Genomic DNA, 57671 nt, shown 5'->3' with positions numbered 1-57671 from the left:
GCCGTCCAGATGGCAGCGCGCCAGGAAGCGCACCAGCGCCTCGCCCGGGTGCTCGCCCGTCACATGCAGCGTCTGCATGCTGATGTGCGCCTGCTCGAAATCCACGCCGAACTGCGCGCGCAGGCTGTCTTCGATGCGCACCAGATAGGCTGACACGGCGCCTGCGCCCGACAGCGGCATCAACGTGACGATGGCACGCCGCGCCTTGCCTCGCGCCTGCCAGACCACATCCAGCGCGCGGCGGCTGCGCAGCACGCTCTCGAACAATGCATCGCTGCCCTCGTCCTGATCGAAGATGAGCGCCACCACGGACGAATCGATACCGGTATCGCGATGCAGGCGCGCCAGTCGGCCGAGGTCGAGCGCGAACTCGTACGGCGCATCCGGCACCAGGTCGAGAATCTCGGCGCTGACGCTCAGGTGGCGCACGCCGTCGGCGTAGTAGCCGAGCAGCACCAGCAGGAACTGCAGGTTCTCGTACGACAGCGAGAGGAACGGCATCTGCTGGACGACGACAATGCCGATCAGCTCGTCGGCGCCGGACAGCATCGGCGCGCATGCCACATAGCGCGAAGCCTCCTCGCTGCGCAGTTCGGGCGCTTGCGGATGGCCGAGCGTATGGGTGTCGATGCAATGGCGGATGAGCGGATCATCGGCCACGATGTCGAAGGGCACGCCCACGCGGGCGACCGGTTCGGTATCGACGTGGTTGCCGGTCACACGCACCATGGCCGCGACTTCCAGTTGGCAGGCCTGCGCCGTCCACTGCAGGAACGGCACGGCGCCGGGCAGTTGTGCCACGTCCGGCTGATCGGTGCCGCCACCGTGCTCGCGCGCTGCCAGCGCGATATTGCGCAGCTGGGTAAGCGTGTCGCGCAGCGTGGTCGGCTTGGCCAGCAGGTCGTTTTCCAGACGCTCGTGCGACAGGCGCAGCAGGAAGTGGTTCTTCGTCAGCGCGGCCAGCCGGTCGTTCAAGTACCCGTTGACCGTGCGCGCGCGTGACAGCCGTGCGCCCCAGATATCGCCAAACTGGCCGCCGACCAGCACCAGCATCAGCCCGCCCAGGAAATACATGCGCGGAAAGCCGCCGGCGGCGACGGCCTGCCCGTAGAACACACCCCAGGCGCCCAGCACCACCAGCGCGGCGAGCGCACCCAGCAGCGTCCCATAGCGCAGCGCGAGGATGAGCGGCACCAGCCAGATCCACGGAAACCCATAGCCGAGCAGCAACGGATTGTCGGGCGCGAAGAGCCACACGATGCCGATGGCGACCACCGTCGCGCCCAGCGTTTCCAGCACGGCCGTCGGGCTCGACACGGCGGGTGCCAGCATGCGCCCATACCAGGTCGATGCCCCGATGCCCTGCGCGTTGCGCCGGCGATCACGCCCGCGCGCCTCCGTGGCGGCGCGGGAGACGGGTTGCGTGGCGTCGGCCGCTTCCGTCTTCATCAGCTCCGACCCAGCGGCGACAGCAGCTGGCGCAGCAGCTTCTGCGCCACGGCCGACACGGCATCGCGGCTCCAGCCGGTACGGCTGCCGGCCGCGCTCCAGATCACGTTGCCGCTCTGCACGTCGATCACCTGCAGCGTAATGCCGACAGCCGGTTCGCCATCCACGCCCACCTTGTAGCGCCACTCGTCCACCGCGCCGGTCAGGGCGTAGCGGGCCTTCTCGCTGCGCGCCCAATCGAGCGCACGGGCCACGGCTTCACGCTCGGCAGGCTCGAACAGCGACTCGCCGTTCAGGCTGGCCGGATACTGCCTGAGGTTGGTGAAGCCGCGCGCCTTCAGGATGCTTGCCGCGATGGTTTCCGCGCGCATGCCGGCCTGCGGCGTCTCGGTGTAGTTGACGATGGGCAGCACGACCCACGCGTCGGTGGTGCTGCCCGGGGGCGCACGGCCGCTGTCGACCACGGCGCAGGCAGACAGGGCCAGCGCCATGCCGAGCCCCGCGGCAGCGGCCAACCAGCGACGCCCGCCGGCCCTCATCTTGTCGAGCAAGGATGTCATCGGTTTCTCCGTTGTGTGCTTCATATCGTTCTTTCCGTGTTCTGGTCAGTACAGCCATCGGTAGCGCAGGCCGATCTCCGTCAGCGGTGACGTGCCCGAGCGCGTGACGGAGGCATGTTCGACGTACAGCGCCAGATGGTCATTGCCGAATACGCTGCCCGCCACGCCGAGCTGCACCTGGCTGCCCCAGCCCTCGCGATTGTCGCGCAGCATGCCGACGTCCATGAACGGACGCCAGCCGCGCGTATAGCGATCAAGATAGTCCGTCCCGAAACCGAACAGGACGCCGTATTGCGCGAAGGAGCGCGGCACGAACTGGTCTGCCGTCGGGGCGGTATCAGGCGGCAACAGGCGACCCAGCAAGGCGCCGGGCGTGCCCGATGCGTTGTAGCGCGCGTAGGTACCGATCACGCGGATCGTGTAGTCGGGATACTCCACGCGGAAGCGGTGACCGACTTCACCATCGACGACCACGCCGCTCCCCAGGAAGGAGCGATCCTGTCCGTAGAAGCGGTCGCCCTCCACACGGGCGCGGACATATTGCCGTTGCGTCAGGCGCCAGTTGCCGCCAATCGATACCAGGTCCTTCACGCCGCCCACGCGCAGTTGCGGCGTCTCGTTGGCCGGCTGGTTGCGACCGATCGACAGCTCGGTGCCCAGCGGCCCAACCTGGCCGAGCAGCCCGTCGAGCCGGAAGGCCGTGAATGACGCCAGCCCCTCGCGCCAGCCGACTGTGCCCTTCCATTGCGTGTTCTGTGTCTGGTACTGCGCGATCCAATCGACGCTGCGGTCCTGCGCGGGCACGCCGGTGAGTTGCGTGTCATCGGTCGAGCGCTGGTTGCGCTGTGTCGCGCGCACCAGCATGCTCGCGTGATCGGTCAGCCGGATACCGGCAGCGGCGCTGGTTTCAAAGTACGTGAGCGGCGCCTGCTTGAACCATGTCTCGCGCGGCTCCAGCGCCTGCGCATTGGTCAGCAGCGTCTCCTGCACGCGCTCGTGGAGCTGCGCGTCGTCGGGGGCGGTGGTCAGTCCCTCGAACGATAGCCGCTGTGCCTCGCCGAGGCGGTCCGTCATCGTGTTCGCATCAATGCGGTTGTAGAGCGGGATGCGATCGGGCGTGTCATCCAGCAGGCGGTTGAGCGTCTGCAGGTCGCGCTCGGCCAGGGCGATGGAAATTTCAGCATAGGCCGGGCGCGTCATGCGGTGCGTGTATTGCTGCAGCAGCCAGGCGCGCGCCAGGTCGTTCGCCTCCTGCGAGAGCGCCCAGCCCAGCGCGGCTTCCTTGGCCACGGCGGAAACGAGCTGATCGCTCACGCGTGCCTGCTTGCGCTTGTCAGCGGGCGTTTCCGGCGGTTCCGCGGGCAGGGTGTCGATGTCGCCAAGCGCGGAAGCGGCCACCGTGGCGGGTCCGCCCTCGCGCGCCTGCTTCATGGCGCGGCGATCATCGCGCAGCAGTTCGATCAGCAGGCGCTGTGCAAGATCGCCCGATCCGAACGTTTGCGCAAGCGCAACGCGGCGGGCGCGCAGTTCGGACCGAGCCTCCTCCTCGACCGGCATGGCATCGCCATCACCCACCGTCACGCGGGTGCCGCTGCGTCGGCTGTTCTGCGCCGGTGCCTTTCCGCTCGTGGCGCCCTCGCCATCGGCTTGCCACAACTGCCGCCAGGCCTCGCGGCGCAGGCGCCAGGCAGCATCGGGCTGCCCGGCCATCTCGCGTGCGTCGGCGTAGGCCAGCAGCCACAGCGGATCGCTCTGCATCGACTTGCCCTGGCGGCCCAGGAAGCGCAGGGCCAGGTTGACGTCGAACAGTTGCAGGCCGGCGGCGGCATAGGCGCCCCAGTAGGTGGAATCGTTCTCGGCCTCGCCGCGCCAGAGGGCCAGTGCGCGTTTGAGCTCGGCATTCTGGCCGGAATCGAGCAGCCCCCAAAGGTAGGCGGTCCTCACCTCGCTGCCGGCCTCCGGCAGGGCGACAGCACGGCGCAGATCGCCCATGGCGGCGTTCCACTGGCCGGTCTGGCGTTCATATTCGGCGCGTGCCCCCAGGACGCCGGCAGACCGCTCCGCCGCGCGTCGCTGTTCTGGCGTCAGAGCGGCGAGCAGCCCTTCGATGCGGCGGAACGCGCGCGCCCGCGTGTAGTAGTAGATGGCCTGCTGAAGCGTGGTCATCGAGCCGCCCTTGCGGAAGGCAAGCTCGGCAAGACGACCGGCGTCGATGGGGCTGGCGTCGTAGAAGTCGATCATCGAGGCCAGGTCGTCCGGCTGGGCGTGACCGCCAATCAGCAGTTGACGGTAGGCCACGCGCGAGAGGTCATCGCGCTGATTCAGGCGCGCGAGCTGGGCAAACGTGCGCCAGAACAGATCGTCGGTCGGCACGGCTGCCTTGCTGGCCGCCTGCATGGCAGCCAGTGCCTGCTCGAACTGCCCACGCACGTAAAGCATGTTGGCCAGCTTGAGCGCATACCGTGCGTTGGGACCGTACGCATTCTGCAGAAGCGCATAGGTGGCGTAAGCCTGATCGTCCTTGCCGGCGCGTTCGGCCAGCGTTGCGTAGCGCTCGAGGATCGCCTGACGGTGGACGCCGCGCGCGATGCTGTTCAGATACGCGAGGCCTTCCACCGGCTCGCCCAGCCGCTCATAGGCCGCGATGACCTGGTCGAGCAGTTTCATGTCGCCGGGCTGACGGCTGGCCTGGTAGCGCAGGCCGGCCAGATAGGCGTGGTCCTCGTTGAGCGCGGGCGCCAGGCGCAGCACGTTCTGCCAGGCCGTATCGTCACCGGTGGATTGTGCGTACGACAGCCAATAGTGGAGCGCCGCCATCGGCTGGCGGTTCCATTCCGCCACCTGGGCCGCACGCTCCGTCCAGATCTTCAGGTCGGGCCGCTGGCGCACGGCAGCCTCGGCCACACGCAACGCGTCGTTCAGGTTGCCGCTGCCCATGAAGACGCGATAGGCGAGGTCGTAGTCGTCCGCATTGAACGGTGCGATGCCGCGCACGATCGCCTGGGCACCGCCAGGCGGGACGGAGGACGCGCCCGCCTCGCTGGCCCTGTCGGCAACTCGCCGGATGCGAGCGGCATGACGTTGGCGGCGGGCCAGCCCTTCCGGACCATCCATGAAGACCACGTCACCGGGCGACGGAAGCGGTTCGGGACGGCCGGCAAATGCCCAGTCGTGGCGCGCTGCGCCGGCCGCAAGGGCGATCCCCTCCTCGGCCCGACGCCACGACAGATGCAGCAGGCGGCGCGCGTACTGATCGGCCAGATCGGGCCGGTTGCATGCCATCGCCAGACGCGTCAGAAAGCGCAGGGTCTCCGTGTCGTCGATGAGCGGACCGACGCGGCGCTGGGCCTCGGTCATGGCATCGTCGTACAGGTTGCCCCCCTGCAGCGCCTTGAGTCCGGCGATGAAGTAGCGCCGCTGCTCGTCGAGCGATTTGGCCGCGTCCTGTGCGGCAAAGTTGGCGGCGGCGGCGGCCCGGTATTCACCCGCACCGAGCGCGATCTCTGCCGTACGCGCCTGCCATTGCGCGGCGCGTGCCACGTCCTGCCTGGCCAGACGCTGGTAGAACTGCACGGCAATGGCGCCCTGATCCAACGCGTGCGCCTTGGTGGCCAGCATCTCCAGCTCAGCCGCGGTCCACTGCATGCCCACTGCCTGCCTGAGCAGGCCGCGCAGTTCGTCCAGCAGGGCGGCGCGTTGCGGGTCTTTGGGCTGCAACGCATAGGCGCGCTGTTCCCGGATGGCGATGTCGAGCAGCAATGCCTCGCGCTCGAGCGATGTGTCATGCAGGGCGCGCATGCGGGCAACCACGGCATCGGCGTCTGCCAGCCGGCCGGTGCGCACGTACTGGGCAGCCAGCACGCTCAGAAATTCACCATCGTTGGGCCGCACGCGCAGCCACGCCTCCAGGTATGCGACCGACAGCGCATCGACCTTGCCGCCCTCGAGCAAGCGCGCTTCCAGACGTTCGCGCGGAAACATCAGGGCGAGCGCCAGCCCGATCAGCCCGCCGAGCAAGCCGATCAACCAGGGCGACAGCAGCCGTTCGCGCGGCGTCAGCTCAGCAGACCACATCGATGCGTTGGTAGGTGACGGTTTGTGCGGGACCGCCGGTCAGATCGACCCGCACGGAGTTGTCCTGCGCACGCGCCGTGCGCGCAGGATTGCCGTTGACCTGCACGCGGCAGGCTCCGGCGTTGGCCAGGCGGACGAACGGTTTGTAGTAACCGCCCGCCTCGAACGACATGCCGTTGCCGTTACGCGCGAAATGGCGCACAAAGGCAGCCGCCTCGGCGATATATGCCGGCTTGTCCGGTTGCGGGGCGGGCGTCATGTCAAAGCGTGCCGCGCCGTCGTCGAGGTGGATGTAGATGCCGCCCGGGCCCTTGTCGTAGCCGACCACGCCGTTCGCACCGGCAAGCGCCGGCGTGCCGGCCGCCATCCAGCGCAGCTCGCGCAGATCGCCGTTGCCGCGCACCACCCATGCATCGCCGTCGCGGGCGATGGCCATATCGCGAAAATCCAGCACCTTGGCCACATACTCGGTCGAATAGATCGGAAGCACCGGCTGCGAGAGTGCATAGTCGTAGACCTTCTTCAAGGCCTTGAGCGATGCAAGCTTGGTGCCCGAGTACATGTGGTAGTAGATATTGATGGGCTTGAACCGATATGGAGCGTCGGTCATCTGCAGCGTTTCAATCAATCGATCGAAACCGTAGAAAGGCCCCATCCAGTCGTTCGTGTAGACGTTCTCGTTCTGGTTGGGCGCAAACACCTGGTATGCGCCCGGCCCCTTGTCGATGCCCAGCGGCGCGATGTCCGTCCACGACGGTGAACTGCGCGTGATGGTGGTATCGCCGCCATTCATGTTGACGACGCCGGCCTGCCACGCCATGCGTACGGCCACCTCCGGCGGCTGGCAGTCACCCGACCACTGCAGGATCTTCACACGCTTGCCAGGCGGTGCCAGGCGTTCGTTGATGTAGTGGATGGAGCCCGCGATCTCGCGGTCGAGGCTGAAGTGATAACCGGGGATGGACAACGCAAAGGCCGTGTCGCCGCCGCCTTTGTCGTCCTTGGCCGGGTCCCCGGACGCCTTGCCCTCTACGGTGCGGCTCCAGTCGAACGGGTGCGAGTAGGTATGCGTGCCTAGCTCGACATACGGCAGCGCGAACATCTTGCGGGCGATGGCCTCCAGGCGCGGCGTGAGTTTGGGATACAGGCCGCTGGCGCCGACCTCCCCTTCGATGACCGACAGGGTGGTCGGGACGCGGTATGTCTCCCAGATGTCCTGCAGCAGGACTTCGCCCGAGTACTCCGGGCCGGGAAACTCCGCCCGCGAGGCAAAACCATCGCCATCGACGTGCACGAGCATGAGGCGGCGGCCGTTCTCGGTGGTCACATCGGGGATCGGCATGTCGGGCAATGCCAGCGCGCGGCGCAGGAACGCGATCGGCTGCACGACCCAGCGCGCCTGCTCGACGGTATCCATCGAAAACACCGCATACGGGTTCAGCACGTAGCCGCCCCAATCGGTGATGGCGGCGGCATCGAACTCGAAATCGCCGGATTTCAGCCGCAACAGCGACTGCCCATGCGGGCCCACCTGGATCGGCTGCGCCTCGCGTCGCTCGGGCCGCGGCGCCATCTCGAAGCCCATGATCCTGTCCTGCGACACCACCGTCAGCGGACCGGTGGCGCGACCCCGCACCACCTGCAGCTTGAGCAAGTCCGCCATGCCAGCATCGACTGGCATGCCGAACTGGTTCATGAAGGCAATGCGCACGCCGTCGTGGATGCGCTGCCGCACCCATGAAGCGAGCGCCGCCACCTGCTTGATCGGACTGGTGTTGACCCACACGACCACACCAGCGTATCGATCCGGCGAAACGGAGGTCGGCAGCGGCTTGTTGATATCGGCGTATTCGACGTCGTATCCAAGATAGTTGAGGGGCGTCGCAATGAAGCGCACGCCCTCGCTCGTATCGAGGGTGGTGTGCGGCGTGCGGTCCTGCAGGATCAGCACCTTGCGGGGCAGCACCTCGATGCGGCCGACTCCGATGGTCGACAACTCCGGATCGGTCACATACGGCACCAGCCCCTGTGCCTTGATGCGCTTGGCCGTATCGCGCGCGCAGGCGCGGTCGGATGGGGGGCAGTAATCGATTGCGATGACAGGCAAGTGGTACGCGTCGCGAATCTTGCGCGCCTGGTCCATCAGCCACTCGCGATCGGCGTCATTCACTTGCCGGTACTGCCTGGCACCCTGGTCCCACCCGCGATACAGCGATTCGAACGCCACCGCATATGCCAGGTCATGCACCTGCGGCAGGATCTCGAAGCCACGGTTGAAAATCAGCCTCGCGTCGGGGTAGCGCGCCTTGATGGCACGGATGACACGGACCATGCCGGCTTCCTGCGCCGCGCGCGCGGCGTCATTCCTGGCGACAAGCTGGTACGAATCGAGCGTATCGAGGAAGAAGCCCCGATAGCCCCGGTCCCATAGCGGCTTGATGACGTGATCGACGTAGAAGGCCGGCCACTCAGGCTGGGCCTGGTCGATGACGCGCGAGGCCCAGGCGTCGTTGGAACCGGACAGCCACCCCTTGGGCAGGTCCTTGTACCAGCGGCGCTCGGGCGTGACCTCGCCCACGCTGACATAGGCGAGCCACTGGGTGCTGGGTGTCCTGAATTGCGCCGGGTCGAACCCGTGGTCCGGCTCGACCACGACCGCATCGAATGCGCGCAGTTGCGCAACGGGCGGTTTGTCCCCGTAATACCACGCGATGTTTGGCGCGCCGGCCAAGATCGAAGATGCAACCTGAGGCGCACCGGATCCGGTGGTGGCAGACGCTTGTTGAGCAAGCGTCACACAGGGCATCGCCACGATGACCGCCGCCAAAAGCGCCGCCCACCGTCCGATCGTCCCTGCCGTATTCCCCCGTTTCCCCCCGGTGCGCCGCTGTAAACGGCTGAGAATCCACATGAACTGCCACTCCGCTATGCAACTGTGTGCATCGATTAGGCCGCTCTGCGTCGGCACTGAAGACCGGCGCATGCGCTTGCGCCGTCGGGAGCCGCTGTGCTTTTCTCGATTGCCGCCCGCAAACGCAGGCCCCGCAAGGCAATCGGGGCAGTCTGTCCCGAAGTGCAAGTATCGCCGAAGGCGTGGGTACACCGCAAACCACATTTCTGATGACCTGGCGTAGCTATCAGACTTAAACAATTGTTTGCGATCGACCACGCACGCCGTGGTTTGACAAAGCGATTGACGCTGCACCATGATCGGCCGAAGCCACATTCCACGCCGCGGTACAGTTGTGACAGCGCAACGGTAGCCGTCGCGCCTCATCATGTCCGCCCTGATTCTTCTCGCGCTGATCCTGATCAGCGCCTTCTTTTCGGCATCCGAGATCGCACTGACTGCCTCGCGCCGCACCCGCCTGCAGACGTTGGCGGACGATGGCGACGTCCGCGCCCAGCACGTGCTGCAACTGAAGGACACCCCCGGCAACTTCTTCACCGTGGTGCAAATCGGGGTGAATGCGGTGGCCATCCTGGCCGGTGTCATCGGCGACAGCCAGATCTCGGGGCCGCTCGCCGCGGGGCTGAGCGAGTGGCTGCCTGCCGCCCGCGCCGAACGGATCGGCAGCATCGCCGGCTTCATCATCGTGACGGCGCTGTTCATTCTCTTTGCCGACCTGCTGCCCAAGCGCCTGGCCGTGCTTTACCCCGAGCGCTGCGCGCTGTCGGTCATCGGCCCGATGCAGTCGTGCCTGCGCGCACTGCGGCCGGTGGTGTGGCTGTTCAATGGGGCGGCCGACATGTTCCTCAAGCTGTTCGGCGTGCCGACACACCGCGTCGACCAGATCACCACCGAAGACATCGCCGCCATGGTGGGCGCAGGCGCGGAAGCCGGCGTGCTGCGCAAGCACGAGCTGGCCATGATCGAAAACGTGTTCGAGCTGGAATCGCGCACCATCACCTCGGTGATGACCGTGCGCGACGAGGTGATCTACTTCACGGTGGACGAGCCGCTGGAGTCGATCAAGATGAAGATCATTGCGCAGCCGCACGCCGAATATCTCGTCTGCCGCGAAGACATCGACTCGGTGCTCGGCTTCATCGCGTCCAAGGACATCCTGCAGCAGATCCTGTCGGACGAGTCGTCCGCCGTGATCCGCAACATAAGCAAGCACTACGACAAGAATCTGCTGGTGCTGCCAGACACGCTCAATCTGTCGCAAGCGCTCACGCGCTTTCGCGAGATGCACGAGCGCTTTGGCGCGGTCGTCAACGAATATGGGCTGGTGGTGGGTGTTGTGACACTCGACGACATTGTCGGCGCGGTGATGGGCGACATCCTGTACCTGGGCGAGGACGAGCAGATCGTGCGCCGCGATGACGGCTCATGCCTGATCGACGGTGTCACGCCGCTGGGCGACGTCAAACGCGCCTTCGACCTCGACGACCTGCCCGGCGAACACCACGTCGAAACGCTTGCCGGGCTGGTCATCTACGCGCTCAAGCGCATTCCCAAGAAGAGCGAAACCGTCGACATCGGGCCGCTGCATATTGAAGTGCTCGACATCGACAATCACCGCGTCGATCAGTTGCTGGTGTCGCGGCGGATCGACCCTCCGGCAGCGACCACGCCCTAGGCCTCGGCGTCGTGAGCGGCAAACACTTCCTTGGCGACAAACATGCCGTTGAGCGCTGCCGGAAAACCCGCGTATAGCGCCATCTGCAGGATCGTCTCGGTGATCTCCGTGCGCGTGAGCCCGACGTTGAGCCCCGCCGCAATGTGCACCTTCAACTGCGGTGCCGCGTTGCCCAGCGCCGTGAGCGCGGCAATGGTGGCAATCTCGCGCTCGCGCAGCGTCAGGCCAGGGCGGCAGTAAACATCGCCAAACCCGAATTCGACGATGTAGCGGCCGAGGTCGGGCGCGATGTCAGCCATGGCCTCGACCACGCGTTCGCCGGCCACATCATCGACTTCCTTCAGCTTTAGCCAGCCCCGTGCGTAACGGTCGTCCTGCAGATTGGCGTGGTTTGCGGATTGGGCGGTGTGCGTGTTCGGTGTCATGCGCGTCCTCGTTCGGTTGGCGTTTCGGCTTGTGCTTCGATTTGAGAGATGAGGAAGCAGAGCCCTTCGAGCCTTCCGCGGCTTCAATCCGTGCCCGGATGCCGTCGTAGACAACGAGTTTGACGCGCAGCACGGCCAGCGTTTCGGCCCGCGCGCGCAGCTCCGCTTCCAGCGCCGCCGCATGCGATTCCAGCAGGCGTTGGCGCGCCGACACACTCTCCAGACTGTCGCCCTGCCGCCGCAGTGCGGCGTACGCCTGCATCTGCGCGATCGGCATGCCGGTATCGCGCAGGCGCAGCAGGAACTCGAGCCATCTCATGTCTTCGGTGCGGAAGACACGATGGCCGTTATCGCGCCGCTGCACACTGTCGAGCAGGCCGATGCGCTCGTAATAGCGCAGCGTATGCGTCGACAGGCCGGTGGCTTCTGCAACTTGGGCGATGGTCAGGAATGTGGTCATGAACGGAGCTTAGAAGTTAGAGCGCACTCTAAGTCAAGCGACTTTAACGTGATTTCTGCCCGGCCGTGCCTCTGCGGAGCTCGCCCAAACAAAACGCCGGCCCCTGTTGAGGGCCGGCGCCGTGGTGTGCAGAAGAATCAGCGGGTTGGCGGGTGATCAGCCGCCCACGCCGTATGCGCTCTTGTCCTGGAGTTTCGGCCGGTGGTCGCGCTTCTTTTTCTTCGTGTGGTGGCGCGTTTTCTTTTCGCTGGCGGCCGGGGCGGAGGCAGCCGGCGCAGGCGCGGCGGCAGGCGCAGCCGGTGCTGCCGGCGCTGCAGGAGCGGAAGCCTGCGCGAAGGCGCCGGCGCTGAAGGCTGCTGCCACGAGGGCGGCGAGAAGCTTGTTCATCGTATTGTCCTTATGAAGAGACTGGATTGCGGCGTGTCCGATGCCGGAGGGACGTGACCCCACGCGCCCCACGCCACGGCCAAACAACGCGCGGCCCCCAGCGTTGGGATGACCCGCGCATCACCGGGGAGTGTGGTGTAAGACCCTTCGATTGTCCACCCGAAGCCTGACAGTACGCGCATGCGCGGGCGCGTGTCTTGATGCGTCTCAACTCATGGCAAACCACCGCAAGCACCCGGAACGCACGCGTGTTACGCGCGCTTACACCGTGGGCAGAACGCTTACAAACGGCGGTCAGCGCGCCCTCAATGTCAGACGTTTTTGGAGGCATGGATCGCAAATGGGACGAGATCCATGTATCTGGAGTCCCGCCAATATCCCGCTCGTACCTGATTAAGGAGTCTCACATGAAAGTCGCTCAATCCCTGGCCGCTCTGATCGTTGCTGGTGCCTTCGCAGCCCCCGTGTTCGCCGCTGGCACCGCGTCCGCACCGGCCGCCGCACCTGCACCGGCAGCGACCGCTGCAGCGACGACCACCGATGCCGCTTCGGCACCGAAGGCTGCTGCCAAACACGAGAAGAAGCGCGCCCACAAGAAGGCCCACAAGGCTGCAGCCAAGTCGGAAGCCAAGGCTGACGCGGCTTCGACCCCGAAGGCCGCTGCACCCGCCAAGCAATAAGGCTGTCTGCACGAAGAAGAACGCCGGGATCCTGCCCGGCGTTTTTTCATGGGCGCGCGGCGCGGCGTGGGTGCTCTACAATGGCGCGCCTCCACTTCCGCACCCGCCCCATGCTCCGCCGCCTCGCGTTTCGTACCCTGCTTCTGAGTACCGTGATCGCATCATGGCCCCTGATGCCGGCGGCTGCGGCGGAATCCGGCGCTGCAACGTCGGACTGGAGCATTTCTGTCGGCCCGTCCGTCTACGTTGCTCCCAAATACCCGGGCGCGGCCTCCAGCTTCGTATTTCCGTGGATCGACCAGGAGATCGAATATCAGCACCGGTTCTTCTCGAAGGGCATGGACTTCGCAGGCGTGTATGTCGTCAACGACGACACGTGGCAGATTGGCGGCAACTTCCAGTTCGATCCGACCTGGCGCCATGCCCACGACGATGCCAGGCTCAATGGCCTGGGCAACGTCAACGCCACGGTCCGCGCCAAGGCATTTGCACAGTACACGGTGTCGTTCCTGACGCTGTCCACCGACGCCGAGCAGGATGTCCTCGGCAATCGCCAGGGCCTGATCGCCAATGCCGATGCCTACGCCAGCGCCCCGCTGGGCCGCTGGCTCTTCAGCCTCGGCACCGGGGTGTCGTGGACCAATGGCCAATACATGCGCACCTTTTTCGGCGTGGACGATGGACAAAGCGCGCACTCGGGCCTGCCCGTGTTCGCCACGCATGCCGGCATCCGCGATATCCATGTCAACGCCATCGTGACCTGCCAACTCGATGACCACTGGACGGCCAACGGCTCGCTGACGGTTGCGCGGCTCCGGGGCGACGCCGCCGACAGCCCGATCACGCAGCGCCGCCAGCAGACCACGGCCATGGCATCGCTCACCTACCGCTTCCGTTGAGCGACGTTCGCCGAAACTGCCGCACATGACCTTCGACCCGTCGACGCTCAAGGCCTTGTGCTTCGATGTACAGGGCACGCTGGTGGATTTCCATACCCCCGTCATCGAAGCCGGTGAAGCGCTGGCTGCGCGCCGCCAGTTCGTCGCCGACTGGTCCGAAATCATTGTGCGCTGGCGCGCTGGTTATCGGGTGGGCATGGACGCCATCCTGGCCGGAAACCGCGGCTGGACTTCCACGGACACCATCTACCGTGAAGCGTTGGATACCCTGCTGCAGGACTATCCCTGGGCACAGCGCGTGAGCACGGAAGACCGCGACCTGCTCAACGCCACATGGAGTCAACTGCGCCCGTGGGCCGATACGCCGCAGGGGCTGCACCGCCTGCGGTCGCGCTACCTGACGGCGGCGCTGTCCAACGGCAGCATGGCTTCGGTGATCCGCATTGCGCGGCATGGGGGGCTATCCTTCGACGCCATCCTGACGGGTGAACTGGTGAAATCGTTCAAACCTGATCCCAAGGTCTATGACCTCGCGATCCGCTCGCTCGGGGTGGCGCCCAGCGAGGTCATGATGGTCGCCTCACACAAGTACGACCTGATGGCCGCCCGGGCGCGGGGTTGGCGGACGGCATTCATTGCGCGCCCGCTCGAGTTTGGCCCGGGCGCAACGGTCGATACCGCACCGGACCCGGCGTTCGACTGTCATGTGGCTGACATGGGCGAGCTTGCGGACCTGCTTGCCGCCTAGCGCAATCGGTTGCATGCGCGCCAAAGCTGCCGTGGCAGCCGATGACGTCCGGGACAAACCCTGATCAAACCAGAACTTCAGGGGCGTGCATCTCACCCAAATGGACCATGCTTCCTTTTCGCAACAGGCGCAGCCGCGCGTGTGCGCAAGCCGCCCGAATTTTTTGCTAGTCTGTTTCGTAGGCAGTGATCAATGCTGATCAACGCGCGCTCAATGACTGGTGTCGCCAGCATATCGGCTGACGCCAGCACGACAGGAGGGCCTCACCATGTTGCGGTGGATTGCAAACTGGGCTTTGAATCACGCACCCTCTCCCGAAAAGCAGGCCGAACGGGCGCTCAACGAGCTGCGCATGGAGCTGTATCAAGCGGAACAGCGCGTGCTTGACGCGCAGATGCATGCCGACTACTACCGCGCCCGCCTGACCTTCCTGGAAGAGGTCGTCAAGAAGGGCATCGAGCGCGTCTCGGACCAGCGCAAGGGCAAACAGGAAAGCGCGCACGCGCTGCGCGCCGGGCTCAAGTTCACGGCGGAACTGTGGCGCGAGTCGCAGGCGCAACCGCGTGATCCCCATCTGCTGCGCCGTCGCACGGCGATGTCGTTCATCGATCCGCACGACGCGCACGTCGATGGGCATCGTGACCCGAAGATCCATCACATTTCAGAGCTCTCCGGGGGGGCGCATTTCGACGGCAACGTCAACCCGATCCCGCAGGCGAAGCACGTTTCGCCGGAATAGCGGGAGCGCTCGCGGGCGGACCCCGGCGGCAATGCCTGCGCCGGGTTATTGCCGCGTCTCGCCGCGGGCATCCTTAGCATCCTTGGCATCCGACGCCGTCCGCCCCGCACGCCGCCAGCGCAGGCGCTTCGTTCGCAGGAAGTGCTGCCAATCGACTTTTGCGAAGCCGTACACCAGGCCGAGGAACGCCAACTGGGACACCACGAAATACACGCCCATGTAGGCGCCGTCGATCTCCGACTCTTCATCCAGATACCGCGCGCCGATCTGTGCGATGTGTGTCCAGGTGAGGTAGCTCACCCAGCGGCCGAAGAAGAAAGGCAGCCCGATCAGCCATAACCGCATGCCGGTCAGGCCGTACGCGATGAAGACGTAGTTGGAGGGGAATGGGCTGAACGCATAAGCAAGCATCAGCCCGGCCGTCATGCCCTTGCGCTGCTCCAGCCAGGCGCGGACCACATTGATGTTCTGCCGGTCGGCGTCGCGCATCCAGCGGTTGCGGACGAGCGCGCATGACAATCGTGCCAGGACAAGGCGGCCCGCCGTGGCTGCGCAAGCCGCCACCCCCGCCAGGAGCACCGGATTGGCCTCGGGCCGAGCGAAACCGATCCACGACATCACCATCCAGGTCGGCGGTGCGAACGCCGGCATCATGTTCAGCAGGAAAACCGTCGCGGACAACGCAAGCAGGTTCGTCATGACGCTCAAGCCTCTTTACCGAGCACGTGAAACAACTCGTCTTCCTGGGCGCAGTGCAGGCGCAGGATGGCGTCCAGCCCGTACAGCAACCGCTGCAGCTCTTGCGTGACGACAGGCTCGGGGCCGTCGGCCGAGATGTCGGCGACGATGCGGCCAAGGAGGGTCGTCACGCGGAAGATCTCGCGGTGCATGCCGCTCATGGCTGCCATCGGGTCGTCTCCACCCAGCAGGCGGGCCACGTCGGGATAGAGCTGGGTGTCGTCTCGGCGCTCATGCGGCAGCAGGACTTCCGCCAGCGACTGGTCCAGGGCCAGCAGTTCAGCCTTCGCGACGGCGCCTTCCATATGCGGCAGCGCGTCGGCCACCGTGCGTATCCGGTTCATGATGGGCTCCAGCTCCGCATGCTCGGCCTTGAGACGCTCGACATCGTCGACCGCCAATGAACGCACGGCCTCGGTCGCGGCCGGTCGCAAGACGCGCAGGGCGTTGCCGATGGCCAGTACGTCAATGATTTCCTGCAGCATCGCGCCCGCCAGCGGCGGCAGATGGCCCAGGGCGGCCGCCACCATGGCCGCGAGCGACAGCGACATGCCGATGGTCACGCTCTGCAGCGCGATACGCCTGGTACGGCGGGCAATCCGCACGGCATCGACGAGCCGGTCCAGCCGATCGACCAGCAGGACAACGTCGGCCGCTTCGGAAGACGCCGCGGCGCCCCGCGCGCCCATCGCGACGCCGATGTCCGCGGCGGCGAGCGCCGGCGCATCGTTGATGCCATCACCGACCATGATCACGTTGCCGGCAGCGCGAGCGCCCTGGATGGCCGCGAGTTTGGCCGCCGGCGACAAGGCTGCGTAGACCTCGCTGACGCCCAACATGGCGCCAACGGATTCGGCGACGTCCAGACGATCGCCGGTCAGCATCGCCTGCCGTCGGATACCCTCCCGGCGCAGCAGGCGCAAAGCGCGGGGGGTCTCGAGACGAACGCGGTCGATCAGCTGCAACCCGCCGACAAGCTCGCCGTCCACCCCGATGAACACGGCCGATGCCCCTGCATAATTCACACGCTTGATGAAACCTTGGCTCCAGGCAGGCGCGTCGCCCTGCCCCAGGACGTGCGACAGGCTGCCGATGGAGACGACGTGATCACCGACGCGCCCCCGGACGCCCGCGCCGGGGCTTTCGATGATCCCGCTCGGCAGTTGCAGCGCGACACCCCGCTCGCGGGCAGCCTTGACGACCGACTCGGCCACGACATGGTTCGATGCCTGCGCCAACGATGCGGCGAGGCCCAGCACCGCATCCGCTTGATAGCGATGGTCACACGCGATGTCGACCAGTCTGGCGTACCCGCTGGTGAGCGTGCCGGTCTTGTCGAAGAACAGCGTATCCGCCACAGCCAGCCTCTCGAGCGCCGCCCCGCCTTTGACCAGCACGCCGCGGCGCGCGCACCGCGACAAGCCAGAGACAATCGCCACGGGCACCGCCAGCAGCAGCGGACACGGTGTCGCCACCACCAGTACGGCAAGGGCACGTTCGGCATTGCCGGTGAGTATCCAACTCGCCCCGGCCAGGACGACGGTGACGCCCACGAACACCAAGGCATAGCGATCGGCTAGGCGCACGGACGGGCTGCGCTCAGCCTGCGCCGCACTGACCAGCCGGACAACGCCCGCGAAGGTGCTGTTCTCGGCGGACGCAGCCGCCACCATCTCGAACGCCGCGCCAATATTGAGGACGCCACTGCACACCGCATCGGCGACCGGGCGATGCCTTGCGATGGACTCTCCGGTCAACGTGGATTCATCCAGATCGGCCGGCTGCGAGAGCGTGCCGTCCACCGGGACGACTTCGCCGTGCCGCACCAGCAACCGGTCGCCCGGCTGCACCTCGTCCAGACCGACCTGATGCCACTGCCCGTCCGCGAAGCGATTGGCCCGCTTGGGCGCGTGGCCCAGCAGCGCCGTCATCTCCTGCTGCGCGCGCGCCTGGGCAAAGTCTTCGAGCGCGCGCCCGCTGGCGAGCATCAATGCGATGACCGCAGCCACCAGCACTGCGCCCGACAGCAGCGCGAAGCTCATCGATAACACGGCCAGGACATCGATGCCCACCTGCCGTCGCATCAATGACCGAACGATCGTCACCGCCAGGGCAAGCCAGTTCGGAATGACGCCGACCAGCCAAAGCTGCCTGGCCAGCGCGTCGGCGCCAACGTGACGCGCCCACAGGCCTGCCGCCAGCGTCAGTGCCGACAGCGCCAGCAGCGCAAGATTGGGAAGCAGGCGCCTGGAAAACATGCGCAGTCTCGTGTCAGAACGACGTGCCGAGAAGTCAGAGCATGCGTCGCAGCAGCCGGTCTTTCAGGATGAACTCGTGCCACAGTGCCGCCGCGGCATGCAACCCCACCACGATGTAGACGACCGTGGCGCCCGACTCATGCACCTCCTTGAGCAGGCTCCCCAGCGGCTTGTCCTGCGCAAGCGGCAGCGACAGGGTCATGCCAAACGGCTGAATCGGCTTGCCCGCCCAGGCGAGGGCCAACACGCCGAGGATGGGCATCCCGACCATCAGCACGTAGAGCGCACCGTGCGTGAGCCGCGCCGCGCGCTGCAGCAGCAGCGAGCCCGGCACCGGCGGCAGCGCCTGCGTGCTCCAGCGGGCGAGCACGCGCAGCACCATCAAGGCGAGCACGGACAGCCCCGCGGTCTGGTGGATCACGAACACCGCATCGCGCGCGGCGCTGCCCTTGGGAAAGAAATCGTGGATCTCGATCGACGCGACGGCGATCGTGACCGCCAGCAGCACGAGCCAGTGCAGGGACCGCATGACCAGCGGGTATTTCGGTTCGGAATGCATGGTGCTATCCAATCAAAAGATCAGTTAAGGAAACAGGGCGATGCGCGTGTGGTTGCACGCGCGCCGCATTGACGGACGACGGCCGCCAGGCCGTCGCCGCAACAACAAAGAGTCACGGCGACCCCGGCCGTCAGGCCGTGACATCGACGGGATCGACGTGGGTCATGACGTTCAGCACATCGCGCCGCAGCATGACGCGGCGCCGCGCTTCCAGCGCAATGTCGTGGCCGTCCCGCACGCTCGCCAGGGCATCGACTTCCAGGTGAACGTCCACCAGGATCATGTCCCCCATCCGGCGCGTCTTGACGTCATGCACGCCGCGCACACCCGGCGTGTCCTGCATGGTCTGGTGGATCGCCCGGACCGTCTCCTCGTCGACGGAACGGTCCATGAGGTCGTGCAATGCGTGCCAGCCGAACTGCCAGCCCATGCGGGTGACCATCAGGCCGACGATCAGGGCAGCGACCGGATCCAGCAGCCGGTAGCCGAACACATTGCCCGTGATGCCGAGCGCCACTACCAGCGACGACGCGGCATCCGAGCGCGCATGCCATGCATTGGCCACCAGCATGCTGGAGCGGACGCGCTCCGCAACCGCCAGCATGTAGCGGAAGAGCAGCTCCTTGGCCGCCAGCGCGCCCAGCGCAACCCACAGCGCGATCAGCTTCACCGGCTGGATGACTTCCGGGTGCTCGAGCTTGAGCACGGCGTTCCAGAGCATCCCCACGCCCACCGCGAGCAGCAACAGGCCGAGCACCAGCGAAGCCGCGTTCTCGAAGCGTTGATGGCCGTATTGATGGGTAGCGTCCGGACCTTTCTGGCTATGGTGGCTGGCGAAGAGCACAACAAAGTCCGAGATCAGATCGGACAATGAATGGATGGCGTCGGCGATCAGCGCCTGGGAACCGGCAAGCACGCCCGCTGCCACCTGGGCAGCGGTCAAGCCCAGGTTCACGGCAACACTGACCAGCGTGCTGCGCCGTCCGGCCGCCTGCTTGGCCGTGCTGTCTTCGTCATCCGGATCGGGGGTGGCCTCAGGGGCGATTTCGTCAGGTTGTCGCATCGTTCATCGGGGTTGGGTCCATGCATTGCGCCGTCACTCGGGCGACGGCATTGTTCGTCAGGTTGGCCGCCATCTAACCACAGGGATGAGTCAGATCACACGCCAGCTCAATCATCGAAATCCCACATCCGGTGCAGGTCGAGCTGGAGACGGCTGTCGGCCTCCAGCACATCCACCCGAGCGAGCCGCTCGGCAAGCAGCGCATCGGCCAGGCCGCGGCGCGCTGCGAGCAGTTCGGCCAGGCCGGTTTCGCCGGCGCGGTACGCCCGGGTTGCGCGGTCCGACGCGCTCTTCTGCAACATAGCCGCTTCGCGTTGCGCTTGTGCGGTCGCCCGCCTGCCTTGCAGGTTACGGTACAACACATCGAACTCCGCGCCCAGCCTGCGTTCCGCACCCAGCCTGCGGCGTGCGGCGGCTTCTGCGTCGGCCGCTGCCGCCGTGGCGGCTGAGCGGCGATGCGCCGACCCCAGCGGCATGGCCACGCTGACGCCCATGATGCGCTCCGCACCGCCGCGCTCCACGGTGACGAACATGCCGACGGTCGGATCCGGGCGGCGCTCCAGGTCGGCGCGCTTGGCTTGTTGCAGCGCCTGCGCTTCTTCCGCCATGGCGAGCCGATATTCGTGACTGTCGCGGATGTACTCGGTGCGCAGTTGCTCGGGCGGGTCTTGCGGCACCGCCGGCAGTGCCGTGTCGGCGGCCAGGGCAGGACCGCCAAGTCCTGGAAAACGGGCCTGCAGTTCTGCCTGCGCCGCCTGCTCTGCCGCCGAAGCCACCGCCAGTGCAGCCTGCATGCGCGCATGGTCGGCGGCAGCCAGTTCGCCATCCAGGCGCGCAGCGTCGCCCAGCTGGACGCGCCTGGCCGTCAGCGCCGATAGCTCGGCAGCGGCCTGGGCGTTCTCTTCGGCGGCCCGGCGCGCCTGCCCGGCCCGCACGGCAGCAAACCACAACGACAGGATCTGCCGCGATGCCTCGTGGCGCGCATCCTTCACCGCAAGCTGGCCCGCCTCGGCCGCCGCATCGGCAAGCTGCCCGTCGGCTTGCGCCTTGCCCCATAACCGCAACGGCCGCTCCACGGCGATCTGCCCTTCGGCATGGCGCTCGGCAGGGTCGCGAACCTGCCGCCCCTGACCGATCGCCCGCACCACGGTTTCGGCGGTCCCGGCGCGAATGCCTTCCGCACGGGCCAACGTGGCATCGCGGCGGGCTTCGGCTGCCATCACGTCTGGCGACTGCGCGACCGCCTCGCGCACCGCGCTCTCGACAGGCAGGTAGCCTGGGGTGGGCTGCGCCCACGCCGTAGCGCTCCACAGCAGCAGCGCGCTGGCGCAGGCCAACATACTGCGAATCATGTCCAACCTCATTGCGAATCTCCCTGCCCGGCCGCCGCACGGGACCGGGGCATACCAAAACGTTCAAACAGCAGGGGCAGCAGGAGCAGCGTGAGCGCCGTCGACGACACCAGCCCGCCCGATACGACAATCGCCAGCGGGCGCTGAATTTCCGACCCCGGCCCGCTGGCCAGCAGCAGCGGAATCATTCCCAGTGCGGTAATGCAGGCGGTCATGAGCACGGGCCGCAGGCGGTCACGCACGCCGGCACGGACGGTTTCCGCCATGCTCAGGCCCGACTCCAGCAGCGTATTGAAGTGCGAGACCAGCACCACGCCGTTGAGCACGGCAATCCCAAGCAATGCAATGAAGCCCACGGACGCCGGCACCGACAAGTACTCTCCCGACATCCGCAAGGCGGCAATGCCGCCCACGAGTGCAAACGGGATGTTGGCGACCACCAGCACCGCCTGCCGCACCGAGCGGAAGGTCAGCATCAGCAACAGGAAGATCGCCCCCAGTGCCAGCGGCACGACCAGCGCGAGGCGGGCTGCCGCACGCTGCTGGTTCTCGAACTGGCCGCCCCAGACGACGCGCAAGCCCTTCGGCAACGTACTGAGGCTGCTGACCGCTGCCTGCGCTTCCTGCACGAAGCCCGCCAGATCGCGGCCCTCCACGTTGGCCTGGATGACGGCAAACCGGGCGCCGTCCTCGTGGTTGATGCGCACGGGGCCATCCACGCGTTCGATGTGCGCCAGGGTGGTCAGCGGCCATACCTTGCCGTCGGGCGCGGTCACCAGCAGGTTGGTGAGGTTCTCGGGCGCCCGCCGCAGGCCCGCACCGCCGCGCAGTATCAGCGGCGTGCGGACAATGCCCTCCGGCACCACGCCAATCCGGTCACCTTCGATCAGCGCGCGCAGTTGCGCCTGCAGCGCGTCGCCGGAGAAGCCGGCCTGCCCGACCGCGGCACGGTCCAGCGACACCTTCAGGTACTGCACGCCGCTGTTGCTCGGGGCGATCACCTCCGCCGCGCCAGGAATGGTGCGGATCTTGGCGGCGATGGCCTGGGCTGCCGTATCAATGGCGGCAAGGTCGCTGCCGAAGAGCTTGATGGCGACGTCGCCGCGGGTGCCGGTCAGCATCTCGGAGACACGCATCTCGATGGGCTGCGTGAAGCCGTAGATCACGCCCGGGAAGCGCTCCATGACGTGCCGGATTGCGACGGCGATGTCCTCCTTGCTGCCACGCCACTGATCCTTGGGCTTGAGCACGAGGAAGGTATCGGTTTCGTTGAGGCCCATCGGGTCCAGGCCAAGATCGTCGGAGCCCGAGCGCGCCACGATCGAGCGAATCTCCGGCACCTCCTTGAGCAACGCCTGCTGCACGCGTTGGTCCAGGTCCAGCGAAGCCGCCAGCGAGACCGACGGCGCCTTCTGCAACTGCACGATCAGGTCGCCCTCGTCCATCGTCGGCATGAACGTCTTGCCGACCGACATGTACAGCACCACGGCCAGCGCCAGGGCCGCGCCGGCCACGCCGAACACAATGCGCCGATGCGTCGTCGTCCAGTCCTGCATCCGCGCAAAGCCGGCAGCCACCTTGCGCATCAGCCAGGGCGATTCATCCGCGTGCGCGAGCAGCAGGATGGAAGCCAGCGCCGGCACCACCGTAAAGGCGATCACCACGGACGACGCCAGCGCCAGCACGATGGTGAGCGCTACCGGCCCGAACAGCTTGCCCTCGAGCCCCTGCAAGGACAGCAGCGGCAAGAACACGATGGCGATGATCGAAACGCCCGAGAGCATCGGCACGGCCACGGTCGCCACCGCATGGCGGATGACCGCGCCGCGCAGGGCCGGATCGGTCTTGTGGTCTTTGGCGCGGGCCATGGCGGTCTCGATGTTCTCCACCACCACCACCGCCGCGTCTACCAGCATGCCCAGCGCGATCGCCAGGCCGCCAAGGCTCATCAGATTCGCCGTCAGGCCCACGTAGCGCATCAGCAGGAAGGTCGCCAGCATCGACAGCGGTAGCGTGGCCGCCACCACCAGCGCGGCACGCACGCCGCCCAGGAACAGGTACAGCGTCACGACCACCAGCACGCTGGCTTCAACCAGCGCGCGCACCACGGTGTTGGCCGCACGCGTCACCAGTTCGCCACGGTTGTAGAAGACGTGGGTGGACATGCCCTTGGGCAGTTCGGGGCCCAGCGCATCCAGCCGCGCCTGCACGGCCTCGACCAGCTTGCGTGCATCGCTGCCGCGCAGACCCAGCACCAGGCCTTCGACCGCCTCGCCGTTGCCATCCTTGCTGACGGCGCCGTTACGGGTGGCCTCGCCCAGCCGCACGGTGGCGACGTCGCCGACGGTCACCGCGGGCGCGGAGGTCAGGCTCTGCGCCGGCACCACGACGATCGCGCGCAGGTCATCCAGCCCGCGAATGCCGCCTTCCACGCGCACGACCCAGTGCTCGTCGCCGCGGTCGAGGCGGCCTGCGCCATCGTTGCGGTTGTTGGTGTCCAGCGCCTGGCGCAACTGTTCCAGCGTGACACCGCGCGCGCGCAGGCGCGCCGGGTCGGGCGTCACCTCGTAGCTGCGCACTTCACCGCCGAGGGCGTTGACGTCGGCCACTCCTGCAACCGTGCGCAGCGCTGGCCGGATCACCCAGTCCAGCACGCGGCGCCGCTCGGCCAGCGAATAGCCGTCGCCTTCGACGGTGAACATGAACATCTCGCCCAGCGGCGTGGTAATGGGCGCCAGCCCGCCCACGGCGGTCGACGGCAGATCGCGCGCCAGGCCCGCCAGGCGCTCCGACACCTGCTGGCGCGCCCAGTAGACATCGACACCTTCCTCGAAATCGACCGTGACATCGCTGATGCCGTACTTGGACACCGAACGCACGATGGTCTTGTGCGGCAGGCCAAGCAGCTCCTGTTCGATGGGGGTGGAGACACGCTGCTCGACCTCTTCCGGTGTCATGCCCGGCACCTTGAGCACGACCTTGACCTGTGTCGGCGAGATATCGGGGAAGGCGTCGATCGGCAGGTTCAGATAGGCCCATACGCCGGCCGCGGCAAGCACGCCGGCCGCGATCAGCACCAGCACGCGCTGGCGCAAAGAAAACTCGATCAGGCGGGGCAGCATCACTGTTCTCCCGCCAGCAAACCCTTGAGCGCACCGACGCCCGTCACGGCGACACGGCTTCCCGCCGGCAGGTTGGCGCGCACGACGGCAACGGCATCGTCCGTGCTCGCCACCGAGACTTCCTGCAGGCGGAAGCCCTTGTCGGTCGCGACAAAGACGCCCGGTACGCCGTGCACGTAGACCAGCGCAGCCGCCGGCACCCGCACCAGGCCCGCCCCACTCGCCCCGCGCAGTTTGAGCGTGACGTTGACGCTCTCGCCAGCACGCAGATCGCCGCGTCGCTCGAGCGACGCCCCCACGCGCACACCCGCCGTGCCATCGCCCGAGGGCGCAACACCGATGACCGCTCCGCCGGCGTTGCGCTGCGCAATCTCGATGCGGTCGCCCGGCGCCGGGACCGGCACGTCGCGGCCGACCAGCAGGTCCAGCTCGAGCGCAGCAGGGTCGACGATCCGGAACAGCGGCGCCGCCGCATCCACGCGCGCGCCCGGCACCGCGTTGACTTCCGACACGACGCCGCCACGGTTGGCAACCAGTTGGGCGTCACCTCCCGGGCCGGAAAAAGCGATCCCGGCGGAAGCCAGCTCCGCCCGGCGCGCCCGGGCCATGGCATTGGCTTCAGCGGCATGCGCCTGGGTTGCCTGCCAGCGGCTCCCGGCGATGATGCCGTCGTCGTAGAGGGCCTTGTCGCGTGCGAGCGACTGCTGCGCGAGACGCGCCTGCGAGTTGGCCTCCGTGAGCGCGCGGCTCGCCTCGAAAAGCTGCGGGCTCAGGAAACTCGCCAGCGCTTGGCCGGGCCGGACGGTCTGCCCCACCGACACCAGCACCCGCGGCACCATGCCGGCATACGGCGCCGCCACCACGTATTGCGCGTCCGGCTTGAAGACGACGCGTGCGTGCGTGCCGACCTCCAGGCCGGCAGACGCTGCGACCGGGCTGAAGCGCACACCGAGTGAACGTGCCTGCTCGGCCGACAGCGGCACGGCCTGCGCCGTCGCCTGGGCAACAACCTGCTGGGGCGGAAGTGCGGTCAGCGCGACGCACGCACCGACCACCAAGATTTGTTTGAAAGACATGCCTGACTCCAATCCACGAAGGCAGCGCGGCGCGCCACCTTCTTATGGCTTCGTCGCACGCATGGCGCGGCGCGAAGATCCATCGCCGCCGGGCTTTTCCATGCGACGAACAACAAACTGCGAATGTGGATGGCCAAAGGAAGGCGAACGCCGTTGCCGCCTCGCCGCGTCACACCGGCGCGATGGGCCCGGAGCCAATGCTCCTCTTGGATTCATCATCGCCAATGCAGACACCGGAGCCTTGTTGCAGGTCAACAAGTCGCGGCACGCACGCCAGCCGTCGGCCGGGTACGGATATCAGGACAGCAGTGGAGGGCCTTGCGCTGGCTGCGGCCGATTGATGCGATCGCGCCAGCGTGCCAGAGCAGGCACGGGCCGGTAGGCAGGTCGCCACAGGGCGGCACAGGCAAGCGCGGCCAGCAGGAGGAAGGTCAGCGCAGAGACGCCAGGCGCCGCTGCGGCAAAAAGAAACGCCGCCAGATCGAGCGGGCGAAGGGCGGGATCGACGTCGACCTCGAGCGGCTCTTTGTTCAGCATCGCCACATGACGGCCCGTCGTCTCGGCCCCGGGGGAGAGAGATGCATCGTGCGGCGATCTCAACGCGAGGGAATGAGAATCAACCGCACCAGATAGCGCGGGATGCACGTGCAGGCCAGTTTGTTTCGGAGTTCCGAGGTGGCCGTGCAGAAGCGGGCTCAGCAGTTGGGTCAACACGATGACCAGCAACAGCATGGCCCGAAGCGAGTAGCTTGGGATGGCACGCGGCATCCGCGCATTGTAGGGCATTTCGTGCGCGCGGTTGTTGCCGCCCGACAAGCTAGGGCGCCACCATCGATACCCCGTACTGCGCGAAGATGCGCTGCAGCTCGCCGCTGGCGCGCAGCGCATTGAGCGCACTCTCCAGCGATTGCGCGAGTTCAGGCTGGTCTGCCTTGACCGCCATGCCGACCGCCCAACCATGCGCCGGGAGCAACGGCGACTGCAATTCGGCGGCTGCAAACCGCGTAGCGGACTGACCGCCCGCCTTCAGCGCGCTTTCATATTCGGAACGCATCACCATTACGGCAGCGACTTCGCCCGAGAACAGCGCGCGCAGCGCATCGGCGGCGTGCGGGTAGATCTTCACCTTGTCGCGCAATGCCCCCTGTGCGCTCGAGAGCAAGGCGTTGGCGCCTGCCGTGCCGCCCTCGGCGCCGGTCACCTGGCCGCGCAAGTCTTCGAAGCGGCTGACCTGGGGAATGCGGTCGTGGTCGTAGACCAGCACGAATGTCTCGCGGTGGTACGGCGCAAAGATCAGCACCTCGCGGTTCTGGCGGGCAAAGACTGGATCGACCGGCACATGCAGCATCACGTCGGCCGGGCCATACCCGAGGTAATGCCCGCGCCAGACCATATTGCGCAGGTCGTCCGACACGCTGTCGTCGTCGGCGTCGAACGGCAGCAGCGCCGGGGACAGCCCCATCTGCTTGCTCAGCGCCTTGGCCAGCGCGACATCAATGCCGTCGAACTGTTTGCCGACGTTGTCGGAGAACGGCGGCAGGCCCTTGTACAGCGCAATCTTGAGGCTGCCGGTCTGGCGGATCTTCGCCATGTCGGCATGCGCGGGGGCGGCGCCAAGCAGGGTCATGGCGGTTGCCGCGGCAAGCAGCATGCTGACAACGCTGCGGCGGATGCAGGCCGTGACCGGCCGGGGATGGGCGCTCATGGAAACTCTCCTGGCGAAGGGGCGTGACGGCGGCCGTCGTCCGGACCGCGTGGGCAGACCCGCACCGCCGGGCTGCCCGGGGAGCGTGGTCTGCGAAGCCGATGTTGGGGCGTTATTCCTGCACGCGGCGGGATTCGAGATAGGTCTTGATCGACCAGATGGCTTCCTGGCTCAGAACGCCCCCGAACGGCGGCATGTAGACCCGCCCGTCGCGTGTGCGTCCCTTGCGGACGGTGGCCGTGAAGTACTGCGAGATCTCGCCGTAGCAGGCTTCCTTCTTTTTCGCATCGGCCAGCGACATGCAGTCGGCGTCGAGCTTGCGCAGGTCGGGGGCGATACCGCCGGAGATCGCCTCGAGCCCGTGGCAGCGTGCGCAGTTCTGGTTGAACGCGGACGCGCCGATGCGCAGCGCCTCGTCATGTGCACTACCCGTCCTGTATGGATTGTCCTGACGCCAATCCGGCCCCAGTTGCGGTAAGGTGTGCGTGTCTACGGCCTGCGGGGTCACGTCGCCGTGAGCCGTTGCGGTGGCGGGGGCTCCCGCTGCCAAAAGCGCGCAGATGGAAAGCAGCGCGAACAAGTTGCGTGGCGTGTCCAAGAGTGTCTCCTGTTTTGTCGTTGAAATGCGTTTTGCAGGCATTTCTGCAAGAGCCATACCAAGACGGCGGCGGCGGCCAATCCACGACGCACCCTCGCACCGGCGGGCCGCAGAACCGAAATGCGGCTGGCACAGGTGCTCCGGAATGCAACACCCTGGCAAGCGTCTTGCTTCATGGCGCAACACTTCGGGTTCGCGCCTCAGCAAGGGCAACCCGGACGACCCGCGCATAGATCGCGGGCGACTTCAAGGAGACGAGCATGATTTCCCACGCGGCAGCCGCCCAGCGCGCGTCCGAGAACGCCCCTGCCACGTCTGGCGATACGCCGGACAACGATCAGCCAGAACTGATTGCGCAGTCCCACGAGCGGTCCAAGTCATACGGCCTGCGGACATATGAGTCGCCCGACTTCTGCCCGGTGCAGCAAAGCGAGCTGAAAACGCAGATCGAGCGCAGCCAGTCGCTGTTCACGCATGCGCTACCCGTCATGGAGACGCTCTACAGCCAGATCATCAACACCCAGAGCATGGTGATCCTGACGGACACATCGGGGCTGATCCTGCATTCGCTGGGCGATGACGATTTCCTGGCCAGGGCCAGCAAGGTGGCCCTGCAGCCGGGCGCGCTCTGGTCGGAGGAAAGCCGGGGCACCAACGCCATCGGCACCGCACTGGCCGAGGCCCGGCCCACCCTCGTCCATGCGTCGGAGCACTATCTGGAGGCCAACCGGTTCCTCACCTGCTCCTGTGCGCCCATCTTCGACCCGTATGGCAAGACGGTCGGCGCGCTTGATGTGACGGGAGATCATCGCGGCTTCCACAAGCACACGATGGCGCTGGTCCGCATGTCCGCGCAGATGATCGAGAACCAGTTGTTCGCCAACGCCTTCCAGGACGTGGTCTGCATCCGCTTCCACTCGCGTCCGGAGTTCATTGGCACGCTGGTCGAAGGCATCGCGGCGTTCACGCCTGCGGGGCGCTTCCTGTCGGCCAACCGCAGCGGCGAGTTCCAGTTGGGACTGTCGATCCGATCGCTGCACGCGCACACCTTCTCTTCGCTGTTTGGCCTGTCGATGTCGCAATTGATCGACTCGGAGCGCAGCGCACCCGCCGGCGTCCTGCAGCTGCAGTTGCCGAGCGGCGTCAAGGTGTTCGCCCGGGTGGAGTGGAAGCGCACGGCCAGCCCGATCGGACGCGGCGCGATCGGCAGCGACCCCGCTGCCGAGCCCAGCGCGGCGCCGGCAACCCGGCCCTATATGGCGCCGCCGAGGCAACCCGCCAGCCTCGATGCGCTCGACACGGGCGATGCCCAGATCAAGACCGTCATCAGCAAGCTGCGCAAGGTCATCGGCAAGGACATCACCGTCATGGTCCTGGGCGAAACCGGCACCGGCAAGGAACTGCTGGCGCGCGCCATTCATGCGGACAGCCCGCGCCACGCCGGACCGTTCATCGCCGTCAATTGCGCGTCGATTCCGGAGGCGCTGATCGAATCGGAACTCTTCGGCTACGAAGAAGGCGCCTTCACCGGCGCCCGCAAGAAAGGGGGCATCGGCAAGATGGTGCTGGCCAACGGCGGCACGCTGTTCCTGGACGAGATCGGCGACATGCCGCTGCATCTGCAGGCCCGTCTGCTGCGCGCACTGCAGGAGCGCGCGGTGTCGCCGCTGGGCAGCAACAAGCTGATCCAGGTGGATGTGGCCGTGGTGTGCGCCACCCATCGCAACATGCGCGAGATGGTGGCCAGTGGCCAGTTCCGCGAGGACCTGTACTACCGCCTCAACGGCCTGGTCGTGCGTCTGCCGGCATTGCGCGAGCGCAGTGACCTGGACGCGGTGGCGGATACGCTGCTGCGGCAGGAACAGGGCGGCCCGCTGCCCATCAGCGAGCGCGTGGCGCAGATGTTCCGTGGCTACCACTGGCCCGGCAATATCCGCCAGCTCGCCAATCTGCTGCGCACCGCACGGCTGATGGCCGAAGACGCCCCGGAAATCACCGAAGACCACCTGCCGGATGACTTTCTGGAAGACTGGCAAGCGCGGCACGGCACCCAGCCGGCTCCGGTCGCCGCAGGCAGCGCGCAGGTCCAGCCTACGCCCGGGGCGGGCGACGTTCAGCCCAAGCGGCTTGCCGATGTCGAAACCATGGCCATCCTGGCGGCGGTGAAGGCGCACCAGGGCAACATTTCGGCGGCGGCCAAGGCGCTGGGGATTTCACGCAATACCGTCTACCGCAAGATCGACGAGGCCGGTGGCGTGCCGCGCCCCGACTGACCACGCCGCAGCACCGATCGCGGCGCGCAGCGCCCGCACCATGTCCCCCTCCGCAAGGTGCCCGGCTGGAACCCACATCAGCCGGGCCTGCGGGATGACTGCCTGCAGGCGCTGCGCATTGCGCGGGCGGCAGACCTTGTCGGTCCGGCCATGCAACAGCGTGACAGGCAGCCCGCTTCCGCCGATCCGTCCGGCGGCCCTCAGCAAGGTTGTCTTCCCTAACCCGCAGCGGCAAACCAGGTAATGCGCCTGGAGCTGGTATTTGCGCAGCAGTGCCATCTGCTGCGGGCGCGACCCACGGTGCGCGGGCGGCAACCCCAGCAGGCGCCGCTCGGCAAGCTGCCACTGCGCCGCAGTGTTCCATTTCTGAGCAGTTGTACCAGCCTGCAACACTTTTGCCGTTGCCAGTAGGCGCCCGCGCGCCCCGGGATGGCGCTCGCCCTTGCGGTCAACGCCACGCAAGAAGGCACGCCCGGCGCCGCGCGCATCGAACAGGGCCTGCACATCATCGAAGCCCGTGAGGAAGGCGCCGCGCAACACCAGGGCGGCCACTGCATCAGGAAAGCGCGCCGCATAGGCCAGTGCCAGCGCTGCGCCCCACGAGCCGCCGACCACGCCCCAGCGCTCGATGCCGAGCGTGGTGCGCAGTTGCTCCAGATCAGCCAGCAGCGCGGTCAGCGTATTGCGCCGCCGTGACCCGGCCGGGCGCGACCGGCCGGCGCCGCGCTGGTCGGGCAGCACCGCCCGATGCCGCAGCGGGTCGAACCAGCCTGCCATGGAAGGCTGGCACCCGCTTCCGGGGCCGCCATGCAGCACCAGCCAGGGCTCGCCGTCGTGCGGACCGCATTGCCGCACGTGCAGGCGGTGGGCATCGGGCGTATGCAACGTAAAGCAGACCGACGTTGCCGGCCACACGGGTGCGGGCATGGATGTTGCCTCCTGAGGATGCGGTTGCGCCGGGCACGACGCCGGTCAACCGTTGAACGATCGAAAGCAAATCACCAACTATGCCAACCCTCAAGGAGGAGACATGACCTGGACGACGCCCGCCTATACCGAACTGCGACTGGGATTCGAGATCACCATGTACATCGCCAATCGCTGATGTCGGACGACTGAACGCGTAGTTCTCTCCGAGCCCGCCCGCTGTCTACGGCGGGCTTCTTTTTTGTCTGTCGGCGCGGCCAGCACCTGGCCGGCTTCTTGCTCAATCCGTCCGACACTGTTGACCTTGCATCATGACGACACTGAAGGTTCTTGGCTCGGCCGCTGGCGGGGGCTTTCCGCAGTGGAACTGCAACTGCCGCAATTGCGATGGCGTGCGCCAGGGCACGCTGCGCGCGACGCCGCGCACGCAGTCTTCCATCGCGCTTGGCGACGCGCACCAGAACTGGATCGTCGTCAACGCATCGCCGGACATCCTGGCGCAGTTGCGCGCCACCCCGGCGTTGCAACCCGCACGCGCGCCGCGCGATACCGGCATCGCGGCCGTGCTGCTGATGGACGCGCAGATCGACCACGTGACCGGCCTGCTGATGCTGCGCGAGCACCGGCAGCCGTTGCCCGTCTATGCCTCGGCAGCCGTGCTCAGCGATCTGTCCACGGCGTTTCCGCTGACCCGCATGCTGTCGCACTACTGCGGGCTCGACACGCGCGCGCTGGCGCTGGATGGGACTGCGTTTTCGATCCCGCCGCTGCAGGATGTCGCGCTGACCGCCATCCCGCTGGAAAGCAAGGCGCCGCCCTACTCCCCGAGCCGCAACGCACGGCGCCTGGGAGACAACATCGGCCTGCGCATCGTCGATCGCAAGAGCGGCCGGCGCGCCTTCTACGCACCCGGTCTCGCCCGCATTGAACCGCACGTGTTCGACGAGATGGGCGCGGCGGACGTCGTCCTGGTCGACGGCACATGCTGGCACGACGACGAAATGAAAGACCTTGGCTTCTCTGCCAAGACGGCGGCCGACATGGGACACCTTGCGCAGTCCGGTCCGGGCGGCATGATCGAGACGCTCGACCAGCTGCCGGCCACGCGCAAGGTGCTCATCCACATCAACAACACCAATCCGATCCTCGACGAAGACTCGCCGCAGCGTCGCGAGCTCGACGCGCATGGCATCGAGGTGGCCTACGACGGCATGGAAATCGCGCTATGACACACCCTGTTGCCTGGAACGCTGAAGAATTCGAAGCCCGGCTGCGTGCGAAGCAGGCGGGTTACCACATTCATCACCCGTTCAACCTGCGCATGCGCGCCGGCGCATGCACGCCGGACGAGATCCGCACCTGGGTCGCCAACCGCTTTTACTACCAGGTGAACATCCCGCTCAAGGACGCGGCCATCCTGTCGAACTGCCCCGACCGCGAAACGCGCCGCGAGTGGATCATCCGCATCCACGATCACGACGGCAACGACACGCAGCCTGGCGGCATCGAGAGCTGGGTGCGCCTGGGCGAGGCCGTCGGGCTCACGCGCGACGCGCTGTGGTCGCACCGGCATCTGCTGCCGGGCGTGCGCTTCGCCGTGGACGCCTATGTCAACTTCGCGCGCCGTGTGCCCTGGCAGGAAGCGGTGTGCTCCTCGCTCACGGAGATGTTTGCGCCGGACATCCACAAGGAGCGGCTGGCGGGCTGGCCCGAGCAGTACCCGTGGGTGCAGCCGGAAGGGCTGGCGTATTTCCGCTCGCGCATTCCGCTGGCCTCGCGCGATGTCGAGCACGGCCTGCGCGTGACGCTCGACTACTTCCGTACGCCCGAGCAGCAACAGCGCGCGCTCGACATTCTGCAATTCAAGCTCGACATCCTTTGGTCGATGCTCGATGCCATTCAACAAGCTCACACCCATGACTGCGTCCCTGTCTGACCCGGCCCGCCCCACGCTGCACCGTACGTTCCGCCTCCAGTGGGAAGACATGCAGCACAGTTGGGTGCTGCTCTATCCCGAGGGGATGGTCACGCTCAACGACAGCGCCGCCGCGATCCTGCAGCGTTGCGATGGAGCCCACACCCTCGACATGCTGATCGACGACCTGCAATCCGCCTTCGGCGTGCAGGGCATCGCTCCGGAAGTCCACGCCTTTGTCCACCATGCACTCGAACGCGGCTGGCTCGTTTGACGCGGCAGCGGAGACGGTCGCGGGCCCGCCGCTCTGGCTGCTGGCCGAGCTGACCTATCGGTGTCCGCTGCACTGCGCGTTCTGCTCCAACCCGGTCGACTACACCCGGCACGACCGTGAACTGAGCACGGAGCAGTGGTGCGACGTCTTCACCCAGGCACGTGCGCTCGGTGCGGTGCAACTTGGCCTGTCCGGCGGCGAGCCGCTGTTGCGCAAGGATCTCGAAACGCTGGTCGCGCACGCGCACCGGCTCGGGTTCTACGTGAACCTCGTGACGTCTGGCGTGGGCCTGACCGATGAACGGCTCGGCGCGCTGCGTGCGGCGGGGCTCGATCACATTCAGCTGTCGTTCCAGGATTCGACACGCGAGCTCAATGACTTTCTGTCGAGCACGCGCACCTTCGATCTGAAACGCCGCGTGGCGGATCTCATCAAGGCGCACGACTACCCCATGGTCATGAACTGCGTCATGCACCGGCACAACCTGCCGCACGTGGGCGCCATCATCGACATGGCACTGGAGATCGGCGCCGAGTACCTTGAGCTGGCCAACACGCAGTACTACGGCTGGGCGTGGGAAAACCGCCTCTCACTCATGCCGACGCTGGAGCAGTTGCGCGACGCCGAAGCGGTGGTCAACGACTACCGCGCCCGCATCGGCAATCGATGCCAGCTGCTGTACGTCGTGCCCGACTATTTCGAGCAGCGCCCCAAGAAGTGCATGAACGGCTGGGGCACGACCTTCCTGGGCGTGGCGCCAGACGGCGTGGCGCTGCCGTGCCACTCCGCACGCATGCTGCCGGGGCTGGTTCTGCCCAACGTGCTGGACACCCCCCTGCGCGAGATCTGGCGGACGAGCGACGCCTTCCAGCGCTTTCGCGGCACCCATTGGATGCCCGAGCCCTGCCGCTCGTGCGACTCGCGCGAAGACGACTACGGCGGCTGCCGCTGCCAGGCCTATCTGCTGACCGGCGACGCGGCGCGCACCGATCCGGTCTGCGGCCACTCTCCCGATCACGCAGCGCTGCAGACCGTTGTGCTGCAGGGCAGGATGGCGTCGATGAACGGCTTCGGGCAGATGCGGGACGCGCGCACGGGTGAGGTCCCCATCCTCTTTCGCACCGACGCCAATTCGCGCCGCTTGGCGAAGTCATAGAAAAAGGGGCGCAGCGCGCGCCCCCTTCAGCGGGATCCCATGCCGGACAGTGCCGGCGTCTCGCCGGGCGCCGTCACGACCCCGCGCTCAGCACCCACGCCACCAGCTGCCGTGCCTCGTCTTCCTTGAGTTCGGGATGCGGCGGCATGGGGATGCGGCCCCAGACACCCTTACCTCCAGCGCGCACCTTCTGCGCAAGCCGGGTGGGCGCCTCTGCATCGCCCTTGTATTTGGCCGCCACATCGACGAATGCAGGTCCGACCACCTTGTTCTGCACGCTGTGGCACGACAAACAACCGCTTTTCTCCGCCAGCGCCTGCATATCGGGCGCTGCGTGGGCGCCAGCCGCGCAGGTTGCCGCCGACACCAGGGTCAGCAGCGAGAACACTCCATTGCGCATGATCACTTTCCAAGACTCCATGACGCTGTCAATTGGCCGCGCCCGGCCGTGCGCCGTTGGGAGCGCACAGCCCGGCGCGGTACGGCTTAGTTCTTGTGCAGCTTGAACACCCAGACCGAGCCGCCCTGCTCCAGGAAGTTCACGCGCTTGGCCACCTCACCGCCCCACAGCGGCACGGCGCCGCCCCAGCCCGAGACCACGGCCACATACTGCTCACCGCCGTCTTCCCAGGTGACCGGCGGTGCAACGATGCCGCTGCCGGTCTGGAATTTCCACAGCTCCTTGCCCGTCTTGGCGTCGGCTGCCTTCAGGAAGCCCTCGGGCGTGCCCCAGAACACCAGCCCGCCGGCGGTGGTCATGACACCACCCCACAGCGGCGCGTAGTTCTTGATTTCCCACTCGATCTTGCCGGTCTTGGGATTCACCGCGCGCAGTGCGCCGATGTAGTCCTCGTTGAGCGGCTTGATGGTGAAGCCCGCACCCAGGTAGGCCGCGCCCTTCTTGTAGCTGACGGGTTCGTTCCAGATGTCCATGCCCCACTCGTTGGACGGCACGTAGAACAGGCCGGTCTGCGGGCTGTACGCCATCGGCATCTGGTTCTTGCCCCCGAGGAAGCCTGGCTCGGCAAAGACCGACTTGCCCTTCTTGTCTTCGCCGGTGGCCGCGGTTGGGTCACCCGGGCGGTGGTCCGGCGCGTAGTTCGGCCGCCCGGTCTTCAGGTCGATGCTGGTGGCCCAGTTGACCTTCACGAACGGGAAGGCATTGAGCAGCTTGCCGGTCTTCGCGTCATTCACATAGAAGAAGCCGTTACGGTCGGCCTTGCCGCCCACGCGCTTGCCGTCCATGTCGAAAGTGATGAACTCGTTGACGCCGTCAAAGTCCCAGCCGTCGTTTGGCGTGTTCTGGTAATGCCAGACGATCTTGCCGGTGTCGGGGTCGAGTGCCAGCGTGGACGACGAATACAGGTTGTCGCCCTTGCGGATGTGGCTGTTCCACGGGCCGGGGTTGCCCGTGCCGAAGTAGACGAGGTTCGTCTGCGGATCGTACGTGCCACCCAGCCACGTCGATGCGCCGCCGGTCTTCCACGTCTCGCCGGGCCAGCTGGCGTTGAGCGTACCGGTCATGCCGTTCTCGGTCTTGTTGCCGTCCTTGTCGTACTTGTAGCCCATGTGGCCTTCGACGGTCGGACGGGTCCAGATCAGTTGGCCAGTCTTGGCATCGCGTGCCTCCACGCGGCCCACCACGCCAAACTCGCCACCGGACACGCCGGTCAGCACCATGCCCTTCACGATCAGCGGGGCGGCGGTGTAGGAGTAGCCGGCGGCGTAATCGTCGATCTTCTCCTTCCACACCACCTTGCCGGTGTCCTGGTTCAGGGCGACGAGCTGTGCATCCAGCGTGCCGAAGATGACCAGGTTGTCGTAAAGCGCTGCGCCGCGATTGACCACATCGCAGCAGGGCATGATGTTCTCGGGCAGGCGCTGCTCATACTTCCAGAGCTTGGCGCCGGTCTTCAGGTCGATCGCATAGATGCGCGAGTACGACGCGGTCACGAACATCTTGCCGTTGTAGATCAGCGGCTGCGCTTCCTGCCCGCGCTGCTTTTCGCCGCCGAACGAGAACGACCACGCCGGCACCAGCTGGCTGACGTTCTTCGTGTTGATCTTGGTGAGCCCGGAGAAGCGCTGCCCCTGCGTGCCCATCCCCCAGGTCAGCACGTCACCAGTCGACTTCGCGTCGTTCTGGATCATCGCGTCAGTGACAGGGGGCGTTGCAGCGTATGCGGCGAGCGTTGCCGTCAGGCTTGCCGCCGCAAGCGTGATCACTCGTAGTGTTCTCATCGTTATCTCCTCTACCTCTCTCGTTGTTGTCAAAGTCCGCTGATGCGCCAGTCGCACCGGACGGCTCCTTGGCAAATCCCATGCCACCCGGCAACCGCGAAAACGCAGCGGTCCCATGCGGCCTGGCGCGTCCGGTTGTGCGCCATGACGCAACACATCACCTGCGCTGTTGCGAAATGGAGCACGCGCGGTGTCTCACGCCGCCCTACTGCCACGCATATCGCAACCCGATCCACACGCTGCGTGGCGCACCCGGCGCGACGAACTGCCCGCTGACCGGGTTCGTGCCATTGAAGGTGTTGTTCGGCCCGGTGAAGGCATTTGCGCCAAGCACACCGAAGCTCTGGTAACGGTGGTTGAACAGGTTCGATACCGTGGCGAAGACCTGCAGTTGCCTCGTGACCTGGTAGGTCGTGTCGAGATCAGCGAGGAAATAGCCGGACAGCCTGCCGTTGGCATCCGCGTTGTTCTCATCGCCGCGCGCGTAGATGCTCCCGCGCCAGACCAGACTGGTACCGATCTTCCATTTGGGCGTGGCGCTGTAGTCGAGCCGGAGCTTGGCCGTGCTCTCGGGGATGCCGGGGATGCGGTCGCCCGGCTTGATGCTGATATTGCCGCCCGCGTCTGCGCTGGAATTGCTCGGGCTGTGCTCCGTCCACGCAGAGCGGTAGGTGGCACTGACGTAGCTGTAGCTGGCGCTGATGCCGAGAGGTCCGGCCTGCGTGCGCCCCGCAAGCTCGAAGCCCTGGCGGCGGGTGCGCCCGACGTTCTGGAAGAAGCCCAGCGTGCTGGCGGCGCCGGCGCTCACGAACTGGATGTCATCGTTGAGCGTCGTGTTGTAGACGGCGGCACTCCACGTGGTGGCCTGGCCCACGCGGCCACGCAGGCCCACCTCGAACGTCTTCGAGACGACCGGCTTGAGCGGCGGATCGGCAATGAAATTGTTGGGCAACGAACACGGTGCGGCTGGATCTGCGCAGGCGAGTTCAATGGCCGTTGGCGCGCGCATGCCCTCGTTATAGGTCGCATAGGCGGTGAGGCCGGGCGTGGGGTTCCAGTTCAGGCCGATGGCGGGGTTGAAGCGCGAGAACGTGTGATCGCCGTCGAGCAGCGGCTGCGCACCGCTGGCATCACGAATGACGGCGCGCGCAACGTTGTAGCGGCCCGCCAGCGTGAGCGTCCACGGCTTGCCGAGCGACAGCGTGTTGTTGAAGTACACGCCAAGGTTGCTGTTGCGCGTCTTCGCATGGGTGGTCTGGGTGAAATCCCCCGTGCCGATCGACGCACGCGCATCGGTAAAGAAGGCGTCCTGCGAGGCCTGGGTGAAGCCGGAATTTGCAAAGTCGGCCGCCGCGCCCACCACCAGTTGATTGTCCCGCCCGGCAATCGTGTCCATGCGCGTCAGTTGCACGCCGGCACCGTAGCTGTCCGTGGAAATGACGGACTGGGCGTTGCGCGACTGCACCGTGTCGACATTCCCGTTTGCGTCAACGCTGCCAAAGTCCTCGTTGACGTTGCTGCTGAGGTTGGCGTTGCGGAAATGCCGGTAATAGACGTTCGCGCTCAGTTGCAGATCGTCACTGAAGGCGTGGTCGCCAGACAGCGTGACGTAGGCCGTGCTGTTCTGGTTCGTGTCCGGGAAGGTGTACGGCTGGGCTGGGTTGCCGAGCCACGCACGCGGGATCGTCTGCGTGCCCTGCAGCGTGTTGTCAGCGCCGCCCATGGAGAGCGACAGCGTGGTGTCAGCGCCGGTGTAGCGCAGCTTGCCGAACGCCTGGCGGATCCGGCTGGCGTTGTGATCGGCCCAGCCGTTGTCGTTCAGCGCGCTGGCACTGACGTAGTAATCGAGTTGGCTTCCGATCGTCCCGCCCTGTTCCGCCTGCGCCGATTTGCGGCCCCAGGAGCCGCCCGATACCTCGGCGGAGCCGCCGCGACTCTGCTTGCCGTTCTTCGTGGCGATGGTGATGGCGCCACCCAGCGTGTTCAGACCGTAGGTCGGATTCGACCCCGGGATCAACTGGATGGTGTCGATCGCCATGCGCGGAATCAGGTCCCAGTTGACCACGTCGCCGAACGGCTCGTTGGCGCGCACGCCGTCGACAAAGACCGACAGCCCCTGCGGCGTACCGAGCACCGGCGATGCGGTAAAGCCGCGATAGTGAAGATCGGTCTGATAGGGGTTGCCCTGCACCTCGTTGATGTCGACGCTGGGCAGGTTCTTCTCGAAGTCGTCGGTGAGGACCGTGCGATGCTGGCTGCGCAGATCGCTGCCGCGCAGCGTCTGCACATTCGCGGAGACCTGCGACAGCGGCGTGCCGACGCCAAGCAGCGGTGTCGTGCCGATGACCGTGGTGGTGGCGAGTGTCAGGAGCGGATCGGTGACCGGTGGCGCGGCCTGAGCCATCGCCAGGGCCGGCCCGCAAGCCAGTGCGCTCGCAGAACACAGGCGCAGCGCGGCATGACGCGACCGATGCCACGGCACGTGGGGGCGGCTCATAGCCGTGTCTCCGGGATCGTTATGTTTGCCCGCGAAGTCTTTGCTGCGCGGGTGGGGGGGGGGGGCGGGCGGGGGGTTGGGTATGACGGGCCGCCGCCCGCGTCTGCTACACCATCAGAAGAAGCCCAGCGGCTGGGTGTCGTAGCTCACCAGCAGGTTCTTGGTCTGCTGGTAGTGGTCGAGCATCATCTTGTGGGTCTCGCGGCCCACGCCCGACTTCTTGTAGCCACCGAACGCAGCGTGCGCCGGATACAGGTGGTAGCAGTTGGTCCACACGCGCCCTGCCTTGATGGCACGGCCCACGCGATAGGCGCGGTTGATGTCACGCGTCCACACGCCGGCGCCCAGGCCGTACTCGGTATCGTTGGCGATGTGAATGGCCTGTGCCTCGTCCTTGAACGTCGTCACGGCAATCACCGGGCCAAAGATCTCTTCCTGGAACACACGCATGCTGTTGTTGCCCTTGAGCAGCGTCGGCTTGATGTAGTAGCCCTTCGACAGGTTGCCCGGCAGCACTTCCACGTCGCCGCCGATCAGGCATTCGGCGCCTTCTTCCTGTGCCAGCTCCAGATAGCTGCGGATCTTGTAGAACTGCTGCTCCGAGGCCTGCGCGCCGACCATCGTATCGGTGTCGAGCGGGTCACCGCGCTTGATGGCGGCCACCTTGGTCATCACCGCGTCCATGAAGCGGCTGTAGATCGATTCCTGCACCAGCGCGCGCGACGGGCACGTGCACACTTCGCCCTGGTTGAAGAAGCCCAGCACCAGGCCTTCGGCGGCCTTCTCGATGAAGCTCGGCTCGGCCTGCATGATGTCTTCGAAGTAGATGTTGGGCGACTTGCCGCCCAGCTCCACCGTCGACGGGATGATGTTCTCGGCCGCGCACTTCAGGATGTGCGAGCCCACCGGGGTCGAGCCCGTGAAGGCGATCTTGGCGATGCGCTTGCTGGTGGCCAGCGCTTCGCCGGCTTCCTTGCCATAACCATGCACGACGTTCAGCACGCCCGCCGGCAGCAAGTCGCCAATCAGCTCCATCAACACATTGATGCCCAGCGGCGTCTGCTCGGCGGGCTTGAGCACGACGCAGTTACCGGCGGCCAGTGCGGGTGCCAGCTTCCACGCGGCCATCAGCAGCGGAAAGTTCCACGGAATGATCTGGCCGACCACGCCCAGCGGTTCGTGGATGTGATACGCGACGGTATGCTCGTTGATCTCCGCCGCCGAACCTTCCTGCGCGCGGATGCAACCGGCGAAGTAGCGGAAATGGTCTGCCGCCAGCGGGATGTCGGCGTTGAGCGTTTCACGCACGGGCTTGCCGTTGTCCCACGTTTCGGTCACGGCCAGCAGTTCGAGGTTCTGCTCGATGCGGTCGGCAATCTTCAGCAGGATCAGCGAGCGGTCCTGCACGGAAGTGCGGCCCCAGGCGTCGGCGGCAGCGTGCGCGGCGTCGAGCGCGCGGTCGATGTCTTCAGCGGTCGAGCGCGGAAACTCGGCGATCACCTCACCCGTCACCGGCGTGGTGTTGGTGAAGTACTGGCCCTTGACCGGCGCAACGAATTCGCCGCCGATGAAGTTGCCGTAGCGCGGCTTGAACGAAACGATGGCGCCGGGCGTGCCGGGATGAGCGTAACGCATGGGTTGTCTCCTGATGTATGAGTGATGACGTCAGCGTTCTGGTCGACGCTGTGTCCGCTCAGACTCTGCAAAAGGCGGGCCATGCCTGACCGCGTGCGCTCCACGTGCGCGGCATCGGCTCTGCGGCCTCGCACGGCCGGTTGATTGCTCCAGAATGCAACACTGGCTGTTCCAAAGCGCAACGCTCCGGCGGGCCGCACACAGGTGCATGGGGTCATGCCGCATGGCACGCATTTCGCAGTGGCGCCAGTTCTCCAGACCCACCAAAGCACCCGATGAGACCGGCCCATTCGAATGCCCTCGCCGTCGCGCGCGGCTGTGCCGTTGCCGCGCTGGTCCTTGCCTGCCTGCCCCGGCCGGGATGGGCCCAGGCAAACGTGGACCCCGCCGGTTCACCGCTGTGGCCTGCGGTGCATCAGGAAATCCTGCAGGACGCACCTGCCACGTTCGACAACCGGATCCGGGTGACCGGCCCCGCGTTTGCGGAAGACGCCATGCAGGTGCCGATTGCGTTTGACGCGTCGGCGCTCGGCAAGGTCGAGCGCATCGTCGTCGCAGTGGACCGGAACCCGATCCGACAGGTGCTGGAGTTCGAGCCGAAGACGGTACGCCCCGCGCTGTCGTTCCGGTTCAAGCTGCAGGAGGCATCGCCGGTGCGCATCGCGGCGCGCACGCAGGACGGTATCTGGCACGTGGCCACGCTGATGGTGGACGCAACCGGCGGGGGCTGCACGCTGCCCGGCGCAACCCGCAAGAACGCAACGTGGAGCACGACACTCAACCGCGTCGAATCGCGGGTGTTTCCGGACTTCAACGGCACGGGCAGCCGCATCCGCCTGCGCGTCATGCATCCGATGGACACCGGCCTGGTCGCTGGCATTCCTTCGTTCCATATTGAACGGCTGGAACTGCTGGACGGCCACCGCCAGCCCATGCTGCGGCTCGCATTGCACGAGCCCGTGGCAGAAAACCCGATCTTCTCCTTCGACCTCGACGGGCCTGCGGGGCGGGGCATCTCCGTGGTGGGCGCCGACAACAACGGCAACCGCATCCGTGCACAGGTGACGCCATGACGCGAGCACTGGGCATCCTGCTGAGTCTGCTGATGCTGGCGCTCCCGGTGCGGGCGCAGGGCCTCGACTACCACCTCACGCCACACCGGGTGGCACCCGACGTCTGGGTACTCGAAGGCGCCAATGCCGATTTCGCGGCCGCCAACGGCTGCAACATCATCAACACGGGGTTCATCGATACCGGCGACGGCGTGCTCGTGATCAACACGGGCCCGTCCGCGCAGTACGGCGAGCAACAGCGGCGCGCCATCGGCACGGTCACGTCGGCGCCGGTGCGCTGGGTCTTCAACCTGAACCTGCATCCGGACTACTTCTTCGGCAACCAGGCCTACGCGGATATCGGCGTGCAGGCGCTGCCAGGCACCATCCTTGGCGCACAACGGGAAGGCGCAGCCTACGCCGACAACCTCTACCGCATCTGCGGCGACTGGATGAAGGACACGGTATCGACGCCGCCCACGCAGCCGCTCGCGCCTGGGCAGCGCAGCTTCGGGCGCCATCGCATCGAGCTCATCCGTCTCGAAGGCCACACCGGCGACGATCTCGTGCTCGTGGACCGCACCAGCGGCGTGATGTTTGCGGGTGGGCTTGCCTTTCGCGATCGCATTCCCACGACGCCACATGCCGATCTCCAGCATTGGCTTGCGAGTCTTGACACACTCGAGCGCATCGTCGCCGAGCGCGGCGTGCGGGTGCTGATCCCGAGCCACGGCCCTGCGCTCGGCAAGGCGGATGCCATTGCGCAGACGCGCGCGTATCTGCGCTGGCTGGATGCGCGTCTGCGTCGCGCGGCGGAAGACGGTCGCGACCTGGCCGAGGTGTTGGCGATGCCCGTGGCGCCGGAGTTTGCCCGGTGGGGCGGCATGCCCACCGAGTACGTGCGCAACGTGACGCGCTTCTATCCGGGCTACGAGAGCGCGGCGCTGGCCCGGTGACGGTGACATGGCCGAACCCCCTGCCCGGCGACAGTGGATGCGCCTCATGCTTGCGATGACGATGCAGCCTGCATTGAACGCGGTCGCCGAGCCCGTGCGCGTCACGCTTCTGCGCCTGCAGGATGGCCTGTACGCGGCACGCGCGGATAACGCCGAAGCAGCACGCGCCAACGCGGGCCAGGTCGTACCGACGCTGGTGCACCTCACCGGCAATGGCGTGCTGGTGGTCGACCCCGGTCCGCACCTGCGATGGGGCGATCGGCTCATCGCCGCCATCCGTCACCTCACCGCCGAGCCGATCCGCTGGGTGGTCAACACCCACGCGCACCCCGAGCATGTGCTGGCCAACGCTGCCTTCGCACGGTTGCAGCCGCGTCCGGCCTTCCTCGCTTCGGCAGCCACTGCCAGCCTGATGCAGCAGCGCTGCGAGACCTGCCTGGCGAGACTGACGCGCCTGCTGGGCGAGTCCGCCATGCGCGGCACAGAGATCGTGATCCCCGAGCCCGCCCTGCGCGACGGCGACTGGCTGCATACCGGCAAGACCGCCTGGCAGGTCCACATCCACGCGGCTGCGCACAGCGCTTCCGACACCGTGCTTTACGCGCCGCAACGGCGCGTGCTGTGCGCAGGGGGCCTGGCCTACCGGGAACGGGTGCCCGATCTGCAGGAGGGTTCGCTACCCGGTTGGCGACAGGCGTTGCGGTCGCTGGTGCAATTGCCGGCCGACCTTGTCGTCGCGACAGCCATTGGCACGCCAGCGCAGACGTTGCACCCAACGCTGGCCTATCTCGACGCACTCAACACGTCGATTGCCCAGGCCATCGAGGCGGGCGGGGACGCCGCACACGCGCTCGACTACGTGCCCGGCGATGCGTATCGCGATTGGCGCAACTTCCATCCCCGGCATGCGCTGAACGTGGCGCGCGCCTGGCGCGAACTGGAAGACCGCTGGATGGACCGCGCCCCGCTGCTGTAACGCGCCGCCCGCCGCGCCCTGCTCCACGGCTGAACACGCAGCGGGACAGGTGTTGCATGCACTGTCTCGCGACACCACACCACCCACGCCGGATCGACCATGCGCAAACGTTGCTCAAAGCGGCGCAACGCCTTGCAACGTGTTGCAAACAGACGCCAGCACGATGGTATGCAATTTGCGATCCCCCGCCCGGCGCTGGGGCACGGATCGCGTGCCTGGCGTTCACCTCAAACCGGTCCGGGCCACATCGGCCGGACCGATGACACAAAGACAATACGGAGACAGCATGCAAAGCAAACACCTTCGAGGCGTGTTCCTGGCCGCCACCCTGGGCTGCGCCGCAGGGAGCGCCCTGGCGCAATCGTCGGTCACCCTCTACGGTACGGTCGATGCCGGACTGCAATACCGGAACCGCGGGGCGGACAACGCCGGCAGCGTGACGGAGCTGCATTCCGGCGGCATCAGCCCGAGCATCTGGGGGCTCAGGGGTGTCGAAGACCTCGGCGGCGGATTGAAGGCCACGTTCAACCTCGAAGGTCATTACAGCAGCGACACGGGCACGCTCACCACGGGCCCCGGTTTCAGCTCGGAACTCTTCCGCCGGCAAGCGAACGTGGGACTCAGCGGCAACTGGGGGGCGATCACGCTCGGCCGTCAATACAGCCCTGCGCTGCTCGGCACCATCGGCACCGAGGCTCGCGGCTTCAAGGAACAGTTCTCGAATCTGTACGGCTGGGCCTACAACCAGTTGTCCGCGCCGGGCAACGCCATGGGCGCCGGCAGCAACCCGGGCAACGACGTGGGCGTGTTCACCGCCAACACGCTGCAGTATTCCAACAACGTCGGTCCGGTGTGGCTCGGCGTGGCGTACTCGCTTGGCGAAGCGGCGGGCAGCTTCAAGAAGGGCAATGAGATCTCACTGGGCGCCACCTACACGGGCCCGGTAGTGGTCGGCCTGGGTTATCAGTCGACCGCCGACAGTGGCACGGGCGAAACCCTCAGCAGGCTGTGGAGTGCCGGCGTTGCGGTACCGTTTGGCGCGTTCACGGGCAAGCTCAACTACATCGGCGTGACCAACAACGCTCCCAGCGGTGCGCGCGTTTCCGACGTCAAGTCGATCGGCGCGGGGCTCGACTACAAATGGAGTGCGAGCAACACCGCCACGCTCGCCGGCTACTACAGCAAGTACGAAAGCAGCGCACATGACAGCTCGACCAAATCGATCGTGCTGAGCAACGACTACGCCTTCTCCAAGCGCACGACGCTGTACGCGCAACTGGTGTACGTGGATGCCGGCGCCGTGGGCACGGCCGACCCGCTGGAAAGCCTGAAGACCTCCATCGTTGCAGGCGGTACTGCAGCGGGTGCGAAGACCGTGCTGGCCGGCATCGGCCTCAAGCATGCGTTCTGACCTGCCTTAAAGCAGAAAGGCCCCGGGGGCGATGCGCTCCCGGAGCCCGTTTCGTGACGGCAAAGACAGCCCTGCTGCGCCGTCCGTCACGGCTTGCCTGCCTCAGAACTTGTGACGCACGCCCAGCATCACGCCCAGCCGCGCGTTGTTGCCATACGTATTGCCCGAGTTGTTGAACGTGGGGGCACTGTTGAGCGCGATCCACGCGCCTTGCAGGTGCGTGTAGTCCACCTCGGCATACACATCGGTGCGCTTGCTGAAGGCGTAGTCGAGCATGCCTGCGGTGGTCAGGCGCTTGCCGCTGGTGTCGAGATGTCGCATCCAGTCGTACTGCACCGTTCCGATCAGGCTGAGCGCGCCCCCGAGCGGCACCTTCGCGCCGACATAGGCAGCCTGATTCTTGTAGTCCGCCACGTCGAGGCGGTTGTTCGTATACCCGAGATACCAGGTTGCGATGGCCGTATCGAGCCGGCCGCCAAAGCCCCAGACCGTCTGCTTGCTGGCCAGCGCCGCCGGCACCGCACCGAAGAACGCCGATGACACATCCCGCGTGACCTGGTACACCGCGCCCACTTCGGCGGGTCCCATGCTGTAGACGATCGAGCCCGCGCCGGCCGAGCTCTTGCTCACGCTGCCGGCCGCTTCGCCGAATGTCCATGCGCCGGCCAATTGCAGACCGCCGAACGACTTGATGTACTTGACCGTGTTGTCGTAGCGCAGGCCGGTGTAGTTGCCGCCCTGATAGCCGACGATGGAGTTGTTGGCAAACGCCATCGCCTCGTACGAAGACAGGATCTCGTGCGCCAGCGTGTACTGCCGGCCGAGGTACAGCTTGCCGTAGTCGCCCTCCAGCCCGACCACGGCCGTGCGTCCGAACAAACGCCCGCCCTGCTGGCTGCTGCCGGTATCCGGCGAGAAGCCCGACTCCAGGATGAACATGGCCTTGGTGCCGCCACCCAGGTCCTCGGTGCCGCGCAGGCCCCAGCGGCTGCCGGTCAGGACGCCGTCTGTCATTTGCAGATTGCTGTTGCCGACCGCGTTCTCGTGCGTGCTGTAGCGGATGGTGGTGTCGATCAGCCCGTAGAGCGTGACGCCGCCTGAAGATTGCGCCGCGGCCGGAAGGCTCGCGGCGCCAAGCACCAGCGCGGCAATCATTGTGTTGTTCATGGCTCCCTGTCTCCTTTTCGATGTGGTGGGTGTGCAAATCCATTGCGATGGCTGCGCGTGCAGCCACGGGTACTGCATTGAAGCGGTCCGCGGCGCTGAGACCCGCGAAGGCACGAGATCAGCGATGCGCCACTGCCGCGTCGTGACGGCCTAGCTGGGCTTGCACGGCCATGCGCACAGCGGCGTTGGCTGCCCCGTAACCCAGATAGCCGTTGCGCTCGACAAGCTCGAAGAAAAAGCGCTCGCGGAAGGGCTCGGTGTAGGCGTGCAGAAAATCGCCATGGGCGTCGCGGTCGTAAAGCAACCGGTCATCGTGCAGGCGGGTCAGCAGCGCGTCATCCAGACCCAGCCGTGCCGCCACGTCGTCGTAGTAGTTCTCGGGCACGTGCTGCATACGGGCGGCGCTGCGGTCGATGGACTCGACGGTTGCGAAGAGTCGCTCGGTGCGGAAGGCGATGTGATGGACCCCCGAACCCGCCGAGGCTGCGATGAACCGGCCGGTCGCGGTGCGCCCGCTCTCCGATACGTTGAGCGGAATCCGCACGTTGCGATCGCGGCTGACCATCGCGCGGCTCTTGACGAGGCCGTACGGATCGGCGATTTCCTGCACCGCCTCGGCCTGCATGCCAAAGACCGCGCGATAGAACAGCACGAAGCTGTCGAGCCGGTGGGCGGGCAGCGCCTGTGCGACGTGGTCGATCGACGCGAGCCCGGTCGCATCGGCATGCACGCCGGGCAGAAGACTGAAGTCGCTTTCGTAGATGCTGCGATCGGCCTGGCGGTCGTCGATCAGATACAGCAGCGTGCCATCGGGTGCCCTCAGCGCGGGAATGCTGCGCTCGCTCGGCCCCACCGGGCTACGCCACTCGTGGCAGCACAGCGTGCGGGCACGCTCCATCGCGCGTTCGGCATCGTCCACCTTGAGGCCGATCGCACAGACCGACGGCCCATGCAGCTGAAAGTGCTCGGACGCGGCACTGTCCTGCTCCATGTTGAGGATGACGTTCACGCGCCCCTGCCGGTACAGGTCGACGGCCTTGGAGCGGTGGTGCCCCGCGAAGGCGAAACCCAGCGCACGCAGGCGTGCTTCCAGCTCGCGCCCCGCTGCGGCGTCCACGGCAAACTCGAGGAAATCCACGCCATCGAAATGGCCAGGCGCAGGCAGCACTGCGCCGCCGGCTTCCGATTCCAGCCAGAGCAGCGAGCGCATGCCGTCCTGTGCCGTCGGCCGTGCGGGCGCGGCACGGAACTCGTCATTGAAGACTTCCAGCGAAAGCGGGCCGGTGTAGCCCGCGTCAAGCAGTGCGCGCGCGAAATCGGTCACCGGCAGATCACCCTGCCCGGGGAAGTTGCGGTGGTGCCGGCTCCAGGACAGCACGTCCATCGACAACTGCGGCGCATCCGCAAACTGCACGAAGAACAGCTTGTCGGCCGGCACGTCCGTCAGCCCATCCAGCGTGTCGCCGAGCGACAGCGTATGGAAGCTGTCGAGAATCAGCCCCAGCGCGGGGTGATCCGCCTGCTGGACGATCTGCCAGGCCTGGCGCCAGTACCGCGTGTGCCGGCCCCAGGCGAGCGCTTCGTAACCCACGCGCAGCCCGCGCTGCGCCGCCGCGTCCGCCATGCGGCGCAAATCGTCTGCCGCACGCGCGGCGTCGTCGATGGCGACGTCCTGCACGTTGCTGCACACGAGGACGGTGTCCACGCCCAGCTGCGCCATCACGTCAAACTTGCGCTCGGCGCGCGCCAGATTGCGGGACAGCAGCTCGCGCGGCATGGCTTCGAAATCCCGGAACGGCTGATACAGCATGATTGCCAGCCCCAGGTCGGACGCCATCCGGCGCACGCTGGCCGGCGATCCATCGAAGTTCAGCAGATCGTTTTCGAAGATCTCGATGCCGTCAAACCCGGCGGCGGCGGCGGCTTCCAGCTTTTCCGGCAGCGTGCCCGACAGGCACACGGTGGCGATGCATTTGGGACGGCGTCCCGGGAGAGGCGAACTCATGGCGAAGGCGTAGCGCAGGGGGCGTTCGGACGATGCCCGCAGCGTAGGCGGACACCTCCACCCTCACAAGCGTCATTCGCGCAACAACGTTCGATGATCGTACAATCGCGCGCACACATCGTTCGTTTCTAGGGTTATCGCCATGAAGAAAGAGCCGTTGGATCGGCGCGACTGGATTGCCGGACTGGAAAAGGGGCTGGCCATCCTGGAGGCCTTCGACCACGAACACCCGCGCCTGACGCCGACGCAGGCGGCCGAACTGACGGGCCTCACGCGCACCGCTGCGCGCCGCTACCTGCTGACCCTGGAACACCTCGGCTACACCACGAGCGAAGGCACGCTTTTCAGCCTGACGCCACGCGTGCTGAAGGTCGGCTGGTCGTACTTCGATTCCGCGCGGCTGCCGCGCACGGTGCAGCCCTTCCTGCAGCAGGTGACGGCTGCCGTGGGCGAGGTGGCGTACCTGAGCGTCCTGGATGGGTGGGAACTGGTCTTCATTTCGCGCACCAGCACCAGCCGCGTCATGAGCACCGGCTTCGTACTGGGCGCGCGCGTGCCTGCGCCGCTTGCCTCCGCAGGGGTGATGATGCTGGCCGCGCAGCCGGAGCACACGGTACAGGCGTGGCTGGAAACGTGCGTGCTGACGCCCTACACGCCCTACACCATCCTGCAGCGGGAGCGGCTGCTGGAGGAGATCCGCAAGGCCGGCCGGCAGGACTACGCGGTGGTCGAGCAGCAATTGCAGATTGGTGTGCGTGGGGTGGCGGTGCCGCTGCGCGACCGCCACGGCAATGTCATCGCGGCGCTGAGCGTGAACATGCCGATTGGCGAAGAGACCACCGAGCACGCGTTGCAGCGCGTGCTGCAGGTCCTGCAGGACACGGCGCTCTCGATCATGCGGGTGCTGTAGCCCCGAACGCACCCTGCCGCCGCCACGCAATCTTCTGACGAACCGGCCCACTCGGACAAACCCTTGAGTCGTGCGTTATTCGCACCATGACGTGCGATCATCGATCATTTTCACTCGCGATTCGCTTGTGCCCCGCCGTCGTGCGGGACTACGCTGCGGTGCGTATAGAGACGGCCATCGCCGCACGATAAAACTTGGAGACCACCATGACCGCAGCACCCACCCACGAGCCTCCGGGCAAGCACCAGTCGAAGAAGGCCGCCGCCAGCGGCTGGATCGGCTCGGCGCTCGAGTACTACGACTTCTTCATCTACGCCACCGCGGCGGCACTGATCTTCCCGCAGATCTTCTTCCCCAAGGGCGATCCGAAGACGGCCATCATGGCCTCGCTCGCCACCTACGGCGTGGGATACGTGGCGCGGCCGATCGGCGCCTTCGTGCTTGGGCACCTGGGCGATACGCACGGGCGCAAGAATGTGCTGCTGTGGTGCATGTTCCTGATGGGCTTTTCGACCATCGGCGTGGGTCTGCTGCCCACCTATGACCAGGTGGGCCTGCTCGCGCCGACGCTGCTCGTCGTCATGCGGCTGATCCAGGGCTTTGCCGTGGCCGGCGAAATTTCGGGCGCCAGCTCGATGATCCTGGAGCACGCCCCGTTTGGCCGGCGCGGGTTCTTTGCAAGCTTTACGCTGCAAGGCGTGCAGGCCGGGCAGATCCTGGCGGCCGCCGTATTCCTGCCGTTGGCGCACTACATGCCCGCCGACCAGTTCAACAGCTGGGGCTGGCGCGTTCCGTTCCTGCTCAGCTTCGTGGTCATCGCCGCTGGCTACATCATCCGTCGCGAAGTGCACGAGACCCCTGCCTTCACGGCCGAGAAGCAACAACACGCGCGCCCGCGCTCGCCCGTCATCGACGCCTTCAAGTACAGCACGCCCGACATGCTGCGCGTGGTGTGCATGTCCCTGATGAACGTGATTCCGGTGGTGGCGACCATCTTTGGCGCGGCGTACGCCGTGCAGCCCGCCTACGGTATCGGCTTCGCCAAGGACATGTATCTCTGGATTCCGGTGGTGGGCAATATCGTTGCCGTACTGGTGATTCCGTATGTGGGCGACCTGTCGGACCGCATCGGCCGCAAGCCGCCCATCGTGATCGGCTCGCTGCTCTCGGGCCTGCTCGCGTTTGCCTATCTGTATGCCATCAGCGTCAAGAATGTGCCTCTTGCGTTCATCATGTCACTGCTCATGTGGGGCGTGGTCTACCAAGGCTATAACGCGGTCTTCCCGAGTTTCTATCCCGAACTGTTTCCGACGCGCACGCGTGTCTCGGCAATGGCGATCGCACAGAATGTCGGCACCGCCATCACGGCCATGCTGCCGGCCCTCTTCACGGCCGTCGCGCCGCCGGGTGCCGTCAATATCTGGCTGACGGTTGGCGCGATCGCCTTCGCCACCAGCGTGATTGCCGCACTGGCAGCCCTCACGGCCCGCGAAACCTATCGCATCCACATGAACGACCTGGGCCAGCCCAGCGCACAACCCGTCGACAAGGCCGAATATGCCCGCCAGCGGGCCGGAGCACTGGCCGCCTGACCCACGCGTCTCCCGCATCATGATTTCTGGAAAAACCACCCTGATCGCCCACATCGGCTACCCGACGGAGACATTCAAGTCACCGATGATCTACAACCCCTGGTTCGAGCAAAAAGGCATCGATGCCGTGGTGGTGCCCATGGGGGTCAAGGCCGAGGATTACACGCAGTCCTTCCAGTCGATCGTCCGCTTCACCAACCTGCGCGGCGCGCTGATCACGATGCCGCACAAGGTGGCGACGGTCGACCTGGTGGACGAGGTGACCCCCGCCGTACGGATTGCCGGTGCGTGCAACGCGGTCCTGAAGCGCGCCGACGGTTCGCTGCTCGGCGACCAGTTCGACGGGGCCGGCTTCGTGCGCGGTGTGCTGCGCAAGGGACGGCAACTCGCGGGATCGCGCGTGCTGCTGTCGGGTGCGGGCGGCGTGGGATCGGCCATCGCCGCCTCGCTGGCGGCGGCCGACGTGGCCGAATTGTCGCTGTACGACACGCGCGCGCAATCCGCAGAGGCACTTGCACAGCGGCTGCGCGAGCATTACCCGGCGCTGATGGTGCGCACGGGCTCCAACGATCCTGACGGCTTCGATGTCGTCGTCAACGCCACGCCCATGGGCATGAAGGACGACGACCCGCTTCCCTTCGACGTGGCGCGCATTGCGCCAGGCTGCTTTGTCGGCGAGGTGGTGATGAAGTCGGAATACACGCCACTGCTGCGTGCGGCGCTCGACAAGGGCTGCGCAGTCCAGGTCGGCACCGACATGCTGTTCGAGATGATCCCCGCCTACCTGGAGTTCTTCGGATTCGGCACCGCAACCGCGGACGAACTCCGGCGCACCGCCGCCATTGCGTACTGAGCGGGCGGCGCTGCACGAACCGTCATGACTCGTCGCCCCCTGAGCTTCGCCCTGTTGTTGCCCCTTCTCCTGTCGGCGCAACCGGTCGCCACCGACAGCTATCTCCCGGCGCTGCCCGCCATTGCCCAGGCACTGGGGTCGGCCAGCACGAGCCTGACCATGTTCGCGCTGGCCTTTGGTATCGGGCAGTTGCCGATGGGCAGCCTCGCCGATCGCTTCGGCCGGCGACAGGTGCTGCTGACGGGACTGGCCTGCTACGCCCTGGCTGCATTGGCCGGTGCCCTGGCGACAAGCGCCGCGATGCTGACGGCCGCGCGCGCCATGCAGGGCTTTTCAATGGCAGCGATCCTGGTATGCGCGCGTGCAGCCGTGCGCGATCTGCATCCGGCACGCGACGGGCCGCACGTGATGGCACGTGGCCTGACCGGCCTCGGCATGGTGGCTCTGGTGGCGCCGATTCTTGGCGCCTTTGTCGCGCAACATGCCGGCTGGCGGTGGGTACTCGCGGGAATGAGCCTGTATGCGGTCGTGCTCTGGGTGATGTGCTGGCGCGGTTTTGCGGAAACCAGGCAAGCGCACCCGCACCAGGCTGGCGGTGTGCGCGAGATCTTCGCCAGCGCGGAGTTTCGCGGCTGGGCGCTCCTGGCGGCCACGACCTACGCCGGCATCTTCTGTTTCCTGTTGCTGTCGCCGATGGTCTATATCGGCTACCTGGGGCTGTCACCGGAGCGCTACGGCTGGATTCCAGCCGGAGGCTCGCTCGTCTACATCGTGAGCACCATCGGCTGCAGACGCCTGCTCCGACGCCAGAGCCTGGTGCGCACCGTGCAGCAAGGCGCCACGCTGAGCCTGTGTGGGGCCGGCATCCAGGGCCTGGGCTGCTGGCTGCTGCCCGGCGAAGCCTGGCCGCTCTTGCTGGGGCACGGCGTCTATTGCATGGGCCACGGCATCCACCAGCCGTGTGGGCAAGCGGGCGCCGTGAGCGATCTGCCGCACCTGGCGGGGCGGGCGGTGTCATGGTCGGGCTTCATCATGATGCTGGCCGCCTTCTGTCTGGGGCAGACTGCCGCAGCGTTCGACGACGCTGCACACAGCCACGGCGCCTGGCCGATGGTGGTACCGATGATGATCGCCGGGAGTGCCCTGGCGTCCATCGCCTTCCTGCTGCTGCCAAGACTCCGGTCCACCTAGCCGCCGCAGGCGCGCCGAGCGAAGCCTCGCTCCGGTACCCCCGGCCATGGTACAAAACGCGTGTTCCCATTCTTCGTTTGAGTCACAGGAGTTCGCACATGGGCCGCAATGCCGACCTGCCGTTCAAGACCGCCGGCCTGGAGTTCATCGAGTTCGCCTCGCAGGAGCCGGCCGCGCTGGACCGCATGTTCCGCTCGCTGGGCTTCAAGGCCATCGCGCGCCACGTCAGCAAGGACGTCACCCTGTACCGGCAAGCTGACATGAACTTCCTCGTCAATGCAGAGGCCGACTCCTTCGCCCACCGCTGGGCCGAGGAATACGGCGTGGGCATCTGCGCCATCGGCATCCGGGTGGATGACGCACAGCATGCGTACAACCGCGCCGTCGAACTGGGCGCCTGGCCCGTCGAGAGCGAGCCCATCGGCCCGAGCGAACTGGTGATTCCCGTGATCCAGGGCGTCGGCAATACGCACCTGTACTTTGTCGATCGCTGGCGCGGCAAGCACGGCGCCCGGGGCGGCCTGGGGGATATCTCCATCTACGACATCGATTTCCGGCCGCTGGACCCAGCCACTGCGCACGAAGACTGGCATCACACGGGCGTGGGGCTGGCGCGCGTCGACCACCTCACGCAGACCGTCGGCGCCGGCCGGCTGCAGGACTGGATCGATTTCTACCGCAACCAGCTCGGCTTCAGCGAGATTCATGAACTGCATGCCAACTGGCACGTGGCGCCTGACTCACGCGTGATGGTATCGTCCTGCGGCACGATTCGCATTCCGCTGTACGAGGAGGGCACGCATCGCGCGCACCTCATGCATGCCTACCTGCCGGACCACCCCGGCGAGGGCGTACAGCACATCGCCCTGGCGACCGACGACATCCTGCACACCGCGGCCGCCCTGGCTGCCAACGGCATCGCCTTCGTCGAACCGCCGCCGCGCTATTACGACACCATCGACGCCCGCCTGCCCGGCCACGGGCTCGACCTCGAAGCGCTGCGCCGCTACGGGATTCTCGTCGACGGCGAGATCGTCGACGGCGTGCCCAAGCTGTTCCTGCAAACCTTCATCAAGCGCCACACGGGCGAGATCTTCTTCGAGATCGTGCAGCGGCGCGGCCATCACGGCTTCGGAGAAGGCAATCTGGCAGTGCTGACGCAAGCGGAGTAGCACCGCCGCCGCGGGCCTCCCGATGCGCTGGGCGGCCGCGTCGTCATTCGGCCTCGCTTGCGCGCACGAAGATGTCCCAGCTCGCCATGAACAGCGCAGCGACGAGCGGCCCGATGACAAAGCCGGTGATCCCGAAGAGCTGCATGCCACCGAGCGTCGACACCAGCACGACCCAGTCGGGCATCTTGGTGTCCTTGCCGACGAGGAGCGGACGCAACAGGTTGTCGACCAGCCCGATCACGCCAACGCAGAACGCAACCAGGATCACGCACTTCCAAAGCGCGCCTACCATCAGGAAGTAGATCGCGACCGGCACCCACACGATGCTCGCGCCAATGGCGGGCAGCAGCGACAGAAACGCCATCAGCGCGCCCCACAGCACCACGCCATCGATCCCGAGCACCCAGAAAATCAACCCGCCGAGCGCGCCCTGCACCATTGCCACCGCAATGTTCCCCTTCACGGTTGCACGCACGACGGTCGTAAATTTCGTCAGCAGCAACTGCTTGTGGTCCTCGTCGAGCGGCAGCGCACGGCGCACGTGGCTGCCGATCTCGCCGCCGTCGCGCAGCAGGAAGAAGACCATGTACAGCATCACGCCAAAGCCGACGACGAACTGGAACGTGTTCTGGCCGATGCTGAGCGCCTTGGCGGCGGCAAACTGGCTGATCTGCGCGGCGCCTTCCGTCAGCTTCTTCTGGGCCCCCGCGATATCCGCCAGGCCGGACTGCGCCAGCAAATGCTGGATCGACGCCGGCAGCGCCTCAAAGGCCTTCTGGAAATACTGTGCGTAATTGAGCTGTGCCCGCTGGATCTCCTGATAGGCAATCGCGATTTCCTGCACGATGGTCGCCGCAACGAATACGAGCGGCAGAATCACGATGAGGACGATCAGGGTCAACGTCACGAGCGCGGCCAGATTGCGCCGCTTGCCGAATCGGGCCGCGAGCCAGCGCTGCACGGGCTGGAACAGGATCGCCAGGATAGCGCCCCAGAAGACCGCGCCGACGAAAGGCGACAGGATCCAGCCGAGCCCGATGGTGACGGCGAACAGCAGCAGGTAGAAGAATTTCTGGCGGTCGTTTCTGCTATCCATGGTGACTTTGCGTGAAGGTGTAATCATCGGGCCGGAGAGTACCTGGTGGCCAAAATCCGAGTGTGCCCGCAAAGCCTGTGCCGTCATAGCTGGCAGCATCGGCTCCCCAAGGATTTGACAGGTGGCAAGCGTTTCCAGCGGGCCGGTCAGGGGCCGATAAACGCCTGGCGGACCCAAAAGCAAAAGCCCCGCAAGGTCAAAGACTTGCGGGGCTTTTGTTCACTGCTGGCGGAGAGGGTGGGATTCGAACCCACGGTACCGTCGCCGGTACGCCTGATTTCGAGTCAGGTACATTCGACCACTCTGCCACCTCTCCGGTAACTGGGTCGCTGAATCGCGAAACCGCGAGTATAACAAAGTTTTTCCGGCCCGATCAAGGAGGTCGGCATAACTCATCAAACTGCCGGTTTCAGCACTTCCTGGCCGCCCAGATACGGGCGCAGTACCGTCGGCACCGTGACCGAGCCATCCGCGTTCTGGTAGTTCTCCAGCACGGCCACCAGCGTACGGCCCACGGCGAGGCCCGAGCCGTTGAGCGTGTGCACCAGCTCCGGCTTGCCCTGCGCGTTGCGGAAACGCGCTTGCATGCGGCGCGCCTGGAAGTCGCCCATGTTCGAGCACGAGCTGATCTCGCGGTAGGTGTTCTGCGCCGGGATCCACACCTCGATGTCGTATGTCTTGGTGCTGCCGAAGCCCATGTCGCCCGTACACAGCACGACGGTGCGGAACGGCAGCTCCAACTTGCGCAGGATGTTCTCGGCGCAGTTGGTCATAGCGTCCAGCGCGGCGGCCGAGGCTTCGGGCTGCACAATCTGCACCATCTCGACTTTGTCGAACTGGTGCTGGCGGATCATGCCGCGCGTGTCCTTGCCGTACGAACCGGCCTCCGAACGGAAGCACGGCGAATGCGCCGCAAACATCATCGGCAAGGCGTCCGCAGCAACGATCTCATCGCGCACGAGGTTTGTCAGCGGCACCTCTGCGGTCGGGATCAGGTAGAAGTTCTCGACACGCTCGCCGTCTTCCCCTTCGGCGCTGTGCCCCATCTTGCGCGGCACGCGGAACAGGTCTTCCTCGAACTTCGGCAACTGGCCGGTGCCACGCATCGACGCGGCGTTGACGATGTACGGCACGTACGCCTCGGTGTAGCCGTGCTCCAGCGTGTGCGTGTCGAGCATGAACTGCGCGAGCGCACGATGCAGACGCGCCACCTGCCCCTTCAGGACAGTGAATCGCGCACCCGACAGCTTGGCGCCCGCGTCAAAATCCAGCCCCAATGCGGCGCCCAGGTCCACGTGGTCCTTCACCGGAAAGTCGAATGCGCGCGGCGTGCCTTCGCGGCGCACCTCCACGTTCTGCGTTTCATCGCGGCCGGCCGGCACGCTTTCGTGCGGCAGGTTCGGGATCGACAGCATCAGGTCCTGCAACTTGGCCTGCACCACGTCGAGTTGCGCGGCAGACGCCTTCAGCTCGTCGCCAATGCCCGACACCTCAGCCATCACGCCAGATGCATCCTCGCCCTTGCCCTTGAGCATGCCGATCTGCTTGGACAGGCTGTTGCGGCGGGCCTGCAGCTCTTCGGTGCGGGTCTGGATGGCCTTGCGCTCCGCTTCAAGCGCGGCAAAGCCGGCCACGTCGAGCACGTAGCCACGATCTTTGAGGCGCGCGGCGACGGCATCGATGTCTTTGCGCAGCAGTTGGATATCAAGCATGGTGGGGAAAAGGAAACCGAAGATGGCGAGCGATCTGAACGAACGGAAACACCGATTTTATCGTACCGGCCCGTGGGGCCTATTTGTTGCGAGAGGATTTGTCCTGCTCGGCATGCCACTGCGCATCCAGCTCGCGCAGGTGCCGCAGCTTCTCACCGATCTTGCCTTCCAGGCCACGCGGCGTCGGCACGTACCAGTTCTGCGGGGGCAGATCGTCGGGGAAGTAGGTTTCGCCGGCGGCGTAGGCCTCGGGCTCGTCATGCGCATAGCGGTAGGCGTGGCCGTAGCCGAGTTCTTTCATCAGCTTGGTCGGCGCATTGCGCAGGTGCACGGGCACGTTGCGCGACTTGTCCTGGCTGACGAAGGCGCGCGCGGCGTTGTAAGCGTTGTAGCCGGCATTCGACTTCGGTGCGATGGCCAGGTAGATGACGGCCTGGGCCAACGCCAGCTCGCCTTCCGGTGAGCCCAGACGCTCGTACGTTTCCGCCGCGTCGAGCGTGATGCGCCCGGCACGCGGATCAGCCAGCCCAATGTCTTCCCACGCCATGCGCACGATGCGGCGTGCGAGATAGCGCGGGTCGGCGCCACCGTCGAGCATGCTGCAGAACCAGTAAAGCGCGCCGTCCGGATCGGACCCACGCACGGACTTATGCAGCGCACTGATCTGGTCGTAGAAGGCGTCACCGCCCTTGTCGAAGCGGCGCAGGTTTTCCGACAACGCCGATGCCAACAGCGCCTCGTCGACCACCGGAACCGCATCGCCCTCAGCCTGCGAACGCGCGGCGCGCGTGACGATTTCAATGTTGTTGAGCAGCTTGCGGCCATCGCCATCGGCGGAGGCGACGATGGCGTCGACTGCGGCGGGCGCCCAATCCAATCCGCCCAGCTCCTGGCGCGCCCGTTCGGCCAACTGCTTGAGCTCATCGTCAGACAGGCTCTTGAGCACATACACCGCGGCACGCGAGAGCAATGCACCGTTCACCTCGAACGAGGGGTTCTCCGTCGTCGCGCCGATGAAGGTGAACAGCCCGCTTTCAACGTGCGGTAGAAATGCGTCTTGCTGGCTTTTATTGAAGCGATGAACTTCGTCGACGAACACGAGCGTGCGGCGGCCATTGGCGCGGAATTGCTCTGCGCGCTCGACGGCCTCGCGAATGTCCTTCACCCCGGAGAGCACAGCCG

Annotated in this window: 46 protein-coding genes, 1 tRNA gene and 1 pseudogene (2 of these 48 cut by a window edge); 20 read left to right on the top strand and 28 right to left on the bottom strand. The window is 66.3% G+C overall.

All coding sequences use genetic code 11. The annotated features are described in order from the left end of the window. The 4 genes in view from R2N03_RS02370 to R2N03_RS02355 are tightly spaced (at most 45 nt apart) and all read right to left on the bottom strand, a layout consistent with a single transcriptional unit that may run on beyond the window. On the bottom strand, nt 1-1449 hold the 5' portion of the coding sequence (locus R2N03_RS02370; protein ID WP_316654761.1) for a PelD GGDEF domain-containing protein. 3 nt of this gene lie to the left of the window's left edge; only the first 1449 of its 1452 coding nucleotides appear in the window; the start codon lies at nt 1447-1449; the stop codon falls past the left edge of the window. Next, on the bottom strand, nt 1449-2009 hold the full coding sequence (locus R2N03_RS02365) for a penicillin-binding protein activator LpoB (protein ID WP_316654758.1): 561 nt from the start codon (nt 2007-2009) through the stop codon (nt 1449-1451). The genes R2N03_RS02370 and R2N03_RS02365 overlap by 1 nt, the downstream gene beginning before the upstream one ends. A gap of 45 nt (nt 2010-2054) precedes the next feature. Beyond that, nucleotides 2055-6083 (bottom strand): tetratricopeptide repeat protein, encoded by a 4029-nt coding sequence (locus tag R2N03_RS02360; RefSeq protein ID WP_316654755.1) that lies wholly within the window; start codon nt 6081-6083, stop codon nt 2055-2057. Then, nucleotides 6070-8931, bottom strand: a complete 2862-nt coding sequence (locus R2N03_RS02355; protein ID WP_316656519.1) for a bifunctional glycoside hydrolase/polysaccharide deacetylase family protein — start codon at nt 8929-8931, stop codon at nt 6070-6072. The genes R2N03_RS02360 and R2N03_RS02355 overlap by 14 nt, the downstream gene beginning before the upstream one ends. 430 nt (nt 8932-9361) lie before the next feature. Between R2N03_RS02355 and paeA the strand changes: the two genes are divergently transcribed. Continuing rightward, nucleotides 9362-10669: a polyamine export protein PaeA gene (gene paeA / locus R2N03_RS02350; RefSeq protein WP_316654754.1), complete on the top strand. Its 1308-nt coding sequence runs from the start codon at nt 9362-9364 to the stop codon at nt 10667-10669. On the opposite strand, the gene R2N03_RS02345 is transcribed toward paeA, so the two are convergent. The 3 genes from R2N03_RS02345 to R2N03_RS02335 all read right to left on the bottom strand — a co-directional run bounded on the left by R2N03_RS02345 (nt 10666) and on the right by R2N03_RS02335 (nt 11941). Further along, nucleotides 10666-11094: a carboxymuconolactone decarboxylase family protein gene (locus tag R2N03_RS02345; protein WP_316654752.1), complete on the bottom strand. Its 429-nt coding sequence runs from the start codon at nt 11092-11094 to the stop codon at nt 10666-10668. The genes paeA and R2N03_RS02345 overlap by 4 nt on opposite strands. After that, nucleotides 10997-11554, bottom strand: a complete 558-nt coding sequence (locus R2N03_RS02340) for a MerR family transcriptional regulator (RefSeq protein ID WP_316654749.1) — start codon at nt 11552-11554, stop codon at nt 10997-10999. Before R2N03_RS02340 ends, R2N03_RS02345 begins: the two co-directional genes overlap by 98 nt. A gap of 156 nt (nt 11555-11710) precedes the next feature. Continuing rightward, nucleotides 11711-11941, bottom strand: a complete 231-nt coding sequence (locus tag R2N03_RS02335; protein WP_316654747.1) for a signal peptidase — start codon at nt 11939-11941, stop codon at nt 11711-11713. A 407-nt stretch (nt 11942-12348) separates the two neighbouring features. Here R2N03_RS02335 and R2N03_RS02330 point away from each other — a divergent pair, with 407 nt between their 5' ends. The 4 genes and pseudogenes from R2N03_RS02330 to R2N03_RS02315 form a co-directional block, all read left to right on the top strand. Next, complete coding sequence (locus R2N03_RS02330; protein WP_316654745.1) at nt 12349-12621, top strand: hypothetical protein; 273 nt, start codon at nt 12349-12351, stop codon at nt 12619-12621. Between the two features lie 110 nt (nt 12622-12731). Beyond that, entirely contained in the window at nt 12732-13520 is a 789-nt protein-coding gene (locus tag R2N03_RS02325; RefSeq protein WP_487372146.1) for a MipA/OmpV family protein, read from the top strand. A 25-nt stretch (nt 13521-13545) separates the two neighbouring features. Beyond that, a complete protein-coding gene (locus tag R2N03_RS02320) occupies nt 13546-14268 on the top strand; it encodes a haloacid dehalogenase type II (protein ID WP_316654742.1) in 723 nt (240 codons plus the stop codon). A gap of 268 nt (nt 14269-14536) precedes the next feature. Then, nucleotides 14537-14800: pseudogene (locus R2N03_RS02315) on the top strand (hypothetical protein); the annotation flags it as partial. Between the two features lie 252 nt (nt 14801-15052). Here R2N03_RS02315 and R2N03_RS02310 read toward each other — a convergent pair. The 10 genes from R2N03_RS02310 to pedF form a co-directional block, all read right to left on the bottom strand. Continuing rightward, complete coding sequence (locus R2N03_RS02310) at nt 15053-15706, bottom strand: hypothetical protein (RefSeq protein ID WP_316654739.1); 654 nt, start codon at nt 15704-15706, stop codon at nt 15053-15055. A 5-nt stretch (nt 15707-15711) separates the two neighbouring features. After that, the gene (locus tag R2N03_RS02305; protein WP_316654736.1) at nt 15712-18003 is read right to left on the bottom strand and encodes a heavy metal translocating P-type ATPase; all 2292 of its coding nucleotides are present in this window, start codon (nt 18001-18003) and stop codon (nt 15712-15714) included. Between the two features lie 34 nt (nt 18004-18037). Then, on the bottom strand, nt 18038-18562 hold the full coding sequence (locus R2N03_RS02300; RefSeq protein WP_316654734.1) for a cytochrome b: 525 nt from the start codon (nt 18560-18562) through the stop codon (nt 18038-18040). Nucleotides 18563-18692: 130 nt separating this feature from the next. Then, entirely contained in the window at nt 18693-19625 is a 933-nt protein-coding gene (locus R2N03_RS02295; protein WP_316654731.1) for a cation diffusion facilitator family transporter, read from the bottom strand. Between the two features lie 107 nt (nt 19626-19732). Next, the gene (locus tag R2N03_RS02290; protein WP_316654728.1) at nt 19733-20989 is read right to left on the bottom strand and encodes a TolC family protein; all 1257 of its coding nucleotides are present in this window, start codon (nt 20987-20989) and stop codon (nt 19733-19735) included. Then, nucleotides 20986-24099, bottom strand: a complete 3114-nt coding sequence (locus R2N03_RS02285) for an efflux RND transporter permease subunit (protein ID WP_316654726.1) — start codon at nt 24097-24099, stop codon at nt 20986-20988. Before R2N03_RS02285 ends, R2N03_RS02290 begins: the two co-directional genes overlap by 4 nt. Beyond that, nucleotides 24099-25175 carry an efflux RND transporter periplasmic adaptor subunit gene (locus R2N03_RS02280; RefSeq protein ID WP_316654724.1) on the bottom strand — a complete coding sequence of 359 codons (1077 nt, stop codon included), beginning with the start codon at nt 25173-25175 and terminating at the stop codon, nt 24099-24101. Before R2N03_RS02280 ends, R2N03_RS02285 begins: the two co-directional genes overlap by 1 nt. Nucleotides 25176-25472: 297 nt before the next feature. Then, entirely contained in the window at nt 25473-25991 is a 519-nt protein-coding gene (locus R2N03_RS02275; protein ID WP_316654723.1) for a hypothetical protein, read from the bottom strand. Between the two features lies 1 nt (nt 25992). Then, complete coding sequence (locus R2N03_RS02270; RefSeq protein WP_316654721.1) at nt 25993-26880, bottom strand: substrate-binding periplasmic protein; 888 nt, start codon at nt 26878-26880, stop codon at nt 25993-25995. Nucleotides 26881-26992: 112 nt separating this feature from the next. Then, nucleotides 26993-27478, bottom strand: coding sequence for a cytochrome c-550 PedF (pedF, locus tag R2N03_RS02265; protein WP_316656514.1), 486 nt, complete (start codon nt 27476-27478; stop codon nt 26993-26995). Nucleotides 27479-27738: 260 nt separating this feature from the next. Here pedF and R2N03_RS02260 point away from each other — a divergent pair, with 260 nt between their 5' ends. After that, nucleotides 27739-29751, top strand: coding sequence for a sigma-54-dependent Fis family transcriptional regulator (locus R2N03_RS02260; RefSeq protein WP_316654719.1), 2013 nt, complete (start codon nt 27739-27741; stop codon nt 29749-29751). Here the strand turns inward: R2N03_RS02260 and R2N03_RS02255 are convergent. Continuing rightward, nucleotides 29692-30678: an alpha/beta fold hydrolase gene (locus R2N03_RS02255; RefSeq protein ID WP_316654717.1), complete on the bottom strand. Its 987-nt coding sequence runs from the start codon at nt 30676-30678 to the stop codon at nt 29692-29694. The two genes, R2N03_RS02260 and R2N03_RS02255, sit on opposite strands and share 60 nt — an antisense overlap. A 103-nt stretch (nt 30679-30781) precedes the next feature. On the opposite strand from R2N03_RS02255, the gene pqqA reads away from it, so the two are divergent. The 5 genes from pqqA to pqqE all read left to right on the top strand — a co-directional run bounded on the left by pqqA (nt 30782) and on the right by pqqE (nt 34023). Beyond that, nucleotides 30782-30856: a pyrroloquinoline quinone precursor peptide PqqA gene (gene pqqA / locus R2N03_RS02250; protein WP_012355514.1), complete on the top strand. Its 75-nt coding sequence runs from the start codon at nt 30782-30784 to the stop codon at nt 30854-30856. A gap of 133 nt (nt 30857-30989) precedes the next feature. Next, the gene (pqqB, locus tag R2N03_RS02245) at nt 30990-31907 is read left to right on the top strand and encodes a pyrroloquinoline quinone biosynthesis protein PqqB (RefSeq protein ID WP_316654715.1); all 918 of its coding nucleotides are present in this window, start codon (nt 30990-30992) and stop codon (nt 31905-31907) included. Then, a complete protein-coding gene (gene pqqC, locus R2N03_RS02240; RefSeq protein WP_316654713.1) occupies nt 31904-32614 on the top strand; it encodes a pyrroloquinoline-quinone synthase PqqC in 711 nt (236 codons plus the stop codon). Before pqqB ends, pqqC begins: the two co-directional genes overlap by 4 nt. Continuing rightward, nucleotides 32595-32867: a pyrroloquinoline quinone biosynthesis peptide chaperone PqqD gene (pqqD, locus tag R2N03_RS02235; RefSeq protein ID WP_316654712.1), complete on the top strand. Its 273-nt coding sequence runs from the start codon at nt 32595-32597 to the stop codon at nt 32865-32867. Before pqqC ends, pqqD begins: the two co-directional genes overlap by 20 nt. After that, complete coding sequence (gene pqqE / locus R2N03_RS02230) at nt 32839-34023, top strand: pyrroloquinoline quinone biosynthesis protein PqqE (RefSeq protein WP_316656504.1); 1185 nt, start codon at nt 32839-32841, stop codon at nt 34021-34023. The genes pqqD and pqqE overlap by 29 nt, the downstream gene beginning before the upstream one ends. Nucleotides 34024-34096: 73 nt before the next feature. On the opposite strand, the gene R2N03_RS02225 is transcribed toward pqqE, so the two are convergent. The 4 genes from R2N03_RS02225 to exaC all read right to left on the bottom strand — a co-directional run bounded on the left by R2N03_RS02225 (nt 34097) and on the right by exaC (nt 40396). Continuing rightward, nucleotides 34097-34423 (bottom strand): c-type cytochrome, encoded by a 327-nt coding sequence (locus R2N03_RS02225; protein ID WP_316656502.1) that lies wholly within the window; start codon nt 34421-34423, stop codon nt 34097-34099. Between the two features lie 86 nt (nt 34424-34509). Further along, nucleotides 34510-36264, bottom strand: a complete 1755-nt coding sequence (locus R2N03_RS02220) for a PQQ-dependent methanol/ethanol family dehydrogenase (RefSeq protein WP_316654709.1) — start codon at nt 36262-36264, stop codon at nt 34510-34512. Between the two features lie 205 nt (nt 36265-36469). Further along, nucleotides 36470-38761 carry a TonB-dependent receptor gene (locus tag R2N03_RS02215; protein ID WP_316654707.1) on the bottom strand — a complete coding sequence of 764 codons (2292 nt, stop codon included), beginning with the start codon at nt 38759-38761 and terminating at the stop codon, nt 36470-36472. Between the two features lie 114 nt (nt 38762-38875). Continuing rightward, complete coding sequence (gene exaC, locus R2N03_RS02210; RefSeq protein ID WP_316654705.1) at nt 38876-40396, bottom strand: acetaldehyde dehydrogenase ExaC; 1521 nt, start codon at nt 40394-40396, stop codon at nt 38876-38878. A gap of 275 nt (nt 40397-40671) precedes the next feature. Between exaC and R2N03_RS02205 the strand changes: the two genes are divergently transcribed. The 4 genes from R2N03_RS02205 (at nt 40672) to R2N03_RS02190 (ending at nt 44791) form a co-directional block, all read left to right on the top strand. Beyond that, nucleotides 40672-41469 (top strand): quinoprotein dehydrogenase-associated SoxYZ-like carrier, encoded by a 798-nt coding sequence (locus R2N03_RS02205; protein ID WP_316654703.1) that lies wholly within the window; start codon nt 40672-40674, stop codon nt 41467-41469. After that, on the top strand, nt 41466-42404 hold the full coding sequence (locus R2N03_RS02200; protein ID WP_316654701.1) for a quinoprotein relay system zinc metallohydrolase 1: 939 nt from the start codon (nt 41466-41468) through the stop codon (nt 42402-42404). The genes R2N03_RS02205 and R2N03_RS02200 overlap by 4 nt, the downstream gene beginning before the upstream one ends. Nucleotides 42405-42441: 37 nt before the next feature. After that, nucleotides 42442-43380, top strand: a complete 939-nt coding sequence (locus R2N03_RS02195) for an MBL fold metallo-hydrolase (protein ID WP_316656500.1) — start codon at nt 42442-42444, stop codon at nt 43378-43380. Nucleotides 43381-43666: 286 nt separating this feature from the next. Next, nucleotides 43667-44791, top strand: a complete 1125-nt coding sequence (locus tag R2N03_RS02190) for a porin (protein WP_316654699.1) — start codon at nt 43667-43669, stop codon at nt 44789-44791. 102 nt (nt 44792-44893) lie between these two features. Here the strand turns inward: R2N03_RS02190 and R2N03_RS02185 are convergent, their stop codons facing one another. Both R2N03_RS02185 and R2N03_RS02180 read right to left on the bottom strand, forming a co-directional pair. After that, nucleotides 44894-45958, bottom strand: a complete 1065-nt coding sequence (locus tag R2N03_RS02185) for a porin (protein ID WP_316654698.1) — start codon at nt 45956-45958, stop codon at nt 44894-44896. Nucleotides 45959-46076: 118 nt separating this feature from the next. Continuing rightward, entirely contained in the window at nt 46077-47963 is a 1887-nt protein-coding gene (locus tag R2N03_RS02180) for a bifunctional sugar phosphate isomerase/epimerase/4-hydroxyphenylpyruvate dioxygenase family protein (RefSeq protein WP_316654696.1), read from the bottom strand. 142 nt (nt 47964-48105) lie between these two features. Between R2N03_RS02180 and R2N03_RS02175 the strand changes: the two genes are divergently transcribed. From R2N03_RS02175 to R2N03_RS02155, 5 genes are all read left to right on the top strand, one after another. Continuing rightward, nucleotides 48106-48873 (top strand): IclR family transcriptional regulator domain-containing protein, encoded by a 768-nt coding sequence (locus R2N03_RS02175; protein WP_316654694.1) that lies wholly within the window; start codon nt 48106-48108, stop codon nt 48871-48873. A gap of 206 nt (nt 48874-49079) precedes the next feature. Further along, on the top strand, nt 49080-50465 hold the full coding sequence (locus R2N03_RS02170; RefSeq protein ID WP_316654692.1) for an MFS transporter: 1386 nt from the start codon (nt 49080-49082) through the stop codon (nt 50463-50465). A gap of 19 nt (nt 50466-50484) precedes the next feature. Beyond that, entirely contained in the window at nt 50485-51318 is an 834-nt protein-coding gene (locus tag R2N03_RS02165) for a shikimate dehydrogenase family protein (protein ID WP_316654689.1), read from the top strand. A gap of 24 nt (nt 51319-51342) precedes the next feature. Next, nucleotides 51343-52509 (top strand): MFS transporter, encoded by a 1167-nt coding sequence (locus R2N03_RS02160; RefSeq protein ID WP_316654686.1) that lies wholly within the window; start codon nt 51343-51345, stop codon nt 52507-52509. A 98-nt stretch (nt 52510-52607) separates the two neighbouring features. After that, entirely contained in the window at nt 52608-53681 is a 1074-nt protein-coding gene (locus R2N03_RS02155) for a 4-hydroxyphenylpyruvate dioxygenase family protein (protein ID WP_316654684.1), read from the top strand. A 43-nt stretch (nt 53682-53724) separates the two neighbouring features. Here R2N03_RS02155 and R2N03_RS02150 read toward each other — a convergent pair whose 3' ends face one another. From R2N03_RS02150 to R2N03_RS02135, 4 genes are all read right to left on the bottom strand, one after another. Then, complete coding sequence (locus R2N03_RS02150; protein WP_316654682.1) at nt 53725-54777, bottom strand: AI-2E family transporter; 1053 nt, start codon at nt 54775-54777, stop codon at nt 53725-53727. A 226-nt stretch (nt 54778-55003) separates the two neighbouring features. Further along, nucleotides 55004-55093 (bottom strand) — tRNA-Ser (locus R2N03_RS02145). Nucleotides 55094-55172: 79 nt separating this feature from the next. After that, complete coding sequence (gene serS / locus R2N03_RS02140) at nt 55173-56489, bottom strand: serine--tRNA ligase (protein WP_316654680.1); 1317 nt, start codon at nt 56487-56489, stop codon at nt 55173-55175. 79 nt (nt 56490-56568) lie between these two features. Further along, nucleotides 56569-57671 carry the 3' portion of a replication-associated recombination protein A gene (locus R2N03_RS02135; RefSeq protein ID WP_316656497.1) on the bottom strand. Its footprint extends 205 nt past the window's final position, so the window shows 1103 of its 1308 coding nt (coding positions 206-1308); its start codon lies beyond the right edge, outside the window; it ends in the stop codon at nt 56569-56571.

The organism is Ralstonia condita (assembly GCF_958405655.1).
GTDB classification, from domain to species: Bacteria; Pseudomonadota; Gammaproteobacteria; order Burkholderiales; family Burkholderiaceae; genus Ralstonia; species Ralstonia condita.
This window is presented reverse-complemented; position numbering and strand designations above follow the sequence as displayed.

Bases quoted from the DNA above. Each gene is read 5' to 3' on its own strand.
- R2N03_RS02160 (WP_316654686.1), top strand. From the start codon at position 51,343: ATGACTCGTCGCCCCCTGAGCTTCGCCCTGTTGTTGCCCCTTCTCCTG.
- R2N03_RS02325 (WP_487372146.1), top strand. From the start codon at position 12,732: ATGCTCCGCCGCCTCGCGTTTCGTACCCTGCTTCTGAGTACCGTGATC.
- R2N03_RS02335 (WP_316654747.1), bottom strand. From the start codon at position 11,941: ATGAACAAGCTTCTCGCCGCCCTCGTGGCAGCAGCCTTCAGCGCCGGC.
- R2N03_RS02260 (WP_316654719.1), top strand. From the start codon at position 27,739: ATGATTTCCCACGCGGCAGCCGCCCAGCGCGCGTCCGAGAACGCCCCT.
- R2N03_RS02190 (WP_316654699.1), top strand. From the start codon at position 43,667: ATGCAAAGCAAACACCTTCGAGGCGTGTTCCTGGCCGCCACCCTGGGC.
- R2N03_RS02155 (WP_316654684.1), top strand. From the start codon at position 52,608: ATGGGCCGCAATGCCGACCTGCCGTTCAAGACCGCCGGCCTGGAGTTC.
- R2N03_RS02295 (WP_316654731.1), bottom strand. From the start codon at position 19,625: ATGCGACAACCTGACGAAATCGCCCCTGAGGCCACCCCCGATCCGGAT.
- R2N03_RS02330 (WP_316654745.1), top strand. From the start codon at position 12,349: ATGAAAGTCGCTCAATCCCTGGCCGCTCTGATCGTTGCTGGTGCCTTC.
- paeA (WP_316654754.1), top strand. From the start codon at position 9,362: ATGTCCGCCCTGATTCTTCTCGCGCTGATCCTGATCAGCGCCTTCTTT.
- R2N03_RS02320 (WP_316654742.1), top strand. From the start codon at position 13,546: ATGACCTTCGACCCGTCGACGCTCAAGGCCTTGTGCTTCGATGTACAG.
- R2N03_RS02345 (WP_316654752.1), bottom strand. From the start codon at position 11,094: ATGACACCGAACACGCACACCGCCCAATCCGCAAACCACGCCAATCTG.
- R2N03_RS02225 (WP_316656502.1), bottom strand. From the start codon at position 34,423: ATGCGCAATGGAGTGTTCTCGCTGCTGACCCTGGTGTCGGCGGCAACC.
- R2N03_RS02255 (WP_316654717.1), bottom strand. From the start codon at position 30,678: ATGCCCGCACCCGTGTGGCCGGCAACGTCGGTCTGCTTTACGTTGCAT.
- R2N03_RS02365 (WP_316654758.1), bottom strand. From the start codon at position 2,009: ATGACATCCTTGCTCGACAAGATGAGGGCCGGCGGGCGTCGCTGGTTG.
- R2N03_RS02175 (WP_316654694.1), top strand. From the start codon at position 48,106: ATGAAGAAAGAGCCGTTGGATCGGCGCGACTGGATTGCCGGACTGGAA.
- R2N03_RS02205 (WP_316654703.1), top strand. From the start codon at position 40,672: ATGAGACCGGCCCATTCGAATGCCCTCGCCGTCGCGCGCGGCTGTGCC.
- R2N03_RS02165 (WP_316654689.1), top strand. From the start codon at position 50,485: ATGATTTCTGGAAAAACCACCCTGATCGCCCACATCGGCTACCCGACG.
- R2N03_RS02200 (WP_316654701.1), top strand. From the start codon at position 41,466: ATGACGCGAGCACTGGGCATCCTGCTGAGTCTGCTGATGCTGGCGCTC.
- R2N03_RS02215 (WP_316654707.1), bottom strand. From the start codon at position 38,761: ATGAGCCGCCCCCACGTGCCGTGGCATCGGTCGCGTCATGCCGCGCTG.
- R2N03_RS02340 (WP_316654749.1), bottom strand. From the start codon at position 11,554: ATGACCACATTCCTGACCATCGCCCAAGTTGCAGAAGCCACCGGCCTG.
- pqqD (WP_316654712.1), top strand. From the start codon at position 32,595: ATGACTGCGTCCCTGTCTGACCCGGCCCGCCCCACGCTGCACCGTACG.
- R2N03_RS02360 (WP_316654755.1), bottom strand. From the start codon at position 6,083: ATGTGGTCTGCTGAGCTGACGCCGCGCGAACGGCTGCTGTCGCCCTGG.
- R2N03_RS02270 (WP_316654721.1), bottom strand. From the start codon at position 26,880: ATGAGCGCCCATCCCCGGCCGGTCACGGCCTGCATCCGCCGCAGCGTT.
- R2N03_RS02305 (WP_316654736.1), bottom strand. From the start codon at position 18,003: ATGTTTTCCAGGCGCCTGCTTCCCAATCTTGCGCTGCTGGCGCTGTCG.
- R2N03_RS02300 (WP_316654734.1), bottom strand. From the start codon at position 18,562: ATGCATTCCGAACCGAAATACCCGCTGGTCATGCGGTCCCTGCACTGG.
- R2N03_RS02280 (WP_316654724.1), bottom strand. From the start codon at position 25,175: ATGTCTTTCAAACAAATCTTGGTGGTCGGTGCGTGCGTCGCGCTGACC.
- pqqC (WP_316654713.1), top strand. From the start codon at position 31,904: ATGACACACCCTGTTGCCTGGAACGCTGAAGAATTCGAAGCCCGGCTG.
- R2N03_RS02185 (WP_316654698.1), bottom strand. From the start codon at position 45,958: ATGAACAACACAATGATTGCCGCGCTGGTGCTTGGCGCCGCGAGCCTT.
- R2N03_RS02180 (WP_316654696.1), bottom strand. From the start codon at position 47,963: ATGAGTTCGCCTCTCCCGGGACGCCGTCCCAAATGCATCGCCACCGTG.
- R2N03_RS02170 (WP_316654692.1), top strand. From the start codon at position 49,080: ATGACCGCAGCACCCACCCACGAGCCTCCGGGCAAGCACCAGTCGAAG.
- pqqB (WP_316654715.1), top strand. From the start codon at position 30,990: ATGACGACACTGAAGGTTCTTGGCTCGGCCGCTGGCGGGGGCTTTCCG.
- serS (WP_316654680.1), bottom strand. From the start codon at position 56,489: ATGCTTGATATCCAACTGCTGCGCAAAGACATCGATGCCGTCGCCGCG.
- exaC (WP_316654705.1), bottom strand. From the start codon at position 40,396: ATGCGTTACGCTCATCCCGGCACGCCCGGCGCCATCGTTTCGTTCAAG.
- pqqE (WP_316656504.1), top strand. From the start codon at position 32,839: ATGCACTCGAACGCGGCTGGCTCGTTTGACGCGGCAGCGGAGACGGTC.
- R2N03_RS02290 (WP_316654728.1), bottom strand. From the start codon at position 20,989: ATGAGGTTGGACATGATTCGCAGTATGTTGGCCTGCGCCAGCGCGCTG.
- R2N03_RS02285 (WP_316654726.1), bottom strand. From the start codon at position 24,099: ATGCTGCCCCGCCTGATCGAGTTTTCTTTGCGCCAGCGCGTGCTGGTG.
- R2N03_RS02220 (WP_316654709.1), bottom strand. From the start codon at position 36,264: ATGAGAACACTACGAGTGATCACGCTTGCGGCGGCAAGCCTGACGGCA.
- R2N03_RS02195 (WP_316656500.1), top strand. From the start codon at position 42,442: ATGCGCCTCATGCTTGCGATGACGATGCAGCCTGCATTGAACGCGGTC.
- R2N03_RS02150 (WP_316654682.1), bottom strand. From the start codon at position 54,777: ATGGATAGCAGAAACGACCGCCAGAAATTCTTCTACCTGCTGCTGTTC.
- R2N03_RS02310 (WP_316654739.1), bottom strand. From the start codon at position 15,706: ATGACGAACCTGCTTGCGTTGTCCGCGACGGTTTTCCTGCTGAACATG.